The organism is Vibrio sp. MMH1-50 (assembly GCF_022347645.1).
GTDB classification, from domain to species: domain Bacteria; phylum Pseudomonadota; class Gammaproteobacteria; order Enterobacterales; family Vibrionaceae; genus Vibrio; species Vibrio harveyi.
Map to the genome: position 1 here is coordinate 1 of NZ_JAKRGG010000018.1, position 57671 is coordinate 57671.

Sequence of the window (57671 nt, forward strand, 5' to 3'; positions counted from 1 at the left end):
GCTAGGTTCAGCGAGAATGACTTGGTTTGTAGACGCGGCGGCGATTTAAAGATCTAGTCATTCTAAATCAAGAATCGGCAACAAAGTATACAAGCCAAGCCCCTTACTATTTGCAAAGAGTGCCCTTTGGGAGCGTGTCTTTGACTCGATTTTTTAGTCAAACAAATGGCTGCGTCAAACAACTTGGAAAGAGCTAGCTATTACCAAGTTGTTTTCCTTACTCTCGAATCAATGACAACGCTCTGAATCCTGCATCTTGAAGTCACTTGGGTATGAAGTCGATTATCTCAATTCAATATTCAATCGATTGCAAATTTGTGCAGGCGAAACTTTAGGTTCAATACAATTCGTGTGATCGCTGCTCTAGCACACGGGCATGTTGGCGTATCAGCTAAACTCTTGTCTTAGCCAAGACCTCAGTAAATGAAAGGCTTCCTGTTTGAGTTTGTGTGGTGGGCAAACAAAGTAAAACTGCTGGTATGGGTTGACCACAGGCTCGCCCAATTCCACCAATTGCCCGTATTTGATGTCATCTTTGACAAATAGACGATGGGTTACCAATAACCCCAAACGTCTTGTCGTTGCTTGCACCGCTTGAATGGACATATTGAAGGTCATTGGCTTTTTATTGGTAGGTCGCAGTAATCCTGTCTCTTCTTCCCAAACTTGCCAGTCATGCTTTCGGCGATCGTTAGTGACTTCAATGATGGGGTAAGTTGATAGCAGCTGTTGAATGTCTCGGTTATCAGGCTGTTCTAATAACTCGGGACTGCACACCAACACTAACTCATCCTCACTCAGCTTTTCACAATAGTAATCTTGCCACTCTTGAGGACTGCCATGCACGACCGCAGCGTCAATCCCCTCTTGCTCTAAGCTAAACAATCCCACCAAATTAGACAGACGAACATCCAACTGAGGGGCGTAATCTTGCAAGCTCGACATGCGAGGGATCCACCAATGCAAAGCAAGTGAGTTAACCATATTGAGCGTAATACGCTTGGAGTTTTGATCGTGAATCAAAGCTTCAGTAGCATCGACGATTTGCTCCAACGCAGGCGCCACTTTGCGATAATATTTTTTACCATCATTGTTGAGTCTGACTTGGCGACCAATGCGATCAAACAAAGGTTTATTGACCTGACCTTCTAACGATTTGATGGCTTGGCTCACCGCAGAGTGGCTCACAGAGAGTAGGTGGGCGGCTTCTGTCATGCTGCCTGTCTCCGCTACAGCGACAAATGCGTAGATGGATTTTAGTGGGACTAATTTGCGCATACTGCTTCGGCTCTCTCTATGAACTGGATTTAATTTAACTTGTAAGTTTTACTTACATTAGCGTTTAAAAATACTCGCTATTTATCACTAACGCCTTTTCCTAAAATACTCCGTGAATTAAGGAGTATCCAATGAAAGAAGAAAATAAACCCGTCATCTTTATGTTGATGTCGACATTAAGCTTATCTGTTACAGGGCTGTTAGCAAAGCAGCTCAGTGATGATTTATCCGTGACCATGTTCAGTTTTTTACGCTTCTTTACTCCAGCTCTCATTTTATTGGTCATGCTGCGCTTTAAGAATCTGACTTTGCCTACTGCAGGTACTATTAAACCAATTGTTCTGCGTGCTCTTTTCATCGCAATGTGTCAGTTGTGTTTCATTGCTTCTTTGCAAACGCTCACCTTGGTTGAAGGGGTTGTACTGTTCGCAACTGGACCGCTGTTTATGCCCATCGTCGAGAAGCTGTTTATGCGTGGTCAGATTCGAATGTCGACTATCGTAGCGCTCGTTATGGCGTTTTCAGGTGTGATTTTATTGGCGGGTGCAGATGGCGAGTTTACATGGCGTATCGATTTGCTCTTGGGGTTAGCTGGTGGGCTGTTTAACTCGGGTTCTCAATTGACGCTCTACAAAGCAAGTAAGAGTGGTCTATCACCACTAGAAATCAATTTTTGGACCTTCGGCACAGCGGCACTGCTTATCTTGCCACTCGTGTTCGTGAATGATGCGAGTATGTTGGTTAATTCCCTATCGATAAGCACTTTTGAAACGCCCAATACTGCACTCGTATTTTTGATGTCGTTACTCATTATTAATACGCAAGTATTCCGTTCCAAAGCGTACCAGCTTGCAAGCAGTGGTTCGCAGCTTGCACCGCTGATATTCACCAATCTGTTGTTTACCGCAGTATGGCAATGGACCTTCTTTGACGACCAAATGAGTTATAGCCAAGTTGCAGGAGTGAGTTTGATTGTGTTAGCGACGGTATTGAATACCTGTTGGGTTAGGTTCTCGGCACGCCGCGTACATGTACTGCGAGCTAAAACACCTTAAGGGGAGGTTTAGCCTAGCAAGCTGTGACAAATGAAGTGTAAACGTCAGTGGTTGTTTGATTTTTAATCAGAATGAGCTAGCGTCAAGAAAGATGCAGGGAGAGAAAACATGCTGACTTTAAACTATCACGTCGAGATTGCCGCGACACCTCAGCGCGTATGGAGCGTGCTGACCGATGTCGAACTATACAAACGATGGGCACAAGCCTTTTCGCCTCAGTCTCAATTTGATGGCGCATGGGAAGAAGGTTGTGATATGACCTTTTTTGACCCAGACATGGGCGGAACGAGAGCGATAATTGACACGGTACAGCCGCTACAAAAACTGGAGTTTCATCATGTTGCCATTTTTAACCCAGATAATCGGCAGCAATTGGATGGAGACTTAGCGTCAAAGTGGATCGGATCGCGAGAGATCTATCAGATCGATACTTTGGAGGACCGCTTATTGCTGAGTATAACCATTCACACTCACAGTGATTTTGTGTCGATGTTCAACCACGGCTGGGAGAAGGCTCTGCCTTTGATCAAAACTATCAGCGAAGAATAGGGTGAGGTTGCAAGCTAAGATTGGGCTGACGACAGGTGACTTGTGGGTATACAATAGCCGCCAATTTGCGCACCAAGAGAGTTGATGATGGAATTTAAGGTTGATACCCACACGCATACGTACGCCAGTGGTCACGCATACAGTACGTTGATTGAAAACGCGAAATCGGCAAAAGAGAACGGGCTTGATATGTTCTGTACGACCGATCACGCTGAATCAATGCCGGGTGCGCCTCATTACTGGTTTTTCTCTAACCAGAAAATTCTGCCTCGTTTTCTTGAGGGGGTTGCGATCATTCGTGGCGTTGAATCTAACATCATGAACACTCAAGGTGATATCGACATTCCCGACAGCGTTGATCGAAATTTGGATTGGGTGATTGCCAGTTTTCATGAGCCAGTATTCCGCCCTGCAGATAGTGCCACGCACACGGAAGCGTTGTTGAATATCATCAAAAATGGTCGTGTTGATGCGTTGGGTCACTTAGGTAACCCCAACTTTGACTTTGATTTTGAAGCTGTGCTGAAGTGCGCTAAAGAGAACAATGTAGCGATTGAAATTAACAACACCACTCTGAAGGGCAATAGCCGCGTCGGTAGTGTAGACCGCTGCCATGAGATTGCACAAATCGGCAAAGAATTGGGTGTATTTTTCACTACCGGCAGCGATGCACACTTCTGCCATGATGTGGGTAATCTGAGCTTAGTCGGCGAGTTAATGGACAGAGTGGGTATCGACAGTAGCAAAGTTATTACTCACTCAGCACAACAATTCTTAGCCTTCTTAGAGTTGCGCGGTCGTAAGCCAATCGTAGAGTATGACGAGATTCGCAACGCATAAACTTGATTACACTTTTGGTTATGCAAGTGTTAAGGGATTGCTTTACACTGCTCGCATTAAAAAGCCGACTCAGAATTCGGCATTCAATGGAGAAGTGAAGATGTTACGTCCTTTAATACTGGGGTGTGTGATTGCGTTAGGCTCAACTTATGCAATGGCAGAAGCCGTCGATTTAAAACAAAACATGAAGCAGATGAAGATGGAATTCAAACAGGCGGCGGAAGCGTCTGATGTTGAAACCATGAAATCTGCGATTGATAGCTTGCAAGCGATCGTCGAACAATCTAAGCGTGGTAATTACCCACCAGAGAAGTTTGATATCTACCTAGAAGGCTTTAACAAGTTGACGGTAACGCTAGATAAGATTGAAGCTGATCTCGATGCGGGCAAGCTACAAGAAGCGAAAGATCAATTACGTGAAATCGATAGTCTACGCGAAGAGTACCACGATAAGCGTAACCCAAGTATTTGGAGCAAGCTGTTTAGCTAACCGTTTATCCAACTTGAAAAGATGACCATCAGCCTGCCACTTCGGCGGGCTTTTTTGTGCCTGTCAATCACAGTATTCAAGAAAACCTGTGAGGTAGCAGCCACTTATGAATCCTCTTTTTGAGCTAGCACTCAGAATTGGTTACGCTATGTGAAATTTGTTAAGTCACCGTTATGCGTAGATTAATTCCTTTTTATCGCTCCATGTTATTTGCTAGTGCTCTAAGTTGGGCACTAGTGACACTGATGCCTGTTATCAATGCTCATGGTAACAGCATGGGGGTGTGGGCGACGCTATGTACACTGAACGGTTTTGAGTTGGTGCAGATAGAAGAGGGCGACAACTCCGTCAGCCACAAAGGTAAGCCTTGTCCGTTCAGCCACTTCTCGACTTTTCATCACGATACACTTCCAACGACACCGATACTCTCAAGATTGAGCTTGGTCGTTTCTGACAGCTACACTTATTTGGCTCTAAGTGTGCGATTTGAAACGCCAGTTCCTCGTGCTCCCCCAATTTCCTTTTTCTCATAACAAAAACAATTACAAGTAAATAAAGCCAACAACACTGCCATTCGAGCAGTGGTACTCCCGAATCTAAGTCAAATGACGTCACATACCGATGAGTATGTTCAGGATGCGTTTGACTGAATTTGGGTGTTCACAATGAAAAAAGGAAAATACACATGTTGAGAAACTCGGCAAAGCCTCAACTCAAGGAAGCTTCACGCGAAAAGTCCATCTATTTTATGACGTGGCGATGGCACTTCTACGCAGGTTTATTCGTTATTCCATTTATGTTGATGCTCTCCCTTACGGGGTTAGTGATGCTGTTTGATGATGAAATCGAACTGGCTCGATATGAGGCAACGTTGCACGTTATACCGCAAGAGCAAACCGTTCCTGTCTCTAGACAGTTAGACGCGGTAAAGCAGGCGTATCCCGATTTTAATATCACCCAATTTGTGCCTGCAAAAACATCTGATATCGCCAACCGATTCTCGATTCAAAATCAAGAAGGCAGCTCATTGATTGTTGCTGTGAACCCATACTCCGGAGAAGTACAAGGGACGATTAACCGTGGTGATAGCATCTATGAACTGATGAATAACGTCCATGGCACTTTGCTTATTGGTGATTTGGGTGATCGGTTAATAGAAATCGCCGCCAGTTTAGGCATTTTACTGTTGGTGTCTGGTTTGTACCTGTGGTTACCAAGAGACAACGCAAGCCGTGCTGGCTTTTTGAAAATTCGTTTTGGCAGTGGAACTCGTATTTTGATGCGAGATCTGCATGCGAATTTAGGCGGTGTGCTATCAATTGTTCTGTTGTTCTTTTTGATTTCAGGTCTGTCTTGGGCTGGGATATGGGGCGCGAAAATGGTGCAAGCTTGGAATACCTTCCCAACCTATTACACATGGGGTGAGAAACCAGAGTCGACACTGACACACCAAGACCTGAATCATGGTGCATCAGAAGAGGTGCCATGGAACTTAGAGCTTGCTGCTGTGCCACAGTCGAAAGATAAACCAGCTCATGATCACGCCAACATGAAGGAAGAATCGGCTTATGCAGGCAGTCATGATGCACTATCTATTGATGATATCGTCCACAAGGCAGAAATGATGGGTTTTACTGGCTATAAGCTATTTTTGCCACGCTCTGAGACAGGTGTTTACACCGTGGCTGCTAACTCAATGGGCGGTGATATTTCCGATCCAAGACAAGATCGCACCAGTCACTTTGACCAATATTCCGGTCGCTTGTTGGTGGACGTCACATGGCAAGATTACAGTTTGTTTGCCAAGTTCATGGCGGCAGGCGTGTCATTGCACCAAGGCGATGTGAGTGTATTGAACAAAGTGCTCAACGTGGTGTTCTGTCTGGCGTTCATTTTAATCTCAATCACAGGGGTTGTGATGTGGTGGATTCGTAGACCAAGTCGCAGTGCTGCATTAGGGGCGCCACCTAAATTTCAACAAGACGGAATTTGGAAGCTTGGTTTAGTAACGTTGGTAGTATTGTGTTTGGCGTTTCCGATGGGCGGTTTGGCAATTGTTACCGTTCTCGCACTGGATTGGCTGTTGTTCAACCGCGTCGAGAAGCTGAAAACGGCGTTGAACTAGCAAGAGACAAGTGAAATAGTAAAAGAGCCAGCGAATTGCTGGCTCTTTTTATTTCTGATAAATCTCCAGCGGCAAGCCATCTGGATCTTGGAAGAAGGTAAATGCTTTGCCTGTGAACTCGTCAATACGAATCGGCTCGACTTCAACGTCATTCGATTCGAGGTAGACTTTTACTTGCTCAACATCATCAACCAAAAACGCGAGATGTCTCAACCCTTGTGCTTCGGGAAAGCTTGGTCTATTCGGTGCGCCCGGAAAGCTAAACAGCTCAACTTGGCTTCCATCAGGTAGAGCAAGGTCGAGCTTGTACGAGTCTCTGGCTTCACGATAATTTTCAGCAATGACTTTTAGCCTCAAGACTTGGGTGTAAAAGTGTTTTGATGTTGGGTAATCACTGCAAATGATTGCGACGTGGTGAAGGGCATTAAACATGGTTAGCCTCTCCGGAGACTAAGTGCTCCTTAACGAAGTCAATAAACACGCGCAGGCGAGCAGGCATGTATTTGGTTTGTGCATACTGCATCGCGATAGCGCCGTGGTAGTTACTTTTGATCATCCAATCAGACAGAACCTCTACCACTTCTCCTCGTTCTAACGCGTCTTTAATCACGAAGTCGTGGAAGATTCCAATTCCCAAGCCAGACTTAACCCCGTTCAAGCGCATTTGAGAGTGGTTAACGGCGTAGCGTCCACTCACGGCAATAGAGTGGAAAGCTTCTTCTTTAAAGAAAGACCAGATGTTGTCTTTGTCGTTTTCAGCAAGATAAATACAATCGTGCTGCTCAAGTTCAGTCGGATGCTCTGGCATACCGTGTTTGGCAAGGTAATCTGGAGAGGCGCACAAAACAAGATTGGTCTTGCTGATCTCTTTGAGTACCAGATTCTCATCGGGTTTGTCGGTGAGCTTAAATGCTACGTCGATACCTTGGCGAAAAAGATCAATCTCACCATCAGCAGCACGTAGCTTGAGCTGAATGTTTGGGTAGCGATCTAGGAATGGCAACACAAATGGTTGAAGCACCGAGTTAAGAAACGCTTCGGGTGCAGCCACTGTGAGTGCACCCGTGGGCTCGGCATGATCTTCCGCCGATAATTCAACCGCTTGCTGCGCCGCATTCACCATGGCGATGCTTTGGTCGTAAACCTTTTGCCCGGCTTGAGTGATGATCAACTTGCGAGTCGTTCGCTCGAACAGTTTCACTGAGAGGGCTTGTTCTAACCGTGTGATCAACTTACTTAAAGCCGATGGTGTCACGCCAAGTTGTTTGGCTGCAGCGGTAAAACTGCCCTCGTTTACCACTAAGATAAACGAAGCAAGATCAGGGAGTAGGGCAATGAGTTTTGGGTTAACCATATTTGTTCAGTTCTGCGCAGCGGAATAACGGTATTGTCTGGTACGGTTTTGTTCGGTTCAAGTGTCACCGTCTCGCTTTAGCGATATTTTGCTAAGAAGGCATTCAGGGCAGGCAAGCCAGATTCACCAATATGGTAGTGCTGCCAACAGTGATAAATGGCTGTTTCATGGTCCGCAATCAACTCGATAGCTTCTTGCTCAGCGATTGAATACTGCTGTGAAGCTTTCACTTCTTCATGCCACTCTCGATACTTGACCTCATAAGGTTCTACCCACTTCAGAAGAGTTGCCACCAACTCCAGCCATGGCAACTCTATCCACTTGGTTGCGTCTGCCAAGCCTTTATCAAGCATCTCTTGGTGTCGGCTTTCGATATCCATGCCATTTGCTAGTAATACAGGCTTGAGCTTTTCTGCGGTGAGCTCTTCTACTTCAATCAAGGTTTGCCACAGCGTTTGTTGTTCACCATGGGCGTAATGGTTCAAGTAGTGATTGAAAAAAGCGATGCCGTAGATTTCGCCATAGTAAGCAGCCAGTACATTATGAATCATGCTGAGAATCGTGATTTAAACAGGGAATACCGCATTGTAGGAGGGGAGTACACGAAGTGTAAATAGCTGATTAAGAGTAAAAATCGCTGCTGAAAAAATCGAACAGAACTTGTGAGAATTTTATGAGAATTCGATGAAGTTGCTGATAGATTTGTTCGTCATTCTTAGAGGCAAGAACGCAAAACGTTCGAAACGTAATGCTTAACCTACTCAAGTTACAAACAAAGAAGTAAAGCCGTAAACATGGACTTGAGTAGTTCAACCCTCATTAAAGGATGGAATCACAATGAAAAAACGTACCCAACTCGGACTCGTCATGACTTCAGTCGCTATGGCACTAGGCTCTGCATCAGTGAATGCAGCAGAACTGGAAATCACCGTGACTAACGCGACAAAAGGCATTTACTTTACGCCACTGATTGTCGCAGCGCATGGCTCTGATCTTAAGATGTTCAGAACCGGTGAAGCCGCTACCCCAGAGTTAGAAGCAATGGCGGAAGGTGGTGACATCTCGGGTCTTGCTAGTGTCATTGGTAATGCTGGTGGTGTTGTGGTTGAGAACCCGGCTGGTGGTATTTTGAATCCGGGTGTCGCAACCACCTTTACCATGAACAGTGGTGATCATGGATACTTGTCTCTTAGTGCGATGCTTCTGCCAACCAATGATGGTTTCGTGGGGCTAGATAGCTGGAAAATCCCAACGGAAGCTGGCACATACCGAGCAACGCTAAGAAGTTATGATGCAGGCACAGAAGCCAATGATGAACTTAAAGGTAGCATGCCAAATCCACCTTTCATTACCTTTGGTACAGGCGGCACCGGTGTTGAAGCTGCAGTGACTAATGACAAAGTTCACGTGCATCCGGGTAACCTTGGTGATAGCGATCCAACTGGCGGCATCAGTGACCTAGACAGTAGCAGCCATCGTTGGCTGAACCCAGTTGCAACCATCACAATTGTTGTGAAGTAAGGGGGATGTATGAAATACAGAATCTTACTCGTAGCAGCTTCAGTCGGCTTACTCGCCGGTTGTCCAAGCGATGATGATAATGATGTGGTGAAGTCATACCGCTACACGATTAACGTTGCAAACTTGACCGCGAATCAACCAATGTCGCCACTTGCGATTTTGGCTCACAACGACAAATACAAACTGTTTGAAATTGGCAAAAGCTCTTCTATTGAGCTTGAGCATCTTGCAGAAGGGGGCAGCAATGCCGAGCTGTTAGCGCTAAAGGATTCCAATGACTATGTCTACCAAACGTTGTCAGGTAATGGTTTAGTGCTTCCTGGTTCAAGTGATTCCGTAACCTTTACAGTTGACCCACACAAAGCGGGCTACGTTTCAGTCGCTTCCATGTTTGTGAACACCAACGATGCGTTTGTTGGGGAAACGGGTCTATCGCTTAAATCATTGGCGGTGGGAGAAAGCTACGAAATGAGCATGAACGTTTGGGATTCCGGCACGGAATTGAACGATGAACTTGCAGCCACCATTCCGGGACCAGCAGGCGGTGGTGAAGGCTTTAATGCTGCTCGTAACGACACAAATGACGTAGTGGCGTTTCACGCTGGAGTGGTAAGTAAAGATGATGGTTTAGCCAATTCTGCGCTTTCTGCGAACCATCGCTTCCTGAATCCTGGCGCGAAACTCACTATCACCCGAGTCGAGTAATACAGGCTCCGATGGCGTCTCCTTTCCAAAGCGCTTGTAGCCGAGCGCTTTAACCCTCATGGCGTCATCGGAACCTTTTTTGAAAGAAATTCCGATTTGTTCCGGTCATGTGCAAAGTGAGGATTCTCAGACGCAGGGAAAGGACCATGGAACAGCAGGCAATCAATTTAGTCGCGAACATTTTGCTGGTAGAAGACGATGATGATTTGGCAGAACTGGTTCAAATGCATCTCAAGTTTCAAGGACACCAAGTGTTGCGGGTAACGGATGTCGCCGAAGCCAAAGCGCAATACCAACAACAACCTTTTGATTTACTCATTCTTGACCGAGGTTTGCCAGACGGTGACGGCTTAGATATCTGCCATTATTTACGTCAGCAACAAGATTGGAGCCCTGTGCTCATGCTGACCGCCAGAGATGGTGAGATGGATAAAGTGGATGGTTTGGAGGCGGGTGTGGATGACTACATTACCAAGCCGTTTAGCGTATTAGAATTTCAAGCTCGAGTACGCAATGTATTGCGACGGGTAAGTCAAACCGTTGAAGTACAAGTTGAAAGAAGTGAACTTGAAGATAGCATGGATTTTGGTCCATTAAGAATTATTCCAGAATTGCATCAGGTATCCCTAAATGACAAGGATGTCACTCTTACCGCGACAGAGTTTACCTTGCTGCAATTCCTCGCGACACGCCCGGGTAGAGTCTACAGTAAAGATGAATTGCTCGACCATGTGTGGAATACCAGCCATTCCGGTTATCATCATACGGTGTGTAGCACCATCAATCGCCTACGTAGCAAGTTGTCTTTGTCTGACTCTGATCATCATTTTATCCAGACGGTATGGGGCGTGGGGTACAAGTTTCAACCACGACAGTAGCTTTACCACCCAAGTAATGACTGATTAAGGAGGCGCTAGGATGAGCTTCAAATCTCGCTTAGTGGTGTTCACGAGCCTATGGTTTTGTTTAGCAGCAGCCGTTATTGCATTAACGTACAATTGGCAAAAAGAGACCATTGAATTACGCACTAAACAGAGTCTGCACAAAGAGCTGGCAAGCCACATGCGTGATGATAATCCGTTGATGATAGGTACGGATTACAACCCGAAAGCGCTCAAATCCATTTTTCATACCCTTATGTTGATTGGTCCGGATTTCGAAATTTACTTTCTTGATAGCCAAGGCAACATCACTACCCATGCAGCACCAGAAGGTGCAGAGATCATGGGTAAGGTAGATCTTAACCCAATTAAACGATTCTTGAATGACGAGCCATTCCCCATCTTAGGCGAAGATCCTCGTAATCGTGGCGAGCACAAAGTGTTTTCCGTAGCAGCGATTGAGGAACTCGGCTCAACCGTGGGTTATCTCTATGTAGTCATTGGCAGTACCAGACATGATGCGATTGCCAACGCCCAAGTAGACACACCTTATATCGCGCTCGCTGGGTTAGTTTTAGTGTCTATTTTAGGCTTTGCATTAGGTGCTTATGTGTTAGTGAAACGCAGTTTATTGAACCCGATTGAGCGTGTGACCAATCAGCTTCAACAACAAGCAGAACATGATTTCCGCCTGCAACCCGATTTTACGCGCCAAGTTCCGGAATTAGTACCGATAGCAAATTCCTATCAGATGATGGCGAAGCATATCCAGCAACAGTTTTTGCAGTTGGAGTATCAATCGTCTCATCGTCGTCAAAGCTTATTGCAGCTTAGTCATGATTTAAAAACACCGTTATCGAGCGTTCTTGGCTATTTGGAAACGTGGCGTTTGCAGCATCCGGAATCCGACCCTTTGATTGACGTCGCTTTCAGAAACTGTGAGAAGCTATCTACGCAATTGCACTCTTTGTTGGACGTAGCTCGAAAAGAAGCGCCCATGCCGAATTACGAGTATCGACCAGTGGATCTTGGAGCCTTGATGGCAGAGTGCGCCGAGACGATGCAAAGCCAGTTTGCTCGAAAAGAAGTGCTGCTGAAAATAGACGTCGATAACGAAATTCAAACCGTGGGTGATAAAGGTCTTTTAGAGCGGTTGGTGCTTAACTTGCTTGAAAATGCGCTGCGCCACAGTCCAATGCGTTCTGAAGTACATTGTCATGCTCATTTGAGTGACGATAAATCAAGAATTCATTTTGCCTTTATTAACCATATTGAAGAAGAAGCACAGGGAGGCTCGCTAGGTATTGGGACCAAGATTGTACAGTCGATACTCATGTTGCATCACAGTTATCTAGAGACCAGCAGCACACCATCTCAATATCAACAAAAGTTCACATTACGAGCCGTTTAATCTATCTATACCCAAGCCATTCTCGCTGAATGAAGTGTCTCGAGATTACTTGGGTATAGCTACCGCCACCTTCCTCTTGCTTACTTTCCCTTTCTGTTCATCGAACAAATCTACTGTTTAAATAGAATTTTTCGCTTAATAATTCGTCATGATTGTTATTTCAACAAACGAATGATAGCGCTGATGAATTAAATTTATTCTGTTGCATATTTAACGTGCTAGAACTTAATATTAACCTTGCGATCTAATTTGTTTCGTAAATATTACAACTCACGCTTTTTTATGATTTTTACATTATAAAATTAATTTCTATTTATATTAGAGTTAGGTGTTTTAGTGAATATTGTAATATGCGTTTAGTTGTTTATTTTTATCGTAAAGAACTGTTGGTTATATCATCAAATGAAATGAAAAAATGGAACTAAAGTCACTTAATTGCCGCCGAAAAATCTAAACAGGGAATCTATTTGGTAATAATGTTTAAGTAACAGTTAGTTACGGATTCATAATTAATAATATGGCTAAACTTCCGACAAGGATCGAAAAGATGAGCGACAAGGAATCTATTAAGACTAATCGCAGCCGCCGCAATTTTTTAAAAGGTGCAACTGGTGCAGTTGTGGCTGGCGTCAGTGCTTCGGCGTTTTCTGGTGCTGTTCAAGCAAAGGGACAGAATATCGATTGGAGCAGACTAGGTAAAAGAAATGAAAGACGCCTCTGGCGTAAAGTTCGAAAGCAGTTCGTTTTGGATAAGCGAACGACTTATATGAACATCGGTACTACGGGCTCAATGCCAAGACATGTTCTTGAAGGGTATGAGGACAACAACAAACTGGTTGCGAAATACCCGTGGGACATGAAGAATAAATTTGGTTCATGGCCTTATGTGTCTGAAATGGTGACGCAAGTTGCACCGGGCTTTGGTGCAAATGCGGATGAAATCATCTTGAGTCGTAACACTACTGATGGTCTATGCTCTATCATCAACGGTCTTCACTTCGAGCCGGGCGATGTGATCTTAACCACTCATCACGAACACGTTGCGGCGACGTCCCCTATGAACGTTGCCAAGCATCGATTTGGTGTGGATGTCGTAGAGATTCAACTTCCTGTCTTCACTGGTACAGAAGATGTGACAGAAGAAGACTATATTCAAGCGTTCAGCGATGCGATTCAAGCACATCAAAATGTTCGGTTAATCGTATTCTCTCATATCACCTACAAAACTGGCACAACACTTCCAGCGAAAGCCATTTGTTCTTTGGCTAAGCAACATCGAATCCCGACCTTAGTTGACGGTGCGCACACTGTGGGTATGTTCGATCTTGATTTCCATGACATGGACTGTGATTTCTATGCAGGTTCTGGTCATAAATGGCAGTGTGGTCCGGGCGCTACGGGTATCTTATATGTACGTGACAACGGTAAACGCTTAAATGAGTACTGGAGCGATCGTGAAAACCCATTGTGGTTGATTAACTCTTCTTTATCTCATGCAGATTACCTAGGTAAGCAGTTACAAATGCAGTACATTGGTAATGACAACTACCCAGCAAAACAAGCACTTGCTGACAGCTGTAAGATGTGGGATGAAATTGGTCGCGATCGAATTCAAGAACGCATCTTGGAGTTAAGTGAGTTATGTAAGGTGCTGCTTAGCGAAGCGTTACCTGAGGCGCAAATGTACTCACCAAACGTTGAGGGCTTAACTAGCGGTCTGACTACGTTTAACCCGTTTTTTGATGTAACAGATGAAGAACGACTAACGCAGTTCCGTGATCGTCTTCGTGAAGATTATGGTTACATCATCCGTACAACAAGCTTCAAGTTGTACAAGGATGATTCGTACGAAACACATGCGTTGCGCATTTCGACTCATTTATTCCATGATGAGAGAGATGTAGAAGGTCTGGTTGAAGCCATTGCGGATCTTTATTACTCGTTCTAATGTTGTTTATCGTCAAAGCGCCCATGTTTGGGCGCTTTGTTAAAGAGAGGGATATTCACCATGTCAGTGAAATTAATCAAACGAACCATGACGGCAATGGCTGTTGGTATGACGTCACTACTCTCTGCTTCAGTGTTTGCTGGTGATTTACAAGACATCAAAGACAGCGGCGTTTTGCGTCATATCGGTGTGCCATACGCGAACTTTGTTTCTTACATCGACCAAGGTGAAGTGCAGACTTTGACAGGGCTGGATGTGGATATTATTAAAGGGTTTGCTCAGTCTCTTGGCGTCCGATATGAATACGTACCAGCGCAATGGAACAATGTGGTAGGTAAACTGACAGGTCAACAAGTTGATTACAAAGACGCTCAGCTTCAGGTTGGCAAAACGATGCCCATTGAAGGTGATCTGATTGCTAACGGAGTCACTATTCTTGATTGGCGAACTCATGTCGTCGATTTTTCTGATGATTACTTCCCATCTGCGGTTTGGTTAGTCGCACGTACAGATTCCACCCTTACTCCAATCAAACCGACAGGTTCCATTGAGAACGATATCTCGATGGTGAAATCGCTTATCAAAGGTCGTGAAGTTCTGGCGATGGAGCACTCGTGTCTAGACCCGAACCTTTACAATCTGTATGACACGGGAGCAAAAGTTATTTTGCCTGATGGGCAGCGTCGATTGAATGAGATGGTGCCAGCGATAATGAAGAATGATGCAGAAAGTACACTGCTTGATGTAGCAGATACACTGATTGCATTGGAAAAGTGGCCAGGAGAAATCAAAGTAATTGGTCCTGTGTCCGAAAATCAAAAAATGGCGGTTGCCTTCCGTAAGGACTCCCCTGAATTAAAAGCCGCATTTAATCAATATTTGAAGTCAATTAAAAAAGATGGGACGTACCAGAAGTTGGTCGAGAAATACTACCCGTCAATTTACTATTTTTATAATGACTACTTCTTAGAAGATAGTAAGAACGATATATGAGAAAGTCTGTAAAAAAGATATCAAGCCAGAAGATCATCACCGTCAGTGCTATTTTGGTGTCGCTCTATTTAGCGATGATTATTACTGTGACGAGTTTAGGTCAAAACAAATTAAAAGATTCTCAGCATCGTGAACTTGACCTAAAGGTAAAAAGCTACGCGGGTACTCTCGATAATTTATTCACGATAGCCAGCGAAGATGTCGACCACTTATCAACTGATAAAACGGTGCAGACCTTCTTTGCGAATCTTGCTTCAGGCATGTCGATGGAATATGGCCTAGGTGCTAGTTTGATCAACTTGAAGCGTAAGCTGCAAGAGAAAGCCGACGCGAAAACTGTCAACAACCAGATCATCTACACCAAGCTGACGTTAGTTGGTCTTGATGGTTCAACCATCGTCACTACGGGCGTTAAAACAGATCATCGTATTGATACGTCTCGATTGCTTAATGACCACGCTCATCCTGAGGAAGTCAGAGCGATACAAAATGATGGTAAGGTCCTCATTCAAGTCGTTAAGCAAGTGATGTTTTCTGGCAAGCCTGTTGGCTTTTTGATTGCTGACATCAACAAAGAAGTGGTGATTTCCCAACTGACGAATCAAGAACATGAAGGCAGCTATAGCCGGATGGTGTTAAAGATCAACGATGTGGAAATGGAAGTTTGGGATTCTATTAGTCGTAAGCTGGAACAAGAAAACATCACGGATCCAGAAGCCCTTGCCAAAGAGCTAAAGCAAAAAATCTATTTTGAAGTACCCATTGAACATCATCACTTTAAGTTGATGGCGTGGTTTGAATCACTCAGTGAGCGAGATATTTATACTTCACGCATGTTCATTAATGGTTTAAGTGTACTTGCCATCATGATTGTGGTTGGGTTGCTTTATGCATTCACGCTAAACAACACTCGTGTAGAGCTGAAAATAAAATTGGAAGAGGAGAAAAAGCGTAAAGACTTTCTTTCTCAACAGAACCAGCGCCTGACCAGTGAAATCGAGCGCCGTAAATCGTCAGAGATGGAGTTAGCTTATCAAGCGAAACATGACTCCTTGACCGGATTACCAAACCGAGTTTATGGCTCCGAGCGTCTCGACTTAGAGCTTTCACGTGCAGAACGCATCGGTTCGAATGTGTTGGTGATGTTCATCGACCTTGATCATTTCAAGCAGATTAATGATTCCATGGGACATTTCGTTGGTGATGAAGTCTTAAAACTCGCAGCGGAAAGATTGCACAACGCAGTTCGAAAAACAGACTTATTGGCTCGGATTGGCGGTGATGAGTTTTTGTTAGTGATTCCAGACTTGCACAATGCGGACAGCGCAAAACGATTTGCGACAACGGTTCTATCTGTATTTAACGAGCCGTTTGTATGGCAAAACCACGAGTTTTTCCTCTCGGCGAGTGTCGGAATGTCAGTCTTCCCAGAAGATGGTGATAACGCCGAGCAGTTGTTGGCGTGCGCGGATATGGCCATGTATCGAGTTAAGCAGGATGGACGTAACGCTTTCTGTTTTTACGATCACAACATGAACCAAGATTTGCAGCGCTTCTTAGAGTTGGAAACTCGCTTGCGTAACGCCATTTCGCAAGACTTATTAGAGCTTTACTACCAACCTATTATTGATTTAGAAAGCGGAGCGATTGTCGGCGCTGAAGCTCTAATGCGTTGGAATGACGACAAGTTTGGGTTTGTGAACCCAGAAGAGTTTATTTCGATTGCAGAAAAGAACGGCTTGATTCATCAACTTGGTGATTTCGCTATTCGTCAAGCATGTCACCAAGCAGCGAAGTGGCAGAAAGATTCACCTTTGTTTGTATCAGTAAATTTTTCTAGTGTGCAGTTTAGATACTGTGATCGCCTCTTTGAGCAAATCAAGCTTCATCTTGAGGAGTCGGGACTGCCGCCTGAATTGTTTGATGTTGAAGTTACTGAAAGTCTTTTATTCAACCACAGCAATGAACTGATGGGCATGTTAGATAACTTACGTGCGATGGGGGCGAAGCTAACGATTGATGACTTTGGTACCGGTTACTCAGCATTGAGTTACTTACAGAAATTCCCATTTGACCGACTTAAAATTGATCGCAGTTTCTTACAGAACATGTTTGAGAATGAATCGGATCGTGAGCTTGTGAACGTTATTATTGCAATGGCGAAAGCGCTTAACCTTAAGATCGTCGCAGAAGGCATTGAAGAGCAGCGTCACGTTGATTACTTGAAAAACCTAAACTGTGAGTTCGGACAAGGTTTCCACTATAGCCGACCATTGCCAGCGAAGGAGTTTGAAGCGCTTTTAACAACGCCAACTTGGCTATAACTCCTTTCAATACAACCTCATAGAAAAGCATTAGTTGGATTCGTGCCTATAATTCATTAATGCTTTTCCACCTTAAGGGATAATCGTTTTTCCTTCCTTGAATTACACTACACTTAATTGAGAAGTAATTGCCTGTGACCCCCGTCACATAAAGGCTCAACCTAATTCTAATCGAGTGAAAACTCGACAAAATAAACAGGAAGGAATTGCGAATGTCTTCTGCATTTTACCAACAGATTGAACAGCAAATTGAAGAAGTGAAGGCGGAAGGTCTTTACAAAGCAGAGCGTATCATTACGTCTCAACAGCAAGCGGCTGTTAAAATCTCTACTGGTGAAGAAGTACTAAACTTCTGTGCAAACAACTACCTTGGTCTTGCTAACCACCCAGCGCTTATCGAAGCGGGCAAAGCAGGCATGGACGAGCACGGTTTTGGTATGGCTTCAGTACGTTTCATCTGTGGTACTCAAGACATCCACAAAGAGCTTGAGCAGAAGCTTTCTAAGTTCCTAGGTAAAGAAGACACGATTCTTTACACATCATGTTTCGATGCAAACGCGGGTCTATTTGAAACTATCCTAGGTAAAGAAGATGCGATCATCTCTGACGCTCTAAACCACGCGTCAATCATTGACGGTGTTCGTCTATGTAAAGCGATGCGTTTCCGCTACTCAAACAACAACATGGAAGAACTAGAGCAACAATTGATCGCTGCAAAAGAAGCGGGTGCTCGCCACATTCTTATCGTAACTGACGGTGTGTTCTCAATGGACGGCGTAGTGGCTAACCTTCCAGCTATCTGTGACCTAGCAGATAAGTACGGCGCATTAACTATGGTTGATGATTCTCACGCTGTTGGCTTTATGGGTAAAACAGGTGCAGGTACGCACGAACACCATAACGTAGTGGACCGTATCGACATCATCACCGGTACGCTAGGTAAAGCAATGGGCGGCGCTTCAGGCGGTTACACATCTGGTAAAGCTGAAGTGATTGACTGGTTACGTCAGCGCTCTCGCCCATACCTATTCTCTAACTCTGTTGCACCAGCAATCGTAAACGCTTCTATCCGCGTTCTGGATCTACTAGAAGAGAGCGGTGACCTACGTGAGCGTCTATGGGAAAACGCAGCACACTTCCGTGCTCGTATGGAAGACGCAGGCTTCACTATGGGTGGTGCTGACCACGCGATCATTCCAATTATGTTAGGTGACGCAAAAGTAGCAGCAGAATTTGCTGAGCGCGCACTAGAGAAAGGCATCTATGTAATTGGCTTCTCATTCCCTGTAGTACCAAAAGGTCAAGCGCGTATCCGTACTCAAATGTCTGCAGCACACTCTCGTGAGCAGCTAGACCGAGCAATCGATGCGTTTATCCAAGTTGGTAAAGATATGGGCATCATCTAAGTCTGAGAGACTAAAAGGTTACAAAGGCTTTCCCAACTCTTTTGAGTCGGCTCATGGGTAAAGCCTTTACCTCTTCTTTAATGACGGTAGATGAAAGAATTTTTTGCCACGCATAGAGCGGGGCAATATTGGGTGAATATTATGAAAATCAAAGCACTATCAAAGCTAAAGCCTGAAGAAGGCATCTGGATGACTGAGGTTGAAAAACCGGAAGTTGGCCATAACGACATTCTGATCAAAATTAAGAAAACCGCTATCTGTGGCACTGACGTACACATTTACAACTGGGACGAATGGTCGCAAAAGACAATTCCAGTTCCTATGGTTGTAGGTCACGAGTACGTGGGTGAAGTGGTTGCGATTGGTCAGGAAGTTCGTGGCTTTGAAATCGGCGACCGCGTTTCTGGTGAAGGTCATATCACCTGTGGTCATTGTCGTAACTGTCGCGGTGGTCGTACTCACCTGTGTCGCAACACGATCGGTGTTGGTGTAAACCGTGAAGGCGCATTCGCAGAATATTTAGTGATCCCAGCGTTTAACGCGTTCAAAATCCCAGAAGGCATCTCTGACGATCTAGCATCAATCTTTGACCCGTTTGGTAACGCTGTACACACTGCGCTTTCTTTTGACCTCGTCGGTGAAGACGTGCTGATCACAGGTGCTGGTCCAATCGGCATCATGGCAGCTGCGGTAGCGAAACACGTTGGTGCTCGCCATGTTGTTATCACAGATGTAAACGAATACCGCCTAGAGCTTGCTCGTAAGATGGGCGTAACTCGCGCAGTAAACGTGGCTGAAGAGAAGCTAGAAGACGTAATGTCCGAGCTAGGCATGACAGAAGGCTTCGACGTAGGTCTAGAAATGTCTGGTAACCCATCAGCATTTAACTCCATGTTAACGACGATGAACCACGGTGGTCGCATTGCACTTCTAGGTATTCCACCATCAGACATGGGTATCGATTGGAACCAAGTTATCTTCAAAGGTTTGGTGATCAAAGGTATTTACGGTCGTGAAATGTTCGAAACATGGTACAAGATGGCTTCATTAATCCAATCTGGTTTGGATCTATCACCAATCATCACGCACCACTACAAGATTGATGATTTCCAAGAAGGCTTCGACGTAATGCGTAGCGGTATGTCAGGCAAGGTTATTCTTGATTGGGAATAGAGCAAAGCTGGTAAAATAGTCCCTAGATTCTCTTAGGAGAATTTTACTTCCGCCACTCTGGTACCAGTTAAAAACTCCGAAAAACTACAGTGTTTTTCGGAGTTTTTTGTAAGAGAGTAATATTTATCACTTCATGAACTCTTTTTAACACCTTCCATACTTTTTCTGACTTACCTCTTTGAGCCTTTCCTGAGCTCCTCGCAATTATCATTTTATCTAGATGTCCTGCCTACCCAACTGATAAACTGAATTGGTGTTTGTATGCGTGTTTCTCTAACTTAAGGTAGGTATCTCTGAGTGGATAAAGATTCCACTAAGTTTCAATACATCACCTGCTAGCATGGTGGTCAAAAGACATGCTCTTCAACTGTAACCAATAAACACAAATAATCTATTCTTGTTGACAGTCGTACTAAACTCGCGCTTCACTAAAAACATCAACACGTAATCTAAATAAAGCGATTGAGTTGGGTGATGTGGGCATCACTATCATTCAAATTTCAAGAAGTAACTATGACATGTTAGAGAAATCGAGTTCACCTTTTATCAATCAAATTCATTTACAGCGCCTTAAACAACTTTGTACTCAGTATCCAGTCAAGGAGTTCTGCGCAACTGATATACGTACTTTAGCTGAGCAGTTATCATGCTCTGACCGCAACGTGACAAAGCTGATAAAGACGCTTACATCGATAGGTTGGCTTTCCTGGAAACCAGGGAAAGGTAGAGGGCATAAGTCTATACTGGTTATCAATGTAAGCTTTGAAAGTGCATTATTAGGAGTTTTGGAATCATATTGCTCCAAAGGTCAATTAAGTGAAGCTGCGAGATATGCAGAGCAGTTCGGCTATTATGATACTTTTCGAAACAATCTTCCTGAATGGCTAGACAAAGCTCAGGAGGTCCTCAAAATTCATAATCATCTTGCAATGTTGGTACCTTATTGCTTGCCTGAATTGCACCCTCTAAAAGCAATTCGTCCAATATCTAGACCGTACATAAATGGGTTATTTGATACGTTACTTTGTTACGACAAAGACTCTGATTTGGTTAAACCAAGTTTAGCGCATCACTTTGAGTTTCGGGGAACTGAACTGTGGTTAAGGTTGCGTGATGATGTGTACTTTCATAGTGGTGAGGCGTTGCTGCCTAATCACGTTACTCGATGCCTTGAATATTTAATGTCTTATCCACATTCGAAGCAAATCTTATATCGTCATGTAAAGTCAGTCAGAGCTAATGGTCGTTGGGTTGTTCTAGAAATGGCATTTGCAGACCCCATGATCCTGAGGGTGTTAGCGGATACTCACGCAGCGATATACTTAGAAAAGGATGGCAGCGATATCCCTACTGGAACCGGCGTTTTCCAACTCGAAGTACATTCGTCAGTCTCTAGCTCTATCGATAAGCCTACTTATACTCATTGGTGCTTGACGAAAAACCCCCGTTACTTTTCTGTTAACGCATTAATAGACAAAATTGAGTGTTGGACAATCGATTCGACGTCAACAGATATACAAGCTCATATCACTCACCACGGATATTCAACTACTGTTCCGTCAGCGTCGATCAATAAAACGCTTTCTATGGGGTGTGAAGTGATGGAGTTTATCTATAAAGAAGACTTACTTTCCATGGATGAAAAAGCTTGGCTTATTAATCATGCTAGAGACTTCTGTGAGAATATTTCTACTAACAAAGTGCCCGTTGCGAATTGTATTTCTGGGCTCCATCACGACAGAGTTGTTCACTTGTACCACCATACTATGAAAAAGCCACAGCGTAATATTAATGTATGGTGTGCTGACATCAATAGGGGACATTATGTAGATTTGATAGAGTACTGGCGGAAAAAAGGAGCAGATATAACAGTACTTTCCTATCAAGACAGTGACTATGCAGACATTGCTTTGGGGATTTATGCTGCTCAGGACGATTATGTATTGAATTACTATAAATGGTTTCTTTGCAGTGATGCTTTTGACTATTGCCTATCACCTGAACAGCAAAAAGCCATAATATCGTTCGTAGATAATCTACTAGAACACTCGACAGACCTTCATCACCTGATAGAAGAGCTCCATCGTTGTGAGGACTGGATGGTTCAGCAAGGGATATCGATTCCACTATGGCGAACTTCAACTGCTTACAATTTCTCAGAGACAATAAAAGGTACAGATATCGACAGTATGGGACTTATTTCATTTAAAAAGCTTTGGATTAAGGACTAACTGAGCGAGTCCTAAATTGGTACAGAAACTGGATAAAAGTGGAACTTCATAATCATAACTCTTCGTTTTTACTTTTTTAAACTTCGACACAATATTGTCGTTCACTAAAGAAAGGAATTGAAGATGTTTCCACATGACCATTTTATGTACCGATATAAAGCAAGGACAGATCTTATCAACCCTGAGCAAGCGCTTATTGTAGAGTCAAGCGGAGCTACCCATTCTCGAATGATTCCATTTTTAATGGGCTTCTTTGCAGGAGTCCTTTCGACGATTCTTTTTGACTAACAACTTTTATAAGGGGGCATCCAACTATTGGTTGACCCCTGGTAACTGTCAGGTTTAACTCTTATTGGTACTTTGCGTTCTCAGTTTTCGTTTTTGGAATGTGTTTGCTCAATGTACATATAACAAAACCGAAAGTAATCGTAGTTAAAGCAAGTTTTTCACTGTTAGTAATTTGTTGTCCAAACCATAAGCTAGCTATTGATATTGATACCAAAGGTATAAGCGCAGGAAGTGTAGAGGAAACAGTCGCACCTAGATACCTGACGGTACGCGCAAAAGTGAATACTACTATGATTGAAGCAAGCACGCTCTGTACAAAGGTCTGTGTCAACCATAATGTCATAGGTTGACTAGATAAGTCAGAGTGCGCATTGTAAAGATAGAAGGGGAAATATATACAACCAGAGACAATGTTCATCATAAAAATGGTTGAAACCAGCTCAACCTTCCATCTTCTTAATAATATTGTAAATAGAGACCATGCTAATCCAGCTAGAAAAAACGATACCACTCCCAAATGACTATGCGGTGTTACATTCAACGAATGATTAGTTAGTAGATATAAACCGCAGACAATGACGAATATCCCTATAACCTGAGCTTTATTGATCTTTTCGCCTTGCGTCGATAGTAACAACACGGTAGTTATCATTGTGAATGTGGGAACCATAACACTCGCGTAGGATAAAGGGGTAAGTTGCATGCCCTTATTGACTAACCAGCCGTACAACGGTCCTGCAAGTAACGCAAATACAGCTGCTCTTAGCCAATGAGATCTATGAATTGTGTGACGAAAACTTATTGCCATAAGAGGAAGGCATATTATAGCGGCTACACAATACCTAAGCATTGTTAGGTCATTGGGTAAGAAGCCGCGACTAAGAGCATCATGTGTAGTGACATTCAGCACACCCCAACTGACAACTGTCAAAAAACCATATCCAATACCATTAACTAGCTTTCTATTTTTAAGTGTGTTCATTTTTTCTCTTCGATTAACTTTTTTGAAAGAGTAACCGAGCTGCTTGATAACAAAAATTGATATATTCTTATAGTTTGATGCCTAAAAGTTAACGAAGGGACAGTATGGATCTCCGACAAATCAAATATTTTCTTGCTGTAGCGAATTCGGGGGGAGTTACAAAAGCCGCTAGTGTTCTAAACGTCACGCAGCCTGCAATTTCACGGCAAATAAGTGATTTAGAAGAGGAGTTAGGCGTTCAACTTTTTGACCGTGTCTCTCGAAAACTTACGCTTACGATAGCAGGCGAACATTTTAGGAATCAGATGACTGAAATCGTCTCTGATATAGAAAATGCCACTCAAACGGTAAAAAGAGTTGCGTCTGGAGCGGTCGGAGATCTTAAGTTAGGTTCTGTCGAAGCTGTATTATGGGAAGGTTTGGTTCCTGAACAACTTAATCGGTTTAGATCTCTAAATCCTGATATCACGATGGAAATGATTACAGATAATACAACTGCTCTTTTGACTCATATTGAAAATGGCAGCTTGGATTGCGCATTTGTATATTTATTTGATGACATAGGCGATTCATATGGTGCGATTAAACTTAGAACGGATCCTATGACACTTGCTTATCCAGCGTCTTGGAAGGAGATGTTTAGTGAGGGTGTTACCATTGCGCAACTAAATTCACTGCCTTTCATTCGCTTCCCTCAAGTCTCATATCCTGCTTTTTTTAATTGGCAAGAGCAGAGATTCCGAGACATTGGCTTGAGTCTAAATGTTCTTCACTGGGCTCATCATGAAAGCTCGATGCTTGCATTAGTCGCGGCAAAGCAAGGTGTTGCTATCGTAAACAGTAAACATATTGAGCGAGTACCTCCATTAGTTAAGTTTATTTCCTTAAAAGAGTTCAAGCTAGAACTATCTCTCTACTTTATATGGAGAAAAGACAAAGCAACGCCGGTAGTTGAGAGGTTGTCTAGGCAGTTAGGTAGCGAGAAGAGCACACCGCTGGCGTAGATAAACTTTCTTGCATTAAACTCTCATGTAAATGATAATCATTCTCCAGCTTAATCTTGTGTTGCTTTTACTTGTGATGTTCAATGGCGATTAGACTTTGGCTCAATCATTCTTAATAGATATGTCGTTGTTGTGCGTAGTAAGTTGAACGCACATGAACAAGAATTCGAGGGTTTATAAAAATGACTTACCAACAGTTAGATGCCATCGCTGATTCGTATATTCCTCTGTTAGGCATTATGACGCTATTTTGGTTTGTAATAAAAGGAAAGCGTTCAGGGTTGAGAAGCGCTTTGGGCGATGCTTCAACAACGATATTAGGTGCTGTTTATATTTATACATTAATGTTTGTTGATAAATACTTTGATGCATATGCGGCGATTGGACTCGATTACAGTACCCACACTGCTTTGGCGTTAGTTTTTGTGGTAACTCTCTCTTTTATTGGACAAAAAGTAAGGTCTATAACAATCATCTCAATGGTTTCTTATTGTTTGTTGATGCTTTATCAAGGTTATCACTCGGTGGCAGATATTTTACTAACGGGCTTGATGACATTACCTGTATTGATATGGCTAAAATATCTCTCATACGGTAAAAGAAAAGCTAACAATGAGTTTGGTTGTGATTTGTGACTCTTTGCATTTTTACTAAGCGTCGTGTTGTCGTATAAGGTGGAGTGGCGTTACTTCGAAATTGCGTTGCTAAAATTTCAACGCAGCACAATATATAATGGTTTTTATGTTTACTTCCAGATACTTAGCTATAAAGCCTAACGGAGAAGAGGTCTTGTTATCTGTTGATGTTTCCTCTCCAAAATTAGGAGAGCAAGATTACACATGTACAATCTTAATTCCAACTTTAGATGTGAATGAAAATATTTTTGGTGTTGACGAACTTCAAGCTTATTGTATGACTTATAAGCGTTTAGAAATGTTATTCCGAGAATTAGTCTCTCAAGGCTACAAGTTTTATTCTCCAGATCAATTAGACTCTGAGGTTGATGTTCTTTCTTGTTATTTTTTTTGAAGTCGCCTCTCTTATCTAAGAAACTTCGCGATGGAAAGCAGAGCCGGGTTAGACCCTTTAAGAAGCTTGTTTTGAAGAAGAAAGCTGTTAATGGCGCTGGTTTGTTTCGAGTTCAAGGGGCAGGGTTGCGAATGTTCTGTACAGATAAGAAATGTGGTTTGTACGAGCGAGTTCACGAGTTGGGTTTGACGGGGCTGAGTTTTAAAGAGATACAGTTATCTCCCTAAAACACCGTTTGCAATACGTCTGGAGCTCGTCATTCATGTATCTATCGATGCCCGCAGACGTTTTGGAGGTAAAACTACTATTCAGTAAGTTACAAACTATCGTGAAATCAGACGGAAAAATATTGAGTAGATTTGCGGTTTTTTCAATGAAGGGGTATCAACGTTCATTCTAAATCTAAGTCAAATTTATGTTTAAGAAGCATATACAGGTATTGCTGAGAATAGCAAAAATGGGTGATTGAAAATGTTAATAGTTGCGCTAGTTGTATTCTTCTCTCTGGTTACGATCCATTTTTCTCATGTCTTTTTCTCAATTTGCTTGAGTTCTTTTAATCAGTTTACAAATTATTCTATGTGGTTAAGACCTCTTTCCCTCTGTGTCATGGCTGCCTGCGCACAGTACTATATTCTGTCACTAATTTTGGGCACCAACCTACCAGCTGTTTCTGGTTTTGTACTAGTGGTAACCAATGCTCTCTTTTTTATCGGTTTTTTCTCTGCTTTAAAAGCTAAAAGGGAAACGGAAGAATAGTCAGTTGCCATAAATTGTGTCACTTAGCTTTAATCTTTGTTCAGACCCCGTTCCCCATAATTGTGTTGCTGATATCTTCCTTTTTATTGAGCAAAAGGTTCGACAACGCATTCCTGGCAAGTATTTAGATGCAAAAGGCAGGGAACATTCGATGAATGATTTGACACGTCAGGGTGCGCTTGGTTTGCATGGTGAGCGGTATTATGTGAATAAGGAGCTTACCGTGGTTTCAAATAAGGCTAACACTGAGAATAGTTGCAGTTATTTCAGTACGATAATGTCATGAATCGCAAAGGATCAATCTACTACTTATCACCAAAGCTTCTCGTGATAGTTTCGTCTCTCTAAAGTTTGTTTTGGGAAAGCAGAGGAAAGCCTCTTTAAGGTCTTTAGCATGCAGAAGCGGAATAGATACCACTGGCTCAGGGTGGTTATTGGTGGTGTGTTTGGCGCTATCGTCGTTGTTGTCCTCTTCCACTTATTTGGTTCTCTATTTGGACCGCTATACCAATCAGAAGATGAGTCTGCTCGTAATTTTGTTATTTTCCTCGCCTGTCTTTTTCTTGGAATTGTTAGCGGCGCGTTGTTTGCTTACAAATATACAGTGAAATAAAAGAGCATATTCGAACACCCCATTGAGTGAAAAAAGATTGGCATTCACTAATGTCACATCATCTGACGTAATAGAAAAAAGGAATGGTACCAATGCAATATGGAATTCAGCATCATGTTGAGATTGCAGCCAAAGCCGCAGGCGCGGTCATTTTCAATCAACACAGAAAAGTTTTATTAGTTCAAGAACTTCACGGAAAAAAAAAGGGGTTATGGCATATTCCTTCTGGCAGTGTCGAAGTGAAGGAACTTCCTCAACAAGCTGCAGTTCGAGAAGTTTTCGAAGAAACGGGCTTACAAGTTAGCTTAGATAATTACCTGAACACTTATGTAGGGTGTTTTGATGATGGTGATTTGGTGCTTCGTCACGTGTGGGTGACAGAGGTTGAAGACCAAAAAATCTCACCAATATTTAGCCATGAGATAGGTAAAGCACAGTTTTTCACTTTAGCTGAAGTAGAGGAAATGTATGCCCAGTCTAAATTGCGAATGCATCATACTCTTTTGATGGTGAACGATGCATTCACTTGGCGAGAAAGTTAAACGTAGTGGTTTCTGGTTACAAGTAAGATCCATGTGCAGGACTGCCTTTGTTTTGCCGCTTTCCCTTTGAACATTCTCACATTATGATTGTCTCAGTTTTTATCTTTGATGTGAATGTATGGTGTATGGAATGAAACATTTGATGTTGGCAGCACTCCTATCTAGCACTTTCCCAGTGAGTGTGTTGGCTGATGATGTGTTGGGTGTTCCCAATGTAGAACTAGAAGATGAGGGCTGTTTGAGTGTTGTGTGTAAAAACACTATCGAGCCAGAAACGGTTGCTAAAGCGGGTGAGTTTCCAGACCGTGAGGGCAATGAAACCCTATCCGCATTAGGGAGCGTACTCTTTGCAGCAGGAGAAATGGGGTTAGCCGAGAACTTACAAACAGAAGATCCAGAGCTGAGCACGACTAGGTAGTACAGGAATGGTACTATGACGGGATTCGCTCTCTTCTAAATTAGTGTTCTCTATTTTATAGCAATACTAATATCTGAGCATCTTTGATACGCTCGATAAGTGATTCAAAAATAAAGACCGAGCATCGTGCTCGGTCTTTTCGTTTGTGAGATGTTTTCTCACTTTTGAATCCTAAGTAATATCTCAATTTCGCGACTAGAGTGATGGGTTCCAAAGTTAGCTCGCAATCATTGTTTTCAGTCTGTTATGTATGTTTCCACAACGATTAGTATGAGTGTGCTTTCACAACACTCGAATGGAAGAAAACAAGGAGAAAACATGAAAAAGTCACTAACAGCACTTGGTCTTGCTTTGGTATTTGCGAGCTCCGCGAATGCGGCGAATTGGGGCTACGAGGGGGAGCATGGACCTGCTCATTGGGGGGAGTTTGCTTCCGAATGCGCTAAAGGACAAAACCAAAGCCCAATTAATATTCAATCGTCTACTGAAGCCAAACTAGATAAGCTTCAATTTGATTATCAAGGTAAAGCTATTTCATTGCTAAACAACGGTCATACCTTACAGACGAGTTTAGAAGGGAAAAATACACTGACGATTGATGGCAAAGAGTTCGTATTAAAACAATTTCACTTCCACACGCCATCAGAAAACCATGTAGATGGAAAGGAATACCCTCTAGAAGCGCACTTTGTGCATGCTGATAAGGCGGGTCACCTAGCCGTTGTAGCAGTGTTCTTCAAACTGGGTAATGAGAACCCAGATCTAGCTAAGTTACTGCAAAACATCCCTAATAAAGATCACGATGTTGCTATTAAAGTCCCGTTTGATGCGGACGCGCTTATCCCAAGTGATAAAGATTACTACCGTTTTAATGGTTCTCTAACGACTCCGCCTTGCTCTGAAGGAGTTCGTTGGTTGGTAATCAAAGACACTAAAACGATCTCACCTGAGCAGGTGAAAGAATTTGCTAAAGCAATGGGACACAACAACCGTCCAATTCAGCCGCTTAATGCGCGTATGATCCTTGCTCAGCAGTAATCTGCGTTCACACAGAGAAAGATCCCACTAAAGCTAATGAATGGCAATCAACCTGTTTTTGCCATTCATTTTCTAACCCAAGCGTCGCATCATCCCTAACGTAACCGTTTTGGCACCTGTTGCTAGAATGTTCTTATCATAAATAGTCGTGAAGAATGCCCTCTAAATACTGCATAGCCAATGAGTACAGGATTTTATTTTTCATCGTCTTTAATGGCTTAATTTGTTAGCGTAATGTAACTTAAAACCTCAATTAAGCTTGAGGTTGGCATTTGTAAGAACAAGAGGCAAAGCATGGAAATCAGTGTTGGTGAGGTAGCAAAGCGTTCTGGAGTAAAGGTTTCAGCACTGCACTTTTATGAGCAGAAAGGACTCATATCAAGCTGGCGAAACCAAGGCAATCAAAGGCGGTATCACCGCAGTGTACTTCGTCGTATTGCGGTAATTAAAGCAGCTCAACAAGTCGGACTATCCCTAGAAGAAATCAAACAGGCATTAGAAGAGTTGCCCAAGCATCAAGCGCCAAACAAGCAACAGTGGGAAACCATGGCAAGTCATTGGCATGCACAATTGGATCTAAAAATTCAAAAGCTAAAAGCATTGCAAAATGACTTAGGCGGGTGCATTGGATGTGGCTGTTTGTCGCTTGGAACGTGTGCGTTAAGAAACCCAGAAGACATATTAGGGAAAGAGCATTCGGGGTCGAACTTAACGTTGGATGATTAGGGGCAACTAGCCCCTAGTGACGAGAATGTGGTTCTATTCTTTATCAAAACTATCGACGACGATAGCGCCCATTGAAGCTGGCATGGTTATGACTATTACGCGTTTAAGAGCGATAATTGGGTCGGTAAACATTGGCAATTTGTTGATGCAAAATAGAACCAGAGCAACAACTACAGCGGCAATAAAATAAGCAATCACGACACGAAAAATAAATACCGTAATACGAGTCTTGATGTTGCTTTGAAATACACTTTGATAGGCGAAAAAACCTAAAAAGAGTACTGAAAGGCTAAACAACATCAGTAAGTTAATAAAAGGCAGGCTTTCTCCTAGTCGCCATGCCTCTTCCGAAAATGAAATTGGCACGGCTAAAGCAAAAGCACCAACGAGAACTTGGCTGGCGTCTTCGAGATTGAAGTGGCTACTCATGCTTAGACTCTGTAGTGTTACTTGTGAGAAGTTGCTCGAAGCGTTCATGACCATGAAGCAGTTCCAGATCTTGCTCTTCAGCTAACAAGTCGCGAATTGATGGACTGGCATCTATTGCACGCTCCAAATCTTCAATCGCTTGTTCTTCAATGCCGAGTCGAGAGTACGCACATGCACGTTGATAAAGCGCCGGTCCGTTAGTGTCATCTACTTCCAAAACGCGATTACATAAGCTCAGTGCCCAGTGGTATTCTTTGATCTCCATTGCGGCATCTGCTTTGTAAGTAAGTGCTTCCAAATCGCCCGGGCGAATCAGCAGAATCTCATCGTAGATATCGATACGTTGCTCTGGAGTTTGTGAGCTTTGTGCACGAAGCCATAAGTTATGGATTTCGTTGATTTTCTCGATTTCTTTGTTGTTCTCGCTGATGATGCGAGTTTTGCGTTTTAAGTCGCGTTCTAATGCTAGGAACTTTTTCTCGTATTCCTGAGCGATTTTTTCTAGTCGCTTGTCTGCCATTTCTTTGGTGTTGTGTTTAAATTCACGCAGTGACTGCCAACCGACAAAGGCAATTAGCGATGCAACACCTGCGATGATATAGAAGAAGTAGGTGACGGTGACGTTAGCGTAGTTCAATGATTTATCGGCTACGGTAAGTTCGCGGTCGGTGATCTCGACGACCATCCGTCGTTCTAAATCCTGTTGTTCCTGACGTAGAGACTTTAATTCGTCGAGGATATAACGTTCCATCAAAGGGCGATCTAAAAGGTCGGATTCTGAATACTTTTCTTCTGATGCTAGAGATGGAAAAGAGAGTAGAGCAGCGAAGAATATGCCGATGATTAAGCGCATAAAACGTCCTTTTGCGTCGAGAGTGGATGGATCTCTGAAACCATAGCAAATAGCGACTATGTTTAGCAAAGAACTCATGAAAAACACTTGTTTTATAATGTGTTCTGACGAGTCATTAGCTTTTCGTCTTGTGGCGGACTATCTCACTTTGTAGGGCGTTTGCTCTTTTTACTCCGGTATTGTGTAAGTGGTCTATGCGAATTGATCTGGGCTGAACAAGCCTTGGATCAGTGTTTGCCACTCTTCTTTCAATACGCCATATTTGACCGAGTCGTAGTATTCGCCTTGGTAATAACGCACTTTACGAATTCGTGCTTCTTGCTGCATGCCGAGTTTCTCCGCACAGCGCATCATCCTCGGGTTACCTGACCATGTGGTTAATCCGACTCGCTCTATCTCTTGTGTATCAAAGATATGGCTTATCCAAGGCACCAATGCGCTAAAACCTAACCCTTTGTTCCAGTAGTTAGAATCGTAAATGACGATCCCAGCTTCTAACCAACGCGTGCTCTCGCATTCCCAATACCAACTTACAGAGCCAACAGGTTTACCCTCGAACTCAATCAATAACATGTCTTCACCTTTTATTAGGCGTTGTAAGGTGTTGTTACGAAAGCCTTCCAGTGTCGGAGTTTGATATGGAAAGTAAGGACCATTGAATTTAGCCCATCGTTCATCTTCAGTAATTAACTGATATAGATTCTTTGCTTCTTCAGGGGTCGCGCGTCGCAGTGTCACGCCTTGGAAATGGTACATAGCTTACCTTTTAATTAACGTTTAATGGCGGTGACGCTGAACGTGTGCCAATGCTTTGTGTGTCCAACAGCTGTTGTGCCATCTTCATCTCGTTCGTGAAAATGAAGTATTTCATAACCTTCAAACAAAGTTTCCACTTGCTCTTTGGTGAAAGCACAGATGTTGGGGTGAGTACCTGCCTCAACCCAAGAATCGTTGATTCCTAACAAGTCGCCACAAAATACGCCGTTAGGTACTAGGGTCTGTTGACCCTTTCGCGGTTAAATTTTGTTCGAGATAAAATCGTTTTAGGCGAGGCAAGGAGTGTGCTGCCTAGTCATTCTAAGTAAATACTCCTTAACAAAGCATAAAACGATTTTGCGGGGGCGCCTAGCCCGAACCCTCCGGGCAGTGTTTGTTGGTCATTTCTACTGCGTTATCGCCTTCTCATGTAGGCTAGCTACACAGCAAAGTCTCTGCCTTGTATAAATCCCCAACAATTCGCTGCAAAAATCAGCTCGAAAGGTCAACAGACCCTAATGCTTTGTTGATTTTTTGCCAGACCTTGGCGAAGTGTTCGCTAGGACAAAAGAACAAACTAGCGCTGGCGATAAATAAACTGCAAGCAGGATACGTAAAATCACTAAAACAAGAATGGGATATGGAATAGTGAGGGTTGCCTTCAAAGCGAGTTAAGCAGGTTTCGACAGCGTCTTGATGCGCATCGAAAGCATGAACGGTGTAGCCTCGACTAAGAAGATATTGAGAGTCTCTTCCAGTTCCACATCCCGCATCTATAGCGGTTTTATTATCGAGAGTAAGTAAATTCGCTGCACGCTCGACATTGGGACGGTGCGGCTGCTGCGCGACCTTTTGATAATATTCGTTCCATTTTACTGACATCGTGATTCCTTTTTCACTCTTCTATTTTTGTCGTATTACGTTTCAATAGAACACGACTCCCTTATGTTCTGAGCGGTGGGCTATTCTCTCTGGTTTCTGGTATTCAGCAGGCGCATAACGAGGGTTATAGCTGATCTTCAATTGGAAGTATGCCAGAGAACCAAGCGCCCATTTTTCTCCATACACTGGCTTCTGGCTCCGAATCGAATTCTTCACCAGTCTCCATATCAACCCACGCTATGTCGCCATCTTTGATTACGATTTTATAGGCATTTTCTCTGAGCTGTTTGGGCAACTGCGCTAAGGATTTTTGCACGTATTCAGGTTGTTCGATGACGACTGCCATTTCGGTATTGAGTTCAGCGGAACGTGGATCCCAATTCATGGAACCAACAAACAGAGTTTTACCATCGATCATCATGGCTTTGGCATGCAAACTTGCTCTGCTACTGCCCGTGAGACTCCATTTACTTTTGATTTTTGCGCTGGCTTTCACTTCCCAAAGCTTGATCCCAGCTTTAACCAAGTCTTCTCGGTATTTCGCATACCAACCATGAACGGCAAACACATCGTTCGATGCCAAGCTGTTTGTGACTATTGTGATGTCGATACCTCGCTTTGCCGCGTCCGTCAGTGCTTTTGTCCCAGATTTTGTTGGTACAAAGTACGGGGATATTAGTACAAAAGAGTTATCTACGTTTGCTAACAGTTCACTGAGGTTGGCAACAAGTTGGCTTTCTTGAGTTGCAATCTTATCGGGCAAGTCGAACCAAACTTCACCTTGTCCCCAGTATAAATTCAACTTGCCCTGTTGCAGTTCTTCGTAAAGATCGAGTTCTTTAAAATTATAAGGACCAGTAGAGAACTTTTCTTCTAATTTCAAGTTCTTAACTTGAGTTTTAATGGCATCGTCGGCAACTCTTTCTGATTCAGGCACAATCCACTCCATTGGGATCGCATACAAGCTGTTCCAGTAAAGGTCGAATTGATCCGCGGTTTGTGTCACAGCCTCGCCATAAAGCATGACATCGAAATCGCCGAATTCGACATTAGATTCAAAAGAGAAGTATTCATTGCCAATGTTTCTGCCACCAACAATCGCGGAGACACTATCTGATATTAGTGACTTGTTGTGCATACGACGATTAAGGCGGTCAAAGTCACTCGCAAGAGCAAATACGCGCGCGTCTCGGTATTGATGAGGATTGAACAAACGAATTTCGATGTTAGGGTGAGCATTCAGTTGCGCCATACCTTCATCATTGCGTTTTTGCATGTCATCCAGCAATAGGCGAACACGTACACCGCGTTGAGCGGCTTCATACAATCGCCATGTCATCAGTTGGCTAGTTTCGTCGCTACGGTAAATGTAGTACTGCAAATCCAAACTTTTCTCGGCGGATTCAATCAGAGCTATTCGAGCAAGAAGTGCGTCATTGCCTTGGTTTAGTGGATAAAAACCGGTATCAGAGTCTGGATCTTTGTCGTAGCTTTCAAAAAAATCAGCCAAAGCAGAATCATTTTGATAGCCAAATTGAAAGCTGGTGGATTTCTCACTTGGATCTCTGGGTTGAATGGATGAACACGCTGAGACCAGTAAGAGTATAGAGCCCAAGAGGGCTTTTGAGAGAGAACGTCGCAATGCACACTTCCTTGTTTATCATAACCTTTTGATTATATATCAAGCGTTGGTAACTGGTAATGCGAGCGGGTTAGGTTAAGTCGCAGTTTTCACATTCAAGGCAAAGAGCGCGAAACCACATTTAATGCATGAAAATGGAATATTATTCAGGCGGACAATATCATGTTTTTAACTTATGTTTTGTTGGTAAATGGTTAATATCACTAATATCTGGTGGTAATTACCAACACTGAACTACAAAAAATAGCTAGATTAATTTAACTTATTGATATTTAAAAAGTAAACGATTGGCACACCTATTGCGTATAAACGGTGAGTGTGAGAAGCCGTAACTTGCGAAAGTGGTTAAGTTTTTGTTAATTTTATTAACTTGCCATGGATAGTTCTTTTGTGATCGATAGTCACAAAAACAGCGGAAGCACGGCTCTTTTATAAAGTTGTCTATTTCAGATGCAAATATCTCACTGTTTGTCCGCGGGGAGTGTAAGGTCCAGTTACAAAATCTCGGATTTTTAACGTGGTCTTAAGGCGAATGCCTGATGGGGATGAATAGGAGAATACAAAAATAAAAAAGGATTTTTGATGTTAGCAAAACCAGTATTACGTTGGCTTTTACCCTTCGTCGTGATGGGGGGGGCTTATGCGGGCTATGCCGCTATCGCTGCGACCGCACCAGAAAAAGAGTCAACCAAAGACACCGTTACTGAACCTACAGTACAAACTTCTTCACTTTTTCCAACCGATCATAAAGTCGTAATCACCAGTCATGGTGAGATGGTCCCTTTTGAGAAAACCCACCTCGCTGCACAAGTCAGCGGTGAGGTCGTGAGTTGGCATCCAAACTTTGTCACTGGTGGCATCGTTAAACGTGGTGAAGTGCTATTCACGATTGAAAGTGATAACTACGAAGCGGCAGTACTTCAAGCTGAAGCCGGTTTAGCAAGCGCTCGTGCAGCTCTAATTGAAGAGCAAGCAAAAGCTGAGGTAGCGAAACGTCAAGCGAAGAAGTTAAGCGATAAACAAATTACAGACCTCTATTTACGCAAACCACAGGTGTTAAGTGCTCAAGCGCAAGTGAAGTCAGCGCAAGCAGCCCTGAAACGAGCAAAGCGTGACCTAGAAAACTGCAAAGTGGTAGCACCTTACGATGCTCTCGTTGTTGAACGCGACATCGGTGTCGGTCAATTTGTTTCTTCTGGTTCTCGTGTGGCTACGTTAAATAACATTGAAGTGGCAGAGATCCATGTTCCGATCGCAGGCTTTGACAGTGCGTTCCTTCCTGACTCCTTAAAAGAACTGCGAGCAACGGTGACCCAACAAGGTATTCTTTCAACAACGAGAGAAGGTAAGGTCGTTCGAGATTTAGGAATGATCGACAGCGCGACACGTATGATCAACATGGTCATTCAGGTGAAAGATCCTTATGGCTTAGATAACAAGCAGCCGCCGATTAAGTTTGGCTCGTATGTCGAAGTGAGTTTCACAGGTAAAGAACTAAAGCACATTTATCGCTTACCACAAGAGTTAGTGAAAAACCGAACGGTTTGGGTAGTGAATGGTGAAAATGAACTGCAACCAAGAACAGTAAACGTGCTTCGTGCAGAAGGTGAGTTTTTGCTTGTTGGGGAAGGCTTGGAGCAATCAGACATGCTTGTTCTGACTTTGCCTGAGTACCCGCAAAAAGGCATGGCAGTCCAAGTCGCAAAAAAGAATGACGACTCCGAAACCGTCGTACAGTAAGTAGGAGTCAATCATGGAAGAGAATCAACAAAAAGGCATTATTGCCTATTTTGCCAATAACTCTGTCGCTGCAAACTTAATGATGGTGTTCATCATCGTGATGGGCATCGTGAGTTTCTTATTCATTCAACGCCAAATGTTCCCGAATGTTGAGGTCAACTACATCAATATTCGTGCTGCTTATCCAGGTGCTTCTCCACAAGAAATTGAAGAGAGTATTTTGGTGAAAGTGGAAGAGTCGATTAAAGACGTCACCGGCATCAAAAAGACGGTCGCACGCGCATCCCGAGGCAGTGCGCATGTGTCGATTGAAGTGGATGTGAACGCGGACATCAAACGTGTGTTGGACGATGTAAAGCAAAGAGTGGACACCTTATCCAATTTGCCTGCGGGCATGGAGCCGATTAACGTTTATCAAGTGGAGTGGCGGCAAGAAGTCATTGAGATGGGGTTAGTCGGGGACCGACCTCTTGAAGAGCTCAAACCTATTGCTAAACAAGTCGAAGATGAGCTTCTGCAACTACAAAACGTTATGTTAGTGGATCTCAGTGCGCCAGAGGAAGAGATTGCGATTGAAGTCGACCCACTTGTTTTGCGTAAGTATGATCTAACACTGAATGACGTGAGTAATGCGATTCGTCGCTATTCTGCTAACTTCTCCGCAGGTGAGGTGAAAACCAACGCAGGTATGATCGCGGTTCGTATTGAGAACCAGTACTACCATGGCGATGAATTTCGAAATATCCCCGTTAAACTCGGCGCAAATGGCGCCAAGGTGTTACTGCAAGACATTGCAACCATCAAAGATGGCTTCACAGAAGAAGATCGTTACTTTGAATATTCAGGTCAAAACGCAATTTACATGGCGGTTCAAGCCACGCGCGACCAAAACATCATTCCTGTTGCAGAGTCTGTTCGTAATTATATTGAAGCAAAGAACAAAACGTTACCTAGTGATATTCAGTTGAAAGTACTGGTTGATATGACCTATTACCTCAATGGTCGTCTCGATATGATGCTGAAAAACTTGCTTCAAGGTGCGGCGCTTGTAGCGATCATGCTGAGCGTGTTCTTGCGTTTCCGCTTGGCGATGTGGGTAATGTTAGGGCTGCCAGTGTGTTTCTTAGGTGCAGTGATGATGATGCCCATGCTTGGTATCACTGTAAATATCGTTTCTTTATTTGCCTTTATTATGGTACTCGGTATCGTTGTCGATGACGCTATCGTGACTGGGGAAAGTGCTTATAGTGAAATCGAAGAGAAGGGCGGTGGTGTCGAAAATGTTGTCACTGGCGTTAAACGTGTTGCTACCCCAGCTACCTTTGGTGTGTTGACTACGATTGCGGTATTTGCACCTTTCCTGCTTTCTAGTGGTATCGATAGTGCTTTCTTTTATGGCATTGCTGGTGTTGTGATCCTGTGTCTTACCTTTAGTTTGATTGAATCTAAGTTGATTCTTCCGGCTCACTTGGCGCATACGAACTTCAAACCAATCAAACCAGATGGATGGCGTGATAGCTTTAACAAGCGTTTCTTTGGTTTTGTGAATGGTCCTTACCGTAGTTTTGTTAAAGCGTGTACGCATTGGCGCTGGACTGTATTTGCCTTCTTCTGTGGCTTGCTTCTTATTAGTGCAGCCTTGGTGAGTTCTAACTATGTGCGTGTGATTCCGAATCCAAAGGTACCAACGGATTATCCTGCGATTACGATTGAAATGAATGACACGGTATCGAGTGAGCAAACCATTAATGCGCTAAAAACCATTGAAGGTGTGATGCAAGAAATCGAAGATCAGATCATCGATGAATACGGTCAAGGTATGATTCGTGATGTGCTGTCTTACAACCGCAGTCGTACTGAAGGTCGCATTCTTGTGCCACTTGTCGATGAAGAATTACGTCCATTTAATACCTTTGAGCTTGCGCGTCGTTGGCGTGAAGCTATGCCTGTGATTCCGGGAATGAAGAGCTTTAAGATCCGTGAGCAAAGTGCAGGCGGTGGTGATCGTGATGAGTTTGGTTACTTATTGTTTGGTTCGGATATTAACGAGCTGAATGAAGCGGGCCGTTACTTGATTGGTCGACTGCAGCAAGAAGAAGGTTTGTATGACGTATCTTCGTCTATCGATTCCGGTAGCAAAGAAGTTCTACTATCACTTGCTCCAGTTGCTTACGACCTTGGTTTGGATCTGACGATGATTGCAGAACAAGTTGGTGGCAGTTTCTATGGTGGTGAAGCGCAGCGCATTATTCGTGATGGTGAAGAAATCAAAGTCATGGTGCGTTACCCGCAATTGACTCGTGAAGCGTTTTCTTCTTTACGCTATGCAGTGATCACGACGCCAGCAGGGAAAAAGGTCATGCTGGGTGATGTGGTTAAGATCAACGAACAACCGGGTGTGAGTAGCATTCGACGAGAAGGTGGTTACCAAACCGTTTACGTTTATGGTTCTATTGATGAAGAGTTGGTTGAACCTCAAGAAGTTGTGAAGGTAATTGACGACAACATCTTACCGGACATGAAGCAAGCTTTCCCGAGTGTGAAAACGGAATTGGGCGGTGATATTGAAGAGCAAGCTGCACAGCGTAACGAGCAAATCATGTTCTTCATTGCAGGCATGATCATCGTATACATCTTGCTGGCTGTGCCGTTGAAGAGCTATACCCAACCGCTGATCGTCATGTCGGTGATTCCGTTTAGCTTAACAGGTGCGATTTGGGGACACTTCTGGCTGGATATGGACATCAGCATGATGTCGACGTTTGGTTTGATCGCGGCAGCGGGTGTGGTTATCAATGATTCCTTGGTGATGACAGATTACGTCAACCAGGTGCGTGAAAAAGGCATGAGCATCAAGCAAGCAGTCGTTGAGGCTGGGTGTGCACGTTTCCGAGCGATCACGCTGACATCGATCACGACGTTTGCTGGTGTTTTACCCATCATGTTTGAAACCAGCTTGCAGGCTCGATTCGTTATCCCTATGGCAGTAGCCCTTGGTTTCGCAGTGCTGTTTGCTACTGTACTTACCTTGATTTTGGTGCCTTGTTTGTACCTGATGCTTGAAGACATTAAAAACATCTTCCGAGCAATCAAACGCTTTTTCGGGCGTGTGATGAGTAAGTTCAAGAAGCCGTCAGCGAATACAACTGGTAGAGAAAGTATGCAAAGCTAGTTTCACCTAGAACGAAATTACAAAGCAGTCTTCGGGCTGCTTTTTTTGTACCTTAAGCGAACTGAAATGAACTTCCTATACTATAAATTGAGTGAATGGTTAAATATTCATAAATTTGCTTGGTTAATTTAACACTGAGTGTGTGAAATTCGCCACCGAGCAGATGGTAGAAAAATGATGTTTATTTTAAGTTATTGATATTAAAGGTTTAAAAAGTTGGCATTCTATGTGCAATGTATAGGATGCAACCCAATGAACTGCTAATCCCTAAGGAGCTTATTATGCAAAGCGTATTTCTATCTACTCTAGGTCTTATTGCTGTAATGTCATCACCAATCGCTACTGCTAACACTCTAGACAAAGATGAGTGGAGTGCAGATCTACGTCAAGAATTTACAACAATGAAGCATGAGGCAGTTGCGGACATCCAACAAATGAACATGGACGCCATTGATGAACGTGATGAGCGCATTGTTAAACACATCAAAGAACAACAAGCGCAGTTGGTAAAGATCAAGTGCCAGAAGATAGAGGCAACCAAATCTTAAGCTCTGACGTTAAAGATTCCGTGTTAGCCACAAGGAAGCGTGATTAACCAAAGTACATCCGATACAGGGGCGACGTGATGAATTATCGGCGTCAATCTTGTTGCTCTGTTTGCCAATCTATTTAACTAGGTTGGCTTTTTTTGTGTTTACGAGTTAGTGAAAACGAACGATATATCTGGCGACATGATAGACAACAGTAGTGAGTTGAAATAGTTAGAAAGAAAAAAGCCCGCGAAGAATACCTTCGCGGGCGAAAAAAGGGCACCAATTTGGGTGTCTATTCATTTTGGAGATGGTCGAACGTCCATATCATACTGACAATAGGCTTGGTGAGAGGCTTACCACCAGTGCGACCAACGGGGCTAAAGTTAACATTGTTGTAATCATTGTTAAAATGTTAATTCTTCAATCAATGATTTCATTATCGTTAGTTCAAATTGTGAATGTGTTGTCTGTGTGTGTTTTTGCTGTGCTAAATGTCGTTTTTGATAATAAAACTTATCATAAACACGGTACCTGTCATTTGAATTAGTTATATAAAAGTCAACATATCGCATTCTCAATTGTTCATATTTGCACTTAATGCCTCATAATAACCTTTTAATTGTTACGTGTTTGTGTGGCTTTTAACGTTATTCACTGAAAACAAAAAGAGCGACCTAAGCCGCTCTTGTTTGTTTTGATAAGGAAACTTATCGGATTGTTTTAGATCTCTTCGTGCTTATGAACTAGACCGAAGTCAGCCAAAATGGCATAAGCGGCAGGAATCATAAACAGTACCAACAACGTCGAGGCGAAAATACCAAACACGATAGAGATAACCAGAGGTTGGATAACTTGGGCTTGCAAACTGGTTTCCGTTAGCAACGGTAGCAAACCTGCAGCGGTTGTCATCGAGGTTAGGAATACGGCACGGAAACGTTCTCTACTCGCTTTAACGACAGAATCATGAACATTGTCACCTTCATCTACATGATGGCGTATGTACTGTACTAGCAGGATTGAGTCGTTTACTACGATACCAGCCAATGAGACAAAGCCCATCATGCTCGGCATACTTAAGGAATGCCCAAGCACAATATGCCCCCATACTACCCCGATAAAAGCAAGTGGGATCGCGAGCATGACTACAAACGGTTCCAAGTAACTGCGGAATTGGTAACTTAGGATGGCAAACACGCCAAATAACCCAAGCAAGAAGCCTTTGCCCATAGAGGCTACGGTCTCGGCGGTGTCTTTAGCTTCACCTTCAAAGTCGAAACGTAACCCAGGGTACTTCTGCATCAATTTTTGCGCTTCATCTTGTTGGAATTGGCGAATGATAGCGGTTGAGTTTGCCTTGGTGTTGTCGGTATCACCAAATACGCTCACCGTGCGCAATCCATCAATACGTTGGATGCGTACGTAGTTGCGCTGGAAATTCAATGTTGCAATGGTCGCGAGCGGAATTTGGCTACCGTCTGGCAAGATAATCGGAAAGTTCGCCAACTGTTGTAAATCGCCTGCTTGCGTTTTATCTAGTCGAACTTCTATCGAAATATTCTCAACGCCGACTTGGATTTCGTCAGCGGTTTGACCAAAAAATGCCGCACGCAGTTGGTTTGCAACAAGCTGACCATTGATGCCATAAGCTTCTGCGCCGGGACGCAATTTAACCAGAACTTCCTCTTTACCCATGCGCATGTCATCTAGCACGCCATGAACACCGTCAAATTGATTAAGATACTGTTGAATATCAATCGAAGCTGCTTTCAATGCATCAAGATCATCATGTTTTGCACGAATTTCTATCGCTCGCCCACCCGGTCCCATCGTGGGCTGTTTGAATACCAGAGAGATGGGGTCTGCGAGTTCTCCAATATCTTCACGCCATGCTGCGACAAAGTCATCAATGAGAGTGTTGCGGCTTTCTGCCCCTAACAAGTCCAATCTAACTGTTGCGATATGGGGACCTGATTCGTTGGCATCGGCATTCGCGTTGAATTGACTAGTTATGTGCAGTACGAGCGGATTACCGCCTTCAACTTTTTCAGTCCATTCTTTATCGAGCTTTTGCGCTGATGCGACGATCTTATCTACCACTGCCTCTGTTTGGGATAGCGAAGACCCAGGAGGAAGAATGATACGAGCTTCGGCAATATCACCGTCTAGCTCAGGGAAGGGCTGGAACTTAAGCAAACCGCCAATTAACGTTGCGGCAGAAATCAGCAGCAAAGTAATGACACTGCCCATGAAAGCGTAGCGATACTCAACCACTTTATCTACGGTATTAACCAGCGTGGTATTACGGAAGTTCTCAAAAGATGCCAGTAGCTTTTGTTTGAACTTTGGTGTGGTCTTTTCTTGTTTTTGTTTATGCAGTGAATGAGATAAGTGGTTGGGTAGAATCAAAAATGCTTCCATTAAGCTCAAGCTTAATACCAAGATAAGTACTTGCGGGACCGCCTTTAGCACTGCACCCATTTCACCTTGTAGAAACAGCAGGCTACCAAAGATGCAAACGGTGGTTAAGAAGGAAGAAATTACACCCGGTAAAACTTTCTTAACGCCTTTGATAACGGCGTCATCAATCTCTTCGCCTCGGTCAAGGTGAGCGGCAATGGACTCTGCTATAACGATTGCGTCATCCATCATGATACCGATCGCCATTAGCAAGCCGACTAAGGACATAATGTTGATGGATAGTCCAAGCTGTGCCATCAAAAACAAGCCACCTAAAAATGCAACAGGTAAACCGGCGGCAACCCAAAATGAATAGCGAAAGCTAAAAAACAACCACATCGTAGCGAAGACCAAAATGATACCTTGCCAGCCATTTTTAACCATCATAGTAAGACGATCCCAAAGCACCGACGAGAGATCATTGGTCATTTGTAGCATGGCTCCGTCTGGCGCGTTGGCTTGCTGTTCTTCCACAAATTGAGCGACACGTTCTTTGATTCTGAGAGCATCGTCTTCTTTGTTTTTACTGATCTTTAGAAGGGCAGAAGGGTGACCATCGAAGAGTACTTTCTGCTCATCTAATTCGAAACGATCTGTAATCGTAGCGATGTCTTTTAAGCGAATGATTGAGCCATTCGGACCTGAGCCAACAACAATAGTTTCTAGTTCTTCTGGCGTAACGCGGCGTTCGTCAAAACGAATCAGGAAATTTTTGTCTGGTGTTTCAACATTACCACTTGGTAACTTAACGTTTTGACGACCAATTTGCTCCGCAATATCACCCACACTCAGACCTAATTGTCGAATCGCTTGTGTATCAAGCTCTACCCTGTATTGATGATCCGAGAAGCCTGCCACATCGACCAAAGACACGCCGTAATCGAGTTTTAGTGTGCGTTTAAGTTGTTCGGCATACCCTTTTAATTCCGGCCAAGTCGTATTTGCAGTGATTGCCACATCAACGACAGGCTCGTTCCAGTCCAGTTCTTGAACTACGGGCGACTCAATTTCTTGTGGGAAGTCATTGATCGAGTTAATTTGAGTTTGAACGTCAACGAGCATGCGACCGATATCGGCGTCCTCGTTTAACTTTAAGATGAGACGAGCTGACCCTTCAATAGCTTCACACTGAGTTTCTTCAATATTAGCGAGTCCATCTACGGCGTCTTCCATACGAACACAGATACTCTCTTCCACTTCTTGAGGGGATGCTCCTGGATAAACCACGCCAGCAAGAATATAAGGGGGATCGAATTCCGGAAAGGTTTCTCGCTTGATGCCAGAGAGGGAAGAAATACCCAAGATAAGCAACGTCAACATCAACAAATTGGCTGCGGTTGGGTGTTTTGCAAAGAATCGGATCATGAGTCGGACCCCTCAGTCACCGTTTGGCTCTGCTCTGATGCTTCCTTCAACAACATGCCGTTGATAGCAGGCAACAGGTCATTAATGATCAACTTTTGACCTTGTTCCAAGGCACCTTCGACAACGACTTGGTTGTCGCGTCGATAGAGTACCTCAACAGTCACGATTTGAAGGCGGTTATCTTCACCCATCAGGTAGATCTTGTCTCCATGGAGCGCGCGTTCAGGAATAACCCAGCTTGGATTCTGTTGTCCTTCAATCAACGCACGTACAAACATACCGTTCACGAGAGGTGGTACAGACGTTGGTTTCAATGCTCGATAATCTTGCTCAATCTCCAATATCACCCCAGCGGTGGCTTGGCTTGGATCCACCGTCTCGCTGATACGCGCGACTTTAGCAGACCAAGACGCAGATAGGTTGCCGCTATTAAGCTCAATAATGGCGTGGATAGCATTCATATCAGGTTGTGGGATACCTGACTCATCACGTACAAACTCACCGATGCTTGAAGCAAGGGTTTGCATATCATGTATCGACAGCTGGGCTTCAACTTCCATCACATCAATGCCATGCCCTGTGACCATAGTTTGTTTAAGGTTCACTACTTGATTTTGTTCTATATCCACCTGAGCAATGCGCAGATCATATGGGAGCGTGATGATGGTTTTATCAAGTGAACGTTTCGCCTCATCCACTTTCGAAGCGTTGACCTTAACTAACGCCTCAGCGACACGCTTCTCATCTGGCATCAAACCTATCTGATTTTCAATATCAAGCACCAACTTACGCTGAGAAAGCGCACTTTGCTCTTGTTGATCCACATCAGATTGTGATGTTAAGCCTTTCTTGCGTAGGTTTTGTTTACGAGCAAGTTCCTTGTTGGCGATCACTAAACGATTCGCTTCAATTTTTAGTGTGCTTTTTAAGTTCGCTTCTTCTTGGTTTAGCTTAGCCAGAGAGGTTTGTGCAGACTTAAGGTCGGCTTGAGCTTGAACCAATTTTAATTCGTAATCGAGTGGATCGATCCTTAAGATCTCCGTTCCTGCTTGTAGTACTTGCCCTTTTTCCAATTGTGGGTGGCGATAAACTACTTTTCCAGTGACTTCGGCGATAGCCTTCCACTCAATTTTGGGTGTAATTTTTCCGAACCCAATAGCGATAGGAGCAATGGCTTTCAGTTCAAGAGGAACAGTTTCGACTAACCTTGCGCGATCCCCCGCAGGTTTTACTGGCAAATCTGGTTTGAGGTTAATTGCCAAAAGCAGAATGACGATCCCGGCAGCAAGGGCAGGAAAGAACAGCAGTTTTTTATTCATTTTCATATTGGTCGCCCGAGTCTAAGAGTCCATGTTTCATCAGTTGTATGTTGTGTTCGAACAATCGGTTCAAGAATGCTTCTGAGAGTTCAATACCGTGTATGGCGAGCAGCGCTGGTGGTGCCATAAAAGGGAAAACCATTAAGCTGATATAAGAGACACGACAAAGTTGCGGGTCAGCTCCCTTTCGCAGAACACCACTGTCGACCAACTTATCGAAGATAACCCCTTGCATTGGTTGGCTGATGTCGGCAAATACTTTTTCAAGTAACTTTCGTTGAGTTTCGGAAGGAGGCATGTGCATGACTTGAGCTATTAAGCGAGGAAACTGCGGCACTTTGATCATTTCTCGGTAATAGGTACGCATTAAGTCGAGAAAATTTTGCTCACTGCTGTCTGATACGAGAGCTTGCAATTGCTTCTGCATGGGTGACAGTGTCTCGCGCAGCATCGTTTCAAATAGCCCTTCCTTATTTCCAAAGTAGTAACGAATCATCGCGACATTCACTCCAGCCTTTTGTGCGACCAAACGAGTGGATACTTTGTCGTAGGCCATGATGGTGAAGAGCTCGCGTGCGTGGAGTATTAACTTTTCACGAGCATCAATTTGGTCTGTGGGTCTTCCTGCCTTTCTTTGAGCTTTTGTCACCGTCGCCTCTCAAAATATTAAACATTTGATTAATTATAAGACGGCGATTGGTTATACGACATACGAAAAATTCATCGCTATTTAATCAATTGATTAATTTGTGATGAAGGCTTGAACTTGGTGTTTTAGATGTTGTCATCTTCCATTTTTAGTGAAGGAAAGTAAATTTGTAAAAGATAAAATACTTACTTACACAAATTGGATGCACCACTCGTAATATATCTAATCTAATCCTTAAGTTTGTATTGAATTTATTAACATATAATCTTTGCTATATTTGAGAAAGATAAAATGACTTGGAAAATGTTAGATAAAGCTCCGACGGAAAGTAATGCGAGAGATGTTTTTGTATTAAATAGAACGAGTGATTATATAAGTTCATTAGGGATTAACCCTAAATTTTTGAGCGATAAAAATATTCACATTACTAGACAAGCAATATTGGTAATAAAGTCAATGACAGATTTCGATAGGAAAAATGTCATAGATGATATTTATAAAATAATAAATAATCCTAATAAGTCTAGTTTGATAAAACATAGGGTTAATCCTTTTTGGCGCATTGCAAGAAATATGAATCCATTTACAAGTTATCATTTTTTAATTCTATATCGAATTTCTGATATTGGTTCTATAGTCATAGAAGAGATTATGATTGACAATGAACTACATGGTTCAAAACTAAAATCAAAGCAACAAAGAACGATGTTATATGATGTAAGAAAAAAAAGTGATGCTCGATATACTAAAGATAAATGCAGTAACTCTGAAATCGAAGATGCTTTAAATAGCTGGGATAGTTATGGAGCTGAGATCATCAACAAAGTAAATTGTGAACATGTGACTATTAATGGAATGAACAACGACTACAATACTGCATCTAAGCTGATGGGTGTTCATACAGATGTCGCATACAGAAAAGATAATATTGTTAGGTACAATCTATTTCATAACCCTACTGATGGTGGAGTGTTCGATTTAGCTGAATGTATATTTGACCAAACTCGAATATTCAAAAGCAGGAATGCTCAACAGCTTGCATCTTTAATGATAAAGTCGCAAGGTGAACGTAGAAAAGTAAAATGGACGGTTCATAGCCAAGGAGCCATTATATTTCGTTCAGCACTTGAAGAAGTAAGAAAGCAGAGACCAAATTTAAGATTAGAGGGGCATGAGTTAGCAGTACATAGCCCTGGTGGAAATTATGGAATTTTGGCTGTTAAAGCCAAAAATATTGGTATGAAGGTTCAGGAGTTAAGATCTAATCCAGCAGATTTTGTACCTAACGTTATAGGTTTAAATGGAATGACTAGCTTGACAAAAATGAACTTAAGTTTGAGTCCAGTATTTATTTGGGCATGTTTTTTATCTAAAACAATTGGTGGAAGTCCTCATTCACTTCCTTACCTTGGACTTGACACCTATGAAAAACAGTTACGAGAGAATGGTGCAAAGCAAAAGGCGAGGGTGGTAGGAAAATATGCGAAAATAGGAAAGCACTGATGTACATTTCTTCATTTTTTAATCTTAAGTTTCGGGCAGGAGCTAAGCTTGCTCAAACGCAACAAAGACTCTATCGGTTTGGTAGTTTAATTTGTGACTTGACTGTTCCTGAAGGGTTTAACGAAAGTAGTCTAAGTGGTAATTTGCCAGAAGTGGATTTTGAATACTATCTTAATAATTCAAAAACTAAATATCATAACGATATTATTGAAATATCACGTTTAGATTGGTTTTACCATACGTTAATTCCATATCCTATGAATTATAGTTACTATGGTAAATTGACCGTTAAAATTCAATTGATCCCTTTTCTTTTTAAACATAAAAAAGAAATAGACATGGATTGTATAAAAAGAGATATTGAACAAAGATATGAAACATTCTATAACGCAGAGGAATATGATCATGAAACAGGAAGAGGGTATAATAAATTTAAAATTAAGCTAATTAATGAACATTTCAACGAAAATTACATTATTGGTGATTTGAGACTTAAGGAAAGCCTTATAAATAAACGAATTCAAGAAGTTTTAATAAAAAATCCTGAATTTGTTTTTAGGGATAATTATATAATGTATGAAGAGGTTCGTTCAGAATCAAATCTAAAGAATCAGTATTTCTATATCCTCAATGAATATGGATATATTAATTTGGAAGTCCACCATGATGGATGGAATGATAAATATATGGGTGTCTGCTTCGAAAATTCGAAACAGGCAGAAGAGATTATAGTGTCTTCATTACATGTTTCTAAATATATTGAAGAAGGCTCTTCTGAGCACTTGCTGAAGTAGGCTAGGTTTCAACAGAGCATGATTTTTTATCTACCTATTAGCAGTTAGTGTTGAACCACTAACCCCAATTCAACAAGGTCCAATTCGGTCTATCAGCGTGCACTTTTAAGCGAGGGCATGGATTCACAAGGTAGACGTAATTTGCGTATTCACACAGTGGCAAGTCGTTGATTGAATCAGTATAGAAGTGGATTTCCGAATAGGACTTTGCCTGCGTCGCCAACCACTGTTTTAATCGGGTAACTTTGCCTTCTCGGTAACTTGGGATTCCATCGATTTCTGCGGTATAGCGGTTATCAGCCACCACCAAGTCAATTCCAAGAGCAGTCGGAATACCCAGATGTCGTCCAACAGCTGTCACTAAAAAAGTGACACTTGCTGAGATGATGACCATATCAATACCATCACGAGACAGTTGTTCAATGAGCGTTTTGGCTTGAGGGTGCTGTCTAGCCAGAATATGCTTTTCTACGCACTCTTCAACCAAGGCGTTGACTTCTTTAATCGACATGTTTTCTATTGGCTTCATGGAAAACGCTAGGTAATCTTCCATCTCCATTTTCCCTTCTGCGTACAAGCCCATTAGGCGAAGATCTTTCTCAATAAAGTTAGGCTCAGTTGCGATGCCTTTCTCCACCAAAAACTCATTCCAAATCATTGCACAATCAGCGTTGATTAAGGTCTCATCCATATCAAATACATACAAAGGTTTGGACATAGTTCGGTTCTCACTAGTTGGGTTGAGGACGATGTAACCTCTCGCTCAGTACAGAGCGAGGCTTATGAGTTTGTGAGGTATGCTAACGACAAACTGTGACGGTTTCGTTGCACTTTCTCCGGACTATCACAAAACTTAGTTTCAATGATTAGGGATGAAGCATTTCTGAGTTGGCGTTAGAGAGCTACAATAGAACTTTCGAATCTAATCTTATTCTTGTGTACTGAATACAGTCACGCTTTTGAGCGATAATTGAGTCACTCGCAAAGCGAACGTTAAGAAAAATACAAAAAGAACCCCCGATATGAACCAATATGTAAATGATCCATCCAATTATCAGTTACTAATTAAAAACTTGCTGTTTTCCCCAGTTGCTTTCAACCCAGAGCAAGAAATCGTCTACGCTAACCACCGCCGTCATAGCTACAAAACGTTTCATGACCGTGTAAGACAGTTTGCCAACGCGCTTACCAAAATGGGCGTGAAAAAAGGCGACACGGTTGCTGTGATGGATTACGACTCCCACCGTTACCTTGAATGTTACTTTGCTATCCCAATGATTGGTGCCAAGCTGCACATGATTAACGTTCGTTTGTCTCCAGAACAGATCCTTTACACCATTGATCATGCTGAAGATGACATCATTCTTATTCATGAAGAGTTTCTACCAATCTTAGACCAGATCAAAGGACGCATTGATACGGTCACTCGCTACGTTGTGTTACGTGATGATGAAGAGTGTGAGTATGAACGCCTTCTTGAACAGGAAAGCACGGAATACAATTTCCCTGATTTCGATGAAAACACGGTGGCGACAACTTTCTACACCACGGGTACTACAGGATTTCCAAAAGGCGTTTTCTTCACGCATCGTCAACTTGTTCTTCATACTATGGGTATATTAAGCACAATCGGTACCAACGCTTCACAAGGTCGATTGCATCAAGGTGACATCTACATGCCGATTACGCCGATGTTTCATGTCCATGCTTGGGGGCTTCCATATATGGCAACCATGCTTGGTGTTAAGCAAGTCTACCCGGGTAAGTATGTTCCAGATGTTTTGCTTAACCTGATTGAGCAAGAGAAGGTGACGTTCTCACACTGTGTGCCGACTATTTTGCATCTACTTCTGAGCTCTCCAAAGTCGAAGGCGATGGACTTTTCTGGGTGGAAAGTCGTCATTGGTGGTGCTGCGCTACCAAAAGCATTATGTAAATCAGCTCTAGAACGTGATATCGACGTATTTGCTGGTTACGGCATGAGTGAGACTGGACCTATTCTTTCTATCGTCCAATTGACGCCTGAGCAATTAGAGTTAGATGTCGACCAACAAGCGGAATATCGCTCGAAGACAGGTAAGAAAGTTGCGCTTGTAGAAGCGTATATTGTGGATGAGGATATGAACAAACTGCCTCATGATGGCGAAACCGCTGGTGAAATTGTTGTTCGTGCACCTTGGTTAACGCCTAACTACTACAAAGACAACAAAAACTCTAAAGCACTATGGCGTGGCGGTTATCTGCACACAGGTGATGTGGCGCATATTGATGATGAAGGCTTTATCAAAATCACTGACCGCGTAAAAGATATGATTAAGATATCTGGTGAGTGGGTAAGCTCTTTAGAGCTTGAAGACATTCTCCACCAGCATCAGAGTGTTTCCGAAGTTGCGGTGATTGGTATGCCGCACAACAAGTGGGGTGAAGTGCCGTTAGCTTTGGTGACTTTGAAAGAAGACGCTCAAGTCACAGAAAAGGAACTGTTAGGTTTTGCGAAAGACTTCATCAATAAAGGGATTCTTGCTAGAGAAGCATTACTACTTAAAGTGAAGATAGTGGACGAGATTGCTAAGACCAGCGTTGGTAAAGTGGATAAGAAAGAACTGCGTAAACTTCATCTGTAAGTAGTGAAACTTTTTGAATCCAAACCATAATATTCGGCCCCGACACAGGTTATGCATCGGGGCCGATTTTCATTTAGTTAAGGCTGCGTACTCAGTAACGTACTAAATCAAACCTTGCTCTTTCGCCATGTGGTTCGCGATGCTTGGTGCTTTCCAAATGCTTGGCAGCAGAATAAAAGACACGGGTACTGCCGTAATGACGATGAAAGACTGCAGTGCAGAGATACCACCTGAGCCCATAGAAATAAGTGCGATTGCTACCACCCCCATCATCAAGCCCCAAAATGAACGAATAACGGCATTTGGCTCGGTAGAACCCGTCATCACGACACTAATGGTGTAAGTCATTGAATCACCAGTCGTTACGATAAAAGTCGTAGTCAGGATCAAAAACAATACTGAAATCACCATTGGGAATGGCAATTCAGAGGTAATGGCAAGTAGAACGGCGGGAAGGTTAAAGCCTTCGAATGCTGATGAAATCAAACCTGGGTTTTCTAGCTCGAAGGCCAAGCCGCTGCCGCCAACAATGCTGAACCAGAAGCAGGTGATCAAAGGCGCAGCGATGCTGATAGAGAGGATCAACTGACGAATGGTTCTGCCTCGTGAAATACGAGCAATGAAAATCGCCATCATTGGTCCGTAACCAATAAACCAACCCCAGAAGAAAACCGTCCACCAACTTAACCATTCTGTGTCACCACGATAAAGCGCCATTGGGAAGAAGTTATCAACCATGCGACCAATGCCTTGCACGTAACCATCCACTATAAAGCTAGTTGGTCCGAAGAAAAGAATGTAACCAATCAATGCTACAGACAGCACAATGTTGTAACGGCTAACAAGTTGAATGCCCTTGCTCACGCCGCTTAGCGCTGACAAAGTGTACATGAGAATAGCAGCGACAATCACCAGGCTTTGAGTAATGAAGGTATCTGGCAAACCAAACAGAGAGTTCAATGCGTAGCTGATTTGTAGACCTAAGAAGCCGATAGGACCAATAGTACCAGCGGCTACAGCAATGATGCTGCACGCGTCTGCGACATCACCAATTCGACCGTGAATCGCTTTGTCGCCAAACACAGGGTAGAGCAAAGTGCGTGGTTTAAGCGGTAAACCTTTGTCGTAGTGAAGGTGCATTAACACCACAGAAGAAAGACAACCTAAGATAGCCCAAGCAAGGAAGCCCCAATGCATGAAAGACTGAGAAAGCGCATTGATTGCAGAGGCTTTTGGTGAGGCTTCACCATATAAAGGTGGTGCAGAAACAAAGTGAGCAATAGGCTCAGCTGCAGCCCAGAATACACCGCCACCAGCAAGTAGGGTGCAAAGTACGATTGATAGCCATTTAAAGGTATCGATATCTGGTCTCGCTAAACCACCTAAGCGTACGTAACCCGTACGACCTAGCGCAATAGCCAAACCAATAAGGAAATTCAGAAGGAGTAATACTTGCCAGAAGGCACCGAAGTATTGAGTTGCAAAGCCAAAGCCTGCATTAACCATTGCGGTCAGAGAGTCTGTATTCGTTAGAGCTAGCAAAACAAACACAGTGAGGAAGCTACCACTTAACCAAAAAACAGGGTTAGTGAGTTCAAGACGCTTGAGAAGGGAAGGAGGATGAATCGCAGAATAGTCTGCCTCCTGAATAGGAGCATGAGAGGCGGCGTTCGTCATATTTGACATAATTACTTCGCTTTTTAGGGCTCGGAAGCCGTGCATTTCCCTCACACGAATAGCTCGAAAAGTGTGAGGATGATCAAAAAGCCGCTGATACTAGCACGTTGAGCACACCAATATAACCGTAGAGCCAGATTAATTATGGAAATCTGAAGCAAATTACTGATTTTGGGGTAGAGATTTTTGCGTGAAGTGCGCCGCATTTCATACGTAAATGACATTTCCCTTATTCTTGCAAGGACATCTCAGGATTACATTGAGCCAACCTGTTCTAATAAAAATTAAAGGTCTTATCCTATGGCTCATGTTGAACTCAATGGAATGTGGCAGTTAACTTCACCACAGCACCCAGATATCGATATTCCAATGACTTTGCCTGGAGACAACGTTTCTGCGTTGTTACAAGCAGAGCTCATCCCTAATCCTTATTTTGCGGATAACGAAGCGAAAGTTCGTTGGATTGAAACGTGTGACTGGCATATTTCACGTCAGTTTGATGTGGATGACGCAGTGCTCTTTGCCAAACAAGTTTGGATGACACTTACTCGCGTTGATACTTTAGCGACGTTTTACATTAATGGTGAGCAAGTACTAACTTGCAGCAACATGTTTGCCCAACAATGTCTTGATATTAAACCTTACTTAAAACAAGGCACTAACACGATTCGAGTTGAGTTTGCTCGCGTAGACTTAGAAGGCGCAGAGCGAGCAAAGAAACTGCCGTTTCCTATTCCTTCTGCAATGGGCAACAACCAAATTCCACACATGAATTTGCTCCGCAAAACCCAATGTCATTCGGGATGGGATTGGGGTATTTGTTTAATGGTCTCGGGTATCTATGACCCGATTCAAATCGATGTTGTCGAGGACGTGTGGTTAAAAAGCTTCTCCACAAACCAGCAATGGCAGACAGATGGAAGTGTATTGGTTGACGTTCTTATAGAGGTAGAGGCTGGCAATCAATGTCATGAAATCATTGTTAATTTTAATGGTGAACGACAAGTGCTCCAAACCGAAGGAAGTGGTCACTATCACTGTGAGTTCCTTGTGAGCGAACCTAAGCTTTGGTGGCCGGCAGGTTATGGTGAAGCGCACCTCTATTCCATTTCAGTCACTTCTGGTGAACAAACTCTAGTCCGTAAGATTGGTTTACGAGAGTTGAGCTTAAATAATCAAGCTGATGAACATGGATCGGCGATGGAATTCATCATTAATGGCACTCCGATTAATGCTAAGGGGGCGAACTGGATTCCGATCGATGCCATGCCGGGGCGTGAGTGCCAAACCCGCTACCGAACGCTTTTACAAAGTGCCGTTGATGCCAACATGAACATGATTCGTGTCTGGGGTGGTGGGCAGTATGAGAGTGAAACCTTCTATGACTTGTGTGATGAACTGGGGCTGTTAGTTTGGCAAGACATGATGTTTGCTTGTTCGCTTTACCCTTCTAGCGATGACTTCTTAAAAGAAGTTGAACAAGAACTGCGTTTCCAAATTCCACGCTTAAAAGAACATCCATCTATTGCGTTATGGTGTGGCGACAATGAAGTTATTGGAGCTATTGGCTGGTATGACGAATCCAAGCATAACAAAGTGAAATATACGGTGAACTATGACCGTCTCAACCGCATGATAGAGCAGGTGATCGGACAGTTAGACGAATCTCGTCGTTTTTGGCCTAGCTCTCCTTGTAATGGTGAACTGGACTTCGGAGATGCTTGGCATGATGACAGTAAAGGTGACATGCATTTTTGGGATGTGTGGCATTCAGGAAAATCATTTAATGCCTACCTAAACATTAATCCTCGCTTTTGCTCAGAATTTGGTTTCCAATCTTGGCCTTCGTTTGCGGAAGCAAAACAGTTTGTACCGGAACAAGACTGGAACGTTACGTCACCTACCTTTGAGCAGCACCAAAAGAACCCACGTGGTAACAGCATCATTACTGAGATGTTCACCCGATATTTCCGTTTTCCTAGCGGCTTTGAGCAAATGTTGTACCTTAGCCAAGTGCAGCAAGCGATGGCTATCAAAACTGCGTGTGACCATTGGCGAGCCATCGCACCGATATGTCGTGGCATGTTGTATTGGCAACTTAATGACAACTGGTCTGTGAGTTCATGGTCTAGCATCGAATACAGTGGTCGTTGGAAGCAGTTGCATTACCATGCGAAACGCTTTTTTGCACCTCAGTATTTCGTGTTCTCGGAGCACACAGGCAACTTGAGTCTGCATCTGCTCAACGATGCCAAAATACCAGTTAGTGCGGATATTCAACTTCATTGGGTTAATTGGCAAGGCGAAATTGAGAAAACTTGGCAGATAGAGAAAACGGTGACGAATGATAGCAATACTGTCATTTGGTCTTTAGATGAGCAGGTTGACTTAGTTGGTTTGGGCGACCTGAAATCAGGGTTCTTGTATGTGGAAGCGCAGGTGGGTGATGAACGGATCAACAATACCTGGTTTAGTACTCATGAACTTAAGACGCTACCTATGGTTAAAGCAAATATTGAAGTAACGATTGAAGCAAACCAAGTGACCCTACGGGCAAATAAAGCGGCGTTTTTTGTTCATTTGGAGTGTGATACGGCTGGGCGCTTTGAAGATTCAAGCATCACTTTATTGGCAAACCAGCCCGTTACGTTAACATTCTTGGGTGACGATTGGGCGGCAATGGCAGAGTCTCTGCGTGTTTACCACTTAATGCAATAACGGAAAGCACTTTTGAAAGGGGGCTTCCGTGCTCCCTTTTGATTTCTTAGCCTGAGAACGGCTTGATTTAGAACAGGTTTCGTTTTGCCCAAGTGATCGCCTGCATTCGATTCTTCACTTCAAGTTTGCGAAAGATACTGTAGAGGTGCGACTTCACAGTGTGCTCACTTACAAACAACGAGTCGGCGATATCGAGGTTAGAACCTCCTTGGCAAAGCGCTGTAAGTACTTGCATTTCACGTCGAGTTAGCTCAATTTCGAGTTTCGTGTCGAGCTCAGCAACCGAGTGGTTTAAGTTTACAAGATAGCTCACTAAACGATTGAGTATGTCGCGTGAGAGCCAGTTTTCACCATTCACAACACCTTTTAATCCTCGAATCACCTTGTCAAAATCTTCATCGAAGTAAAACAGACCTTTTAAGTTCGACCAAGAGAGCAGACTCTCGATGCCCAAATTAGGTTCGGCATTAACCAAAACGGTCGCATCAACGTGATCGAGCTCGTTGAGCACGACTTTAACCCCAGAGAGATCTGGCAGTGAACTGTCGACAATAGCAACATAGTGTTCATCGCGATAAACAGGAAGATCAGTACTTGATCCTTTAGCCAAGAGGACTGGTTGACCAAGCTGTTGTTCGATTGTCGTCTGTAAGCCTCTTCCTTGAATGTTGTTGCAAGTGAATAATAAGATGGTGTTGGTGGTTGGATTGTTATTCATCATTAGTGGGCCTCCTGTCGAGACTGCATAAATTCATTTCCTACTTGATGGAAGCGATACAAAACAAGATCTAAGAATCCATCGAAGCAGTGTTTAACCATTGGGTTTTCAAATATTTGAGTGGCGGGTGCTTTGAAGTACGTGACTCGCCGATGGTGATAGAAATCCCGTATAAAAATGTCGAATAAAAGTTGCTTTACCACGGGTTCATGAACCGGAAAGTGGACAACCGCATTCCCCATGACTTGGATGATATCGGTGACTAAAAACTTCAGGATAGAGCGCCCCAAATGCCATAAGCTTAGAATCCTAAATTCAGACCTCAGCTCTTGATAAATAAGGTGTCCGACTAACATGCCTTTACAGTAATACAGGCGTACCTTACTTGAAGATTCATCAAATTGATTGAGCGTATCTGCCATACCGCCTGGGGTGATTAACTGCTTGTGGACTGCATCAATTTGTTGATACTCCGACGCGCTTATTTGATTGAGTGAGCAACTCTTTACATCGGTGACTTGATACTCATAAACAATGTCTTTAAAGCTTAAATAAATGTTTTTACTTTGCGAGGCTTTAACGCGCTTATACTCGCTTGAGGTATATTGATATTGCTCACCAATATAATGAGAGAAGGCGAGCCTTTTTAATAAACTCGGTGTGACTTTTCCGCTTTCCCATTGACTTAATGTAGGTTGATTTAAGCTTTCAAAAGCACTGTAACTCCGTGCTAACTCGTCTGCCAACTGACCTTGAGTTAAACCTCTCTCCTTTCGAATTGTTGCAACAGCATGCGAAAATTCTAACTTGCTAACCATATATCTACGTCCTGAACTCATTATATTTTTGATTGCTTGAAACGACTCGGTATGAGTCGCAAATCTATGTTCTTGATCTTTTAGTGAGATACATCATTTGGTCTGCGTGCTGGATTAAGGAATCGCTGCTATTGCCCTCATAAGGGAAACGTGCAATACCAACACTCAAACCGATGTGAACGTTTTGAAAATGGATAAAAATAGGTGCGCTACACGCTTGGTGTAGCGAAGACTGAAATTGTTCTAAGTCCTTTGTACTTTCTAGCTCAGGGAGGCAAACAATAAACTCATCACCACCTATCCTTGTTGCGAACTGACCACCACTGAGTAGGTTTAAAATACGCTGGGCGGTGATTTGTAGTACTTTGTCTCCGGCGTCATGACCGAATTCGTCATTCACCGATTTAAAGCCATCTAAGTCGATATATAACAGAGTAAACGGTTGAGCTCGTTGTATCTGTTGTTCGATCAACTGATTGCCTTTGAATCGGGAATAACACCCTGTTAGCTCGTCAATCTCGAGCAGTCTTTCTAGTTTTTCAACTTGTTCATATTGCGTTTGCCAGGCGCTAAACCAATAGCACTCGATGGAGCGCAAGCCTTGGTAAATAAAGAGATTGAACAAGTAAAGAAACGTGCTCCGAATGGAGAACTCACTTAAACCCTGTAGTTTAAACAGGTAATTACCTGCGGTTATCAAATCAATGTTAAAGCAGATTGCCATTGATAAGACATATGTGAGTGCCGACCAAAATACGCCAAACTCAATCAGGGTTAAAAGGAGATTCACGGTGACTAACGAAGAGAAGAGAAAGTGCCCGCCTAAGAAGTAATACAGGTAAAAAGTGAGGGTGTAGCCGAGGATCAGAGCGATGACAACAGACTGATGCTTTTGCTCGAGTGCAAATGATTTGCCCACCCAAAGGTAGGCAAAACAGACCATCGCGGAAAATATATAAGGAAGGTATACAACATAATCAACCCCTCTGATTGCACAAGCGACTAAGGTGATAAGAATCCCAAGACTTGTGGAGCGCATATAGTAGCGCGTAAAAATTTTGGTGAACTGCGTTCTGTCCATAGTTATGTCTCAAAGGAACAGCAAATAATGGGCAGTCAGAGAGAGGATTCTGTATGGGTTGAGTGTGGATGGAGGACGAGAGAAACATAGAACCAGCCCCGCATAAATAAGGAAATGCGAGGCGCATATGCTTTTTCGGGCGTTTTTCTCGTCTGCAAGCGACACTGCATTTCATATAGTTGCTCGATACCTACTGCCGTTTTTATAAACTATTCTATGAGGCGGGGTTGCATAAAACTATACGGTTTTCGGGAAAAT

48 protein-coding genes and 1 pseudogene are annotated in these 57671 nt (G+C 43.1%); 31 read left to right on the forward strand and 18 right to left on the reverse strand.

Features of this window, described 5'->3' with window-relative positions; genetic code table 11:
• Positions 1 to 387 precede the first annotated feature (387 nt).
• Positions 388 to 1278 (reverse strand): LysR substrate-binding domain-containing protein, encoded by an 891-nt coding sequence (locus MHO32_RS14335; protein WP_005448703.1) that lies wholly within the window; start codon positions 1276 to 1278, stop codon positions 388 to 390.
• A gap of 131 nt (positions 1279 to 1409) precedes the next feature.
• Between MHO32_RS14335 and MHO32_RS14340 the strand changes: the two genes are divergently transcribed.
• From MHO32_RS14340 to MHO32_RS14365, 6 genes are all read left to right on the forward strand, one after another.
• Entirely contained in the window at positions 1410 to 2333 is a 924-nt protein-coding gene (locus tag MHO32_RS14340) for a DMT family transporter (protein ID WP_239212667.1), read from the forward strand.
• A 108-nt stretch (positions 2334 to 2441) separates the two neighbouring features.
• Positions 2442 to 2882 (forward strand): SRPBCC family protein, encoded by a 441-nt coding sequence (locus MHO32_RS14345; protein WP_005448715.1) that lies wholly within the window; start codon positions 2442 to 2444, stop codon positions 2880 to 2882.
• 87 nt (positions 2883 to 2969) lie between these two features.
• Entirely contained in the window at positions 2970 to 3722 is a 753-nt protein-coding gene (locus MHO32_RS14350) for a phosphatase (protein ID WP_026000160.1), read from the forward strand.
• Between the two features lie 100 nt (positions 3723 to 3822).
• On the forward strand, positions 3823 to 4212 hold the full coding sequence (locus MHO32_RS14355; protein WP_009697233.1) for a cytochrome b562: 390 nt from the start codon (positions 3823 to 3825) through the stop codon (positions 4210 to 4212).
• Between the two features lie 173 nt (positions 4213 to 4385).
• A complete protein-coding gene (locus MHO32_RS14360; protein WP_080585290.1) occupies positions 4386 to 4745 on the forward strand; it encodes a hypothetical protein in 360 nt (119 codons plus the stop codon).
• A gap of 152 nt (positions 4746 to 4897) precedes the next feature.
• A complete protein-coding gene (locus MHO32_RS14365; protein ID WP_050906970.1) occupies positions 4898 to 6337 on the forward strand; it encodes a PepSY-associated TM helix domain-containing protein in 1440 nt (479 codons plus the stop codon).
• A 48-nt stretch (positions 6338 to 6385) separates the two neighbouring features.
• On the opposite strand, the gene gloA2 is transcribed toward MHO32_RS14365, so the two are convergent.
• The 3 genes from gloA2 to MHO32_RS14380 all read right to left on the reverse strand — a co-directional run bounded on the left by gloA2 (position 6386) and on the right by MHO32_RS14380 (position 8242).
• Positions 6386 to 6769: an SMU1112c/YaeR family gloxylase I-like metalloprotein gene (gene gloA2, locus MHO32_RS14370; RefSeq protein WP_239212669.1), complete on the reverse strand. Its 384-nt coding sequence runs from the start codon at positions 6767 to 6769 to the stop codon at positions 6386 to 6388.
• Positions 6762 to 7691 carry a LysR family transcriptional regulator gene (locus MHO32_RS14375; RefSeq protein ID WP_005448730.1) on the reverse strand — a complete coding sequence of 310 codons (930 nt, stop codon included), beginning with the start codon at positions 7689 to 7691 and terminating at the stop codon, positions 6762 to 6764. The genes gloA2 and MHO32_RS14375 overlap by 8 nt, the downstream gene beginning before the upstream one ends.
• A gap of 77 nt (positions 7692 to 7768) precedes the next feature.
• Positions 7769 to 8242: a hypothetical protein gene (locus MHO32_RS14380; protein WP_239212679.1), complete on the reverse strand. Its 474-nt coding sequence runs from the start codon at positions 8240 to 8242 to the stop codon at positions 7769 to 7771.
• A 286-nt stretch (positions 8243 to 8528) separates the two neighbouring features.
• Between MHO32_RS14380 and MHO32_RS14385 the strand changes: the two genes are divergently transcribed.
• The 10 genes from MHO32_RS14385 to MHO32_RS14430 all read left to right on the forward strand — a co-directional run bounded on the left by MHO32_RS14385 (position 8529) and on the right by MHO32_RS14430 (position 22284).
• Complete coding sequence (locus MHO32_RS14385) at positions 8529 to 9212, forward strand: spondin domain-containing protein (RefSeq protein ID WP_005448735.1); 684 nt, start codon at positions 8529 to 8531, stop codon at positions 9210 to 9212.
• Positions 9213 to 9221: 9 nt separating this feature from the next.
• Positions 9222 to 9917, forward strand: coding sequence for a spondin domain-containing protein (locus tag MHO32_RS14390; protein WP_239212681.1), 696 nt, complete (start codon positions 9222 to 9224; stop codon positions 9915 to 9917).
• Positions 9918 to 10063: 146 nt separating this feature from the next.
• Entirely contained in the window at positions 10064 to 10795 is a 732-nt protein-coding gene (locus MHO32_RS14395; RefSeq protein ID WP_239212683.1) for a response regulator transcription factor, read from the forward strand.
• A 40-nt stretch (positions 10796 to 10835) separates the two neighbouring features.
• Positions 10836 to 12209, forward strand: coding sequence for a sensor histidine kinase (locus tag MHO32_RS14400; RefSeq protein WP_005448741.1), 1374 nt, complete (start codon positions 10836 to 10838; stop codon positions 12207 to 12209).
• Positions 12210 to 12756: 547 nt separating this feature from the next.
• Positions 12757 to 14157 (forward strand): aminotransferase class V-fold PLP-dependent enzyme, encoded by a 1401-nt coding sequence (locus tag MHO32_RS14405; protein ID WP_239212684.1) that lies wholly within the window; start codon positions 12757 to 12759, stop codon positions 14155 to 14157.
• A 60-nt stretch (positions 14158 to 14217) separates the two neighbouring features.
• The gene (locus MHO32_RS14410; RefSeq protein WP_172458583.1) at positions 14218 to 15150 is read left to right on the forward strand and encodes a transporter substrate-binding domain-containing protein; all 933 of its coding nucleotides are present in this window, start codon (positions 14218 to 14220) and stop codon (positions 15148 to 15150) included.
• Positions 15147 to 17474: a putative bifunctional diguanylate cyclase/phosphodiesterase gene (locus tag MHO32_RS14415; RefSeq protein ID WP_009697225.1), complete on the forward strand. Its 2328-nt coding sequence runs from the start codon at positions 15147 to 15149 to the stop codon at positions 17472 to 17474. The genes MHO32_RS14410 and MHO32_RS14415 overlap by 4 nt, the downstream gene beginning before the upstream one ends.
• A 212-nt stretch (positions 17475 to 17686) precedes the next feature.
• Positions 17687 to 18880 carry a glycine C-acetyltransferase gene (locus tag MHO32_RS14420; RefSeq protein WP_005448754.1) on the forward strand — a complete coding sequence of 398 codons (1194 nt, stop codon included), beginning with the start codon at positions 17687 to 17689 and terminating at the stop codon, positions 18878 to 18880.
• Between the two features lie 141 nt (positions 18881 to 19021).
• Positions 19022 to 20053 (forward strand): L-threonine 3-dehydrogenase, encoded by a 1032-nt coding sequence (gene tdh, locus MHO32_RS14425; protein WP_005448756.1) that lies wholly within the window; start codon positions 19022 to 19024, stop codon positions 20051 to 20053.
• A 518-nt stretch (positions 20054 to 20571) separates the two neighbouring features.
• Positions 20572 to 22284 (forward strand): SgrR family transcriptional regulator, encoded by a 1713-nt coding sequence (locus MHO32_RS14430; protein WP_239212685.1) that lies wholly within the window; start codon positions 20572 to 20574, stop codon positions 22282 to 22284.
• A 349-nt stretch (positions 22285 to 22633) separates the two neighbouring features.
• Here MHO32_RS14430 and MHO32_RS14435 read toward each other — a convergent pair whose 3' ends face one another.
• Complete coding sequence (locus MHO32_RS14435) at positions 22634 to 23554, reverse strand: DMT family transporter (RefSeq protein WP_049536325.1); 921 nt, start codon at positions 23552 to 23554, stop codon at positions 22634 to 22636.
• A 104-nt stretch (positions 23555 to 23658) separates the two neighbouring features.
• On the opposite strand from MHO32_RS14435, the gene MHO32_RS14440 reads away from it, so the two are divergent.
• The 8 genes from MHO32_RS14440 (at position 23659) to soxR (ending at position 29683) form a co-directional block, all read left to right on the forward strand.
• Positions 23659 to 24558: a LysR family transcriptional regulator gene (locus MHO32_RS14440; protein ID WP_239212687.1), complete on the forward strand. Its 900-nt coding sequence runs from the start codon at positions 23659 to 23661 to the stop codon at positions 24556 to 24558.
• Positions 24559 to 24740: 182 nt separating this feature from the next.
• A complete protein-coding gene (locus MHO32_RS14445; RefSeq protein ID WP_230689870.1) occupies positions 24741 to 25193 on the forward strand; it encodes a hypothetical protein in 453 nt (150 codons plus the stop codon).
• A gap of 154 nt (positions 25194 to 25347) precedes the next feature.
• Positions 25348 to 25587 carry a hypothetical protein gene (locus MHO32_RS14450; protein WP_049536329.1) on the forward strand — a complete coding sequence of 80 codons (240 nt, stop codon included), beginning with the start codon at positions 25348 to 25350 and terminating at the stop codon, positions 25585 to 25587.
• 1153 nt (positions 25588 to 26740) lie between these two features.
• Positions 26741 to 26959 (forward strand): hypothetical protein, encoded by a 219-nt coding sequence (locus MHO32_RS14455; protein WP_049536332.1) that lies wholly within the window; start codon positions 26741 to 26743, stop codon positions 26957 to 26959.
• Positions 26960 to 27051: 92 nt separating this feature from the next.
• On the forward strand, positions 27052 to 27501 hold the full coding sequence (locus MHO32_RS14460; protein ID WP_239212689.1) for an NUDIX domain-containing protein: 450 nt from the start codon (positions 27052 to 27054) through the stop codon (positions 27499 to 27501).
• Between the two features lie 130 nt (positions 27502 to 27631).
• Positions 27632 to 27919 (forward strand): hypothetical protein, encoded by a 288-nt coding sequence (locus tag MHO32_RS14465; protein WP_239212691.1) that lies wholly within the window; start codon positions 27632 to 27634, stop codon positions 27917 to 27919.
• Positions 27920 to 28237: 318 nt separating this feature from the next.
• A complete protein-coding gene (locus tag MHO32_RS14470; RefSeq protein WP_017188619.1) occupies positions 28238 to 28957 on the forward strand; it encodes a carbonic anhydrase in 720 nt (239 codons plus the stop codon).
• 294 nt (positions 28958 to 29251) lie between these two features.
• Entirely contained in the window at positions 29252 to 29683 is a 432-nt protein-coding gene (gene soxR, locus MHO32_RS14475) for a redox-sensitive transcriptional activator SoxR (RefSeq protein ID WP_239212693.1), read from the forward strand.
• A 33-nt stretch (positions 29684 to 29716) separates the two neighbouring features.
• Here soxR and MHO32_RS14480 read toward each other — a convergent pair whose 3' ends face one another.
• The 5 genes and pseudogenes from MHO32_RS14480 to MHO32_RS14505 form a co-directional block, all read right to left on the reverse strand.
• Positions 29717 to 30112 (reverse strand): DUF2391 family protein, encoded by a 396-nt coding sequence (locus tag MHO32_RS14480; RefSeq protein WP_005448769.1) that lies wholly within the window; start codon positions 30110 to 30112, stop codon positions 29717 to 29719.
• Entirely contained in the window at positions 30105 to 30965 is an 861-nt protein-coding gene (locus MHO32_RS14485) for a tetratricopeptide repeat protein (RefSeq protein ID WP_005448770.1), read from the reverse strand. The genes MHO32_RS14480 and MHO32_RS14485 overlap by 8 nt, the downstream gene beginning before the upstream one ends.
• Before the next feature lie 192 nt (positions 30966 to 31157).
• On the reverse strand, positions 31158 to 31721 hold the full coding sequence (locus tag MHO32_RS14490; RefSeq protein WP_009697219.1) for a GNAT family N-acetyltransferase: 564 nt from the start codon (positions 31719 to 31721) through the stop codon (positions 31158 to 31160).
• A 516-nt stretch (positions 31722 to 32237) separates the two neighbouring features.
• Positions 32238 to 32603: pseudogene (locus MHO32_RS14500) on the reverse strand (class I SAM-dependent methyltransferase); the annotation flags it as partial.
• Between the two features lie 124 nt (positions 32604 to 32727).
• The gene (locus MHO32_RS14505) at positions 32728 to 34245 is read right to left on the reverse strand and encodes a phospholipase D family protein (RefSeq protein ID WP_239212695.1); all 1518 of its coding nucleotides are present in this window, start codon (positions 34243 to 34245) and stop codon (positions 32728 to 32730) included.
• Between the two features lie 582 nt (positions 34246 to 34827).
• Here MHO32_RS14505 and MHO32_RS14510 point away from each other — a divergent pair.
• From MHO32_RS14510 to MHO32_RS14520, 3 genes are all read left to right on the forward strand, one after another.
• On the forward strand, positions 34828 to 35985 hold the full coding sequence (locus MHO32_RS14510; RefSeq protein WP_009697217.1) for an efflux RND transporter periplasmic adaptor subunit: 1158 nt from the start codon (positions 34828 to 34830) through the stop codon (positions 35983 to 35985).
• 13 nt (positions 35986 to 35998) lie between these two features.
• Positions 35999 to 39157 (forward strand): efflux RND transporter permease subunit, encoded by a 3159-nt coding sequence (locus MHO32_RS14515; protein WP_029790151.1) that lies wholly within the window; start codon positions 35999 to 36001, stop codon positions 39155 to 39157.
• Between the two features lie 281 nt (positions 39158 to 39438).
• Positions 39439 to 39705: a hypothetical protein gene (locus MHO32_RS14520; protein WP_005449840.1), complete on the forward strand. Its 267-nt coding sequence runs from the start codon at positions 39439 to 39441 to the stop codon at positions 39703 to 39705.
• A 705-nt stretch (positions 39706 to 40410) separates the two neighbouring features.
• Here MHO32_RS14520 and MHO32_RS14525 read toward each other — a convergent pair.
• Genes MHO32_RS14525 through MHO32_RS14535 form a run of 3 tightly spaced genes read right to left on the reverse strand, consistent with a single transcriptional unit; the run spans position 40411 to position 45480 of the window.
• Positions 40411 to 43512 carry an efflux RND transporter permease subunit gene (locus MHO32_RS14525; protein ID WP_239212697.1) on the reverse strand — a complete coding sequence of 1034 codons (3102 nt, stop codon included), beginning with the start codon at positions 43510 to 43512 and terminating at the stop codon, positions 40411 to 40413.
• Complete coding sequence (locus tag MHO32_RS14530; protein WP_239212699.1) at positions 43509 to 44837, reverse strand: efflux RND transporter periplasmic adaptor subunit; 1329 nt, start codon at positions 44835 to 44837, stop codon at positions 43509 to 43511. The genes MHO32_RS14525 and MHO32_RS14530 overlap by 4 nt, the downstream gene beginning before the upstream one ends.
• The gene (locus tag MHO32_RS14535) at positions 44824 to 45480 is read right to left on the reverse strand and encodes a TetR/AcrR family transcriptional regulator (protein WP_045486906.1); all 657 of its coding nucleotides are present in this window, start codon (positions 45478 to 45480) and stop codon (positions 44824 to 44826) included. The genes MHO32_RS14530 and MHO32_RS14535 overlap by 14 nt, the downstream gene beginning before the upstream one ends.
• A 291-nt stretch (positions 45481 to 45771) precedes the next feature.
• Here MHO32_RS14535 and MHO32_RS14540 point away from each other — a divergent pair, with 291 nt between their 5' ends.
• Together MHO32_RS14540 and MHO32_RS14545 are read left to right on the forward strand one after the other, a co-directional pair.
• Positions 45772 to 46983 (forward strand): hypothetical protein, encoded by a 1212-nt coding sequence (locus MHO32_RS14540; RefSeq protein WP_239212701.1) that lies wholly within the window; start codon positions 45772 to 45774, stop codon positions 46981 to 46983.
• Complete coding sequence (locus MHO32_RS14545) at positions 46983 to 47777, forward strand: hypothetical protein (protein ID WP_069218499.1); 795 nt, start codon at positions 46983 to 46985, stop codon at positions 47775 to 47777. The genes MHO32_RS14540 and MHO32_RS14545 overlap by 1 nt, the downstream gene beginning before the upstream one ends.
• Before the next feature lie 58 nt (positions 47778 to 47835).
• Here MHO32_RS14545 and MHO32_RS14550 read toward each other — a convergent pair whose 3' ends face one another.
• Complete coding sequence (locus MHO32_RS14550) at positions 47836 to 48495, reverse strand: HAD family hydrolase (protein WP_239212703.1); 660 nt, start codon at positions 48493 to 48495, stop codon at positions 47836 to 47838.
• 304 nt (positions 48496 to 48799) lie between these two features.
• Between MHO32_RS14550 and MHO32_RS14555 the strand changes: the two genes are divergently transcribed.
• Positions 48800 to 50401 carry a long-chain fatty acid--CoA ligase gene (locus MHO32_RS14555; protein ID WP_017819392.1) on the forward strand — a complete coding sequence of 534 codons (1602 nt, stop codon included), beginning with the start codon at positions 48800 to 48802 and terminating at the stop codon, positions 50399 to 50401.
• A gap of 102 nt (positions 50402 to 50503) precedes the next feature.
• Here MHO32_RS14555 and MHO32_RS14560 read toward each other — a convergent pair whose 3' ends face one another.
• Complete coding sequence (locus tag MHO32_RS14560; RefSeq protein ID WP_017819391.1) at positions 50504 to 52087, reverse strand: BCCT family transporter; 1584 nt, start codon at positions 52085 to 52087, stop codon at positions 50504 to 50506.
• 291 nt (positions 52088 to 52378) lie between these two features.
• Here MHO32_RS14560 and MHO32_RS14565 point away from each other — a divergent pair, with 291 nt between their 5' ends.
• On the forward strand, positions 52379 to 54796 hold the full coding sequence (locus MHO32_RS14565; protein WP_239212705.1) for a beta-mannosidase: 2418 nt from the start codon (positions 52379 to 52381) through the stop codon (positions 54794 to 54796).
• 67 nt (positions 54797 to 54863) lie between these two features.
• Here the strand turns inward: MHO32_RS14565 and MHO32_RS14570 are convergent, their stop codons facing one another.
• The 3 genes from MHO32_RS14570 to MHO32_RS14580 form a co-directional block, all read right to left on the reverse strand.
• On the reverse strand, positions 54864 to 55517 hold the full coding sequence (locus tag MHO32_RS14570) for a LuxR C-terminal-related transcriptional regulator (protein ID WP_005451270.1): 654 nt from the start codon (positions 55515 to 55517) through the stop codon (positions 54864 to 54866).
• A complete protein-coding gene (locus MHO32_RS14575) occupies positions 55517 to 56332 on the reverse strand; it encodes a helix-turn-helix domain-containing protein (protein ID WP_005451271.1) in 816 nt (271 codons plus the stop codon). Before MHO32_RS14575 ends, MHO32_RS14570 begins: the two co-directional genes overlap by 1 nt.
• A gap of 64 nt (positions 56333 to 56396) precedes the next feature.
• Positions 56397 to 57413, reverse strand: a complete 1017-nt coding sequence (locus tag MHO32_RS14580; protein ID WP_009697206.1) for a GGDEF domain-containing protein — start codon at positions 57411 to 57413, stop codon at positions 56397 to 56399.
• Positions 57414 to 57671 lie beyond the last annotated feature (258 nt).

Excerpts from the sequence above, each read along its gene's own strand:
- MHO32_RS14440 (WP_239212687.1), top strand. The coding sequence starts at position 23,659 with ATGGATCTCCGACAAATCAAATATTTTCTTGCTGTAGCGAATTCGGGG.
- MHO32_RS14565 (WP_239212705.1), top strand. The coding sequence starts at position 52,379 with ATGGCTCATGTTGAACTCAATGGAATGTGGCAGTTAACTTCACCACAG.
- MHO32_RS14405 (WP_239212684.1), top strand. The coding sequence starts at position 12,757 with ATGAGCGACAAGGAATCTATTAAGACTAATCGCAGCCGCCGCAATTTT.
- soxR (WP_239212693.1), top strand. The coding sequence starts at position 29,252 with ATGGAAATCAGTGTTGGTGAGGTAGCAAAGCGTTCTGGAGTAAAGGTT.
- MHO32_RS14490 (WP_009697219.1), bottom strand. The coding sequence starts at position 31,721 with ATGTACCATTTCCAAGGCGTGACACTGCGACGCGCGACCCCTGAAGAA.
- MHO32_RS14400 (WP_005448741.1), top strand. The coding sequence starts at position 10,836 with ATGAGCTTCAAATCTCGCTTAGTGGTGTTCACGAGCCTATGGTTTTGT.
- MHO32_RS14365 (WP_050906970.1), top strand. The coding sequence starts at position 4,898 with ATGTTGAGAAACTCGGCAAAGCCTCAACTCAAGGAAGCTTCACGCGAA.
- MHO32_RS14555 (WP_017819392.1), top strand. The coding sequence starts at position 48,800 with ATGAACCAATATGTAAATGATCCATCCAATTATCAGTTACTAATTAAA.
- MHO32_RS14335 (WP_005448703.1), bottom strand. The coding sequence starts at position 1,278 with ATGCGCAAATTAGTCCCACTAAAATCCATCTACGCATTTGTCGCTGTA.
- MHO32_RS14485 (WP_005448770.1), bottom strand. The coding sequence starts at position 30,965 with ATGCGCTTAATCATCGGCATATTCTTCGCTGCTCTACTCTCTTTTCCA.
- MHO32_RS14355 (WP_009697233.1), top strand. The coding sequence starts at position 3,823 with ATGTTACGTCCTTTAATACTGGGGTGTGTGATTGCGTTAGGCTCAACT.
- MHO32_RS14550 (WP_239212703.1), bottom strand. The coding sequence starts at position 48,495 with ATGTCCAAACCTTTGTATGTATTTGATATGGATGAGACCTTAATCAAC.
- MHO32_RS14560 (WP_017819391.1), bottom strand. The coding sequence starts at position 52,087 with ATGTCAAATATGACGAACGCCGCCTCTCATGCTCCTATTCAGGAGGCA.
- MHO32_RS14420 (WP_005448754.1), top strand. The coding sequence starts at position 17,687 with ATGTCTTCTGCATTTTACCAACAGATTGAACAGCAAATTGAAGAAGTG.
- MHO32_RS14520 (WP_005449840.1), top strand. The coding sequence starts at position 39,439 with ATGCAAAGCGTATTTCTATCTACTCTAGGTCTTATTGCTGTAATGTCA.
- MHO32_RS14360 (WP_080585290.1), top strand. The coding sequence starts at position 4,386 with ATGCGTAGATTAATTCCTTTTTATCGCTCCATGTTATTTGCTAGTGCT.
- MHO32_RS14345 (WP_005448715.1), top strand. The coding sequence starts at position 2,442 with ATGCTGACTTTAAACTATCACGTCGAGATTGCCGCGACACCTCAGCGC.
- MHO32_RS14435 (WP_049536325.1), bottom strand. The coding sequence starts at position 23,554 with ATGAACACACTTAAAAATAGAAAGCTAGTTAATGGTATTGGATATGGT.
- MHO32_RS14465 (WP_239212691.1), top strand. The coding sequence starts at position 27,632 with ATGAAACATTTGATGTTGGCAGCACTCCTATCTAGCACTTTCCCAGTG.
- MHO32_RS14470 (WP_017188619.1), top strand. The coding sequence starts at position 28,238 with ATGAAAAAGTCACTAACAGCACTTGGTCTTGCTTTGGTATTTGCGAGC.
- MHO32_RS14380 (WP_239212679.1), bottom strand. The coding sequence starts at position 8,242 with ATGATTCATAATGTACTGGCTGCTTACTATGGCGAAATCTACGGCATC.
- MHO32_RS14575 (WP_005451271.1), bottom strand. The coding sequence starts at position 56,332 with ATGGTTAGCAAGTTAGAATTTTCGCATGCTGTTGCAACAATTCGAAAG.
- tdh (WP_005448756.1), top strand. The coding sequence starts at position 19,022 with ATGAAAATCAAAGCACTATCAAAGCTAAAGCCTGAAGAAGGCATCTGG.
- MHO32_RS14410 (WP_172458583.1), top strand. The coding sequence starts at position 14,218 with ATGTCAGTGAAATTAATCAAACGAACCATGACGGCAATGGCTGTTGGT.
- MHO32_RS14430 (WP_239212685.1), top strand. The coding sequence starts at position 20,572 with ATGTTAGAGAAATCGAGTTCACCTTTTATCAATCAAATTCATTTACAG.
- gloA2 (WP_239212669.1), bottom strand. The coding sequence starts at position 6,769 with ATGTTTAATGCCCTTCACCACGTCGCAATCATTTGCAGTGATTACCCA.
- MHO32_RS14460 (WP_239212689.1), top strand. The coding sequence starts at position 27,052 with ATGCAATATGGAATTCAGCATCATGTTGAGATTGCAGCCAAAGCCGCA.
- MHO32_RS14455 (WP_049536332.1), top strand. The coding sequence starts at position 26,741 with ATGCAGAAGCGGAATAGATACCACTGGCTCAGGGTGGTTATTGGTGGT.
- MHO32_RS14525 (WP_239212697.1), bottom strand. The coding sequence starts at position 43,512 with ATGATCCGATTCTTTGCAAAACACCCAACCGCAGCCAATTTGTTGATG.
- MHO32_RS14530 (WP_239212699.1), bottom strand. The coding sequence starts at position 44,837 with ATGAAAATGAATAAAAAACTGCTGTTCTTTCCTGCCCTTGCTGCCGGG.
- MHO32_RS14415 (WP_009697225.1), top strand. The coding sequence starts at position 15,147 with ATGAGAAAGTCTGTAAAAAAGATATCAAGCCAGAAGATCATCACCGTC.
- MHO32_RS14445 (WP_230689870.1), top strand. The coding sequence starts at position 24,741 with ATGACTTACCAACAGTTAGATGCCATCGCTGATTCGTATATTCCTCTG.
- MHO32_RS14570 (WP_005451270.1), bottom strand. The coding sequence starts at position 55,517 with ATGATGAATAACAATCCAACCACCAACACCATCTTATTATTCACTTGC.
- MHO32_RS14350 (WP_026000160.1), top strand. The coding sequence starts at position 2,970 with ATGGAATTTAAGGTTGATACCCACACGCATACGTACGCCAGTGGTCAC.
- MHO32_RS14375 (WP_005448730.1), bottom strand. The coding sequence starts at position 7,691 with ATGGTTAACCCAAAACTCATTGCCCTACTCCCTGATCTTGCTTCGTTT.
- MHO32_RS14515 (WP_029790151.1), top strand. The coding sequence starts at position 35,999 with ATGGAAGAGAATCAACAAAAAGGCATTATTGCCTATTTTGCCAATAAC.
- MHO32_RS14540 (WP_239212701.1), top strand. The coding sequence starts at position 45,772 with ATGACTTGGAAAATGTTAGATAAAGCTCCGACGGAAAGTAATGCGAGA.
- MHO32_RS14395 (WP_239212683.1), top strand. The coding sequence starts at position 10,064 with ATGGAACAGCAGGCAATCAATTTAGTCGCGAACATTTTGCTGGTAGAA.
- MHO32_RS14510 (WP_009697217.1), top strand. The coding sequence starts at position 34,828 with ATGTTAGCAAAACCAGTATTACGTTGGCTTTTACCCTTCGTCGTGATG.
- MHO32_RS14385 (WP_005448735.1), top strand. The coding sequence starts at position 8,529 with ATGAAAAAACGTACCCAACTCGGACTCGTCATGACTTCAGTCGCTATG.
- MHO32_RS14580 (WP_009697206.1), bottom strand. The coding sequence starts at position 57,413 with ATGGACAGAACGCAGTTCACCAAAATTTTTACGCGCTACTATATGCGC.
- MHO32_RS14480 (WP_005448769.1), bottom strand. The coding sequence starts at position 30,112 with ATGAGTAGCCACTTCAATCTCGAAGACGCCAGCCAAGTTCTCGTTGGT.
- MHO32_RS14340 (WP_239212667.1), top strand. The coding sequence starts at position 1,410 with ATGAAAGAAGAAAATAAACCCGTCATCTTTATGTTGATGTCGACATTA.
- MHO32_RS14545 (WP_069218499.1), top strand. The coding sequence starts at position 46,983 with ATGTACATTTCTTCATTTTTTAATCTTAAGTTTCGGGCAGGAGCTAAG.
- MHO32_RS14390 (WP_239212681.1), top strand. The coding sequence starts at position 9,222 with ATGAAATACAGAATCTTACTCGTAGCAGCTTCAGTCGGCTTACTCGCC.